This window comes from Pseudonocardia petroleophila, from assembly GCF_014235185.1.
GTDB classification, from domain to species: domain Bacteria; phylum Actinomycetota; class Actinomycetes; order Mycobacteriales; family Pseudonocardiaceae; genus Pseudonocardia; species Pseudonocardia petroleophila.
On record NZ_CP060131.1, the window covers coordinates 3,834,188 to 3,891,447 of the forward strand.

The 57,260-nt window shown below is 72.4% G+C and carries 51 protein-coding genes (2 of these 51 running past the window's edge); 20 read left to right on the forward strand and 31 right to left on the reverse strand.

Features of this window, described 5'->3' with window-relative positions; genetic code table 11:
• From panC to H6H00_RS19185, 11 genes are all read right to left on the reverse strand, one after another.
• Positions 1-376 carry the 5' end (the start) of a pantoate--beta-alanine ligase gene (gene panC, locus H6H00_RS19135; RefSeq protein WP_379539941.1) on the reverse strand. Its footprint begins 503 nt before the window's first position, so 376 of the gene's 879 nt are visible here — the first part of the coding sequence; its start codon is at positions 374-376; its stop codon lies off the left edge, out of view.
• A gap of 64 nt (positions 377-440) precedes the next feature.
• The gene (locus tag H6H00_RS19140) at positions 441-2,063 is read right to left on the reverse strand and encodes a flavin-containing monooxygenase (RefSeq protein WP_185717113.1); all 1,623 of its coding nucleotides are present in this window, start codon (positions 2,061-2,063) and stop codon (positions 441-443) included.
• A 5-nt stretch (positions 2,064-2,068) separates the two neighbouring features.
• Positions 2,069-2,695 (reverse strand): TetR/AcrR family transcriptional regulator, encoded by a 627-nt coding sequence (locus H6H00_RS19145; protein ID WP_185717114.1) that lies wholly within the window; start codon positions 2,693-2,695, stop codon positions 2,069-2,071.
• Positions 2,696-2,736: 41 nt separating this feature from the next.
• Positions 2,737-3,621 carry an SDR family NAD(P)-dependent oxidoreductase gene (locus H6H00_RS19150; RefSeq protein WP_185717115.1) on the reverse strand — a complete coding sequence of 295 codons (885 nt, stop codon included), beginning with the start codon at positions 3,619-3,621 and terminating at the stop codon, positions 2,737-2,739.
• Positions 3,618-5,267: an AMP-binding protein gene (locus tag H6H00_RS19155; RefSeq protein WP_185717116.1), complete on the reverse strand. Its 1,650-nt coding sequence runs from the start codon at positions 5,265-5,267 to the stop codon at positions 3,618-3,620. Before H6H00_RS19155 ends, H6H00_RS19150 begins: the two co-directional genes overlap by 4 nt.
• The gene (locus H6H00_RS19160) at positions 5,264-6,277 is read right to left on the reverse strand and encodes a Rieske 2Fe-2S domain-containing protein (RefSeq protein ID WP_185717117.1); all 1,014 of its coding nucleotides are present in this window, start codon (positions 6,275-6,277) and stop codon (positions 5,264-5,266) included. Before H6H00_RS19160 ends, H6H00_RS19155 begins: the two co-directional genes overlap by 4 nt.
• Positions 6,274-8,205 carry a flavin-containing monooxygenase gene (locus H6H00_RS19165; protein WP_255425262.1) on the reverse strand — a complete coding sequence of 644 codons (1,932 nt, stop codon included), beginning with the start codon at positions 8,203-8,205 and terminating at the stop codon, positions 6,274-6,276. Before H6H00_RS19165 ends, H6H00_RS19160 begins: the two co-directional genes overlap by 4 nt.
• A gap of 96 nt (positions 8,206-8,301) precedes the next feature.
• On the reverse strand, positions 8,302-9,084 hold the full coding sequence (locus tag H6H00_RS19170; RefSeq protein ID WP_185717119.1) for an enoyl-CoA hydratase/isomerase family protein: 783 nt from the start codon (positions 9,082-9,084) through the stop codon (positions 8,302-8,304).
• 16 nt (positions 9,085-9,100) lie between these two features.
• Entirely contained in the window at positions 9,101-10,180 is a 1,080-nt protein-coding gene (locus tag H6H00_RS19175; protein ID WP_185717120.1) for a hypothetical protein, read from the reverse strand.
• Between the two features lie 38 nt (positions 10,181-10,218).
• Positions 10,219-10,971 carry an SDR family NAD(P)-dependent oxidoreductase gene (locus tag H6H00_RS19180; RefSeq protein WP_185717121.1) on the reverse strand — a complete coding sequence of 251 codons (753 nt, stop codon included), beginning with the start codon at positions 10,969-10,971 and terminating at the stop codon, positions 10,219-10,221.
• Positions 10,972-10,995: 24 nt separating this feature from the next.
• Positions 10,996-12,534 (reverse strand): class I adenylate-forming enzyme family protein, encoded by a 1,539-nt coding sequence (locus H6H00_RS19185; protein WP_185717122.1) that lies wholly within the window; start codon positions 12,532-12,534, stop codon positions 10,996-10,998.
• 126 nt (positions 12,535-12,660) lie between these two features.
• On the opposite strand from H6H00_RS19185, the gene H6H00_RS19190 reads away from it, so the two are divergent.
• Positions 12,661-13,548 (forward strand): PaaX family transcriptional regulator, encoded by an 888-nt coding sequence (locus tag H6H00_RS19190; protein WP_185717123.1) that lies wholly within the window; start codon positions 12,661-12,663, stop codon positions 13,546-13,548.
• 54 nt (positions 13,549-13,602) lie between these two features.
• Entirely contained in the window at positions 13,603-14,826 is a 1,224-nt protein-coding gene (locus tag H6H00_RS19195; RefSeq protein ID WP_185717124.1) for a cytochrome P450, read from the forward strand.
• A gap of 49 nt (positions 14,827-14,875) precedes the next feature.
• On the opposite strand, the gene H6H00_RS19200 is transcribed toward H6H00_RS19195, so the two are convergent.
• Together H6H00_RS19200 and H6H00_RS19205 are read right to left on the reverse strand one after the other, a co-directional pair.
• Positions 14,876-15,796 (reverse strand): alpha/beta hydrolase, encoded by a 921-nt coding sequence (locus H6H00_RS19200; protein ID WP_185717125.1) that lies wholly within the window; start codon positions 15,794-15,796, stop codon positions 14,876-14,878.
• On the reverse strand, positions 15,793-17,424 hold the full coding sequence (locus H6H00_RS19205; protein WP_185717126.1) for an acetate--CoA ligase: 1,632 nt from the start codon (positions 17,422-17,424) through the stop codon (positions 15,793-15,795). The genes H6H00_RS19200 and H6H00_RS19205 overlap by 4 nt, the downstream gene beginning before the upstream one ends.
• 96 nt (positions 17,425-17,520) lie before the next feature.
• On the opposite strand from H6H00_RS19205, the gene H6H00_RS19210 reads away from it, so the two are divergent.
• The 4 genes from H6H00_RS19210 to H6H00_RS19225 all read left to right on the forward strand — a co-directional run bounded on the left by H6H00_RS19210 (position 17,521) and on the right by H6H00_RS19225 (position 22,401).
• Positions 17,521-18,684: an acyl-CoA dehydrogenase family protein gene (locus tag H6H00_RS19210; RefSeq protein ID WP_221775594.1), complete on the forward strand. Its 1,164-nt coding sequence runs from the start codon at positions 17,521-17,523 to the stop codon at positions 18,682-18,684.
• A complete protein-coding gene (locus H6H00_RS19215; protein WP_185717127.1) occupies positions 18,684-19,496 on the forward strand; it encodes an enoyl-CoA hydratase/isomerase family protein in 813 nt (270 codons plus the stop codon). Before H6H00_RS19210 ends, H6H00_RS19215 begins: the two co-directional genes overlap by 1 nt.
• Before the next feature lie 4 nt (positions 19,497-19,500).
• Positions 19,501-20,646, forward strand: a complete 1,146-nt coding sequence (locus H6H00_RS19220; RefSeq protein ID WP_185717128.1) for an acyl-CoA dehydrogenase family protein — start codon at positions 19,501-19,503, stop codon at positions 20,644-20,646.
• Between the two features lie 135 nt (positions 20,647-20,781).
• Positions 20,782-22,401, forward strand: a complete 1,620-nt coding sequence (locus H6H00_RS19225) for a flavin-containing monooxygenase (protein ID WP_185717129.1) — start codon at positions 20,782-20,784, stop codon at positions 22,399-22,401.
• A 63-nt stretch (positions 22,402-22,464) separates the two neighbouring features.
• Here the strand turns inward: H6H00_RS19225 and H6H00_RS19230 are convergent, their stop codons facing one another.
• The 8 genes from H6H00_RS19230 to H6H00_RS19265 all read right to left on the reverse strand — a co-directional run bounded on the left by H6H00_RS19230 (position 22,465) and on the right by H6H00_RS19265 (position 28,817).
• Complete coding sequence (locus H6H00_RS19230) at positions 22,465-23,652, reverse strand: acetyl-CoA acetyltransferase (protein WP_185717130.1); 1,188 nt, start codon at positions 23,650-23,652, stop codon at positions 22,465-22,467.
• A 2-nt stretch (positions 23,653-23,654) separates the two neighbouring features.
• A complete protein-coding gene (locus tag H6H00_RS19235; RefSeq protein ID WP_185717131.1) occupies positions 23,655-25,052 on the reverse strand; it encodes an OB-fold domain-containing protein in 1,398 nt (465 codons plus the stop codon).
• A gap of 2 nt (positions 25,053-25,054) precedes the next feature.
• Positions 25,055-25,498, reverse strand: a complete 444-nt coding sequence (locus tag H6H00_RS19240) for a MaoC/PaaZ C-terminal domain-containing protein (RefSeq protein ID WP_185717132.1) — start codon at positions 25,496-25,498, stop codon at positions 25,055-25,057.
• Positions 25,495-26,037, reverse strand: a complete 543-nt coding sequence (locus tag H6H00_RS19245) for an FAS1-like dehydratase domain-containing protein (RefSeq protein ID WP_221775595.1) — start codon at positions 26,035-26,037, stop codon at positions 25,495-25,497. Before H6H00_RS19245 ends, H6H00_RS19240 begins: the two co-directional genes overlap by 4 nt.
• A gap of 64 nt (positions 26,038-26,101) precedes the next feature.
• Positions 26,102-26,542 carry a MaoC/PaaZ C-terminal domain-containing protein gene (locus H6H00_RS19250; RefSeq protein ID WP_221775596.1) on the reverse strand — a complete coding sequence of 147 codons (441 nt, stop codon included), beginning with the start codon at positions 26,540-26,542 and terminating at the stop codon, positions 26,102-26,104.
• 4 nt (positions 26,543-26,546) lie between these two features.
• Positions 26,547-26,996: a MaoC family dehydratase N-terminal domain-containing protein gene (locus H6H00_RS19255; RefSeq protein WP_185717133.1), complete on the reverse strand. Its 450-nt coding sequence runs from the start codon at positions 26,994-26,996 to the stop codon at positions 26,547-26,549.
• A complete protein-coding gene (locus H6H00_RS19260; protein ID WP_185717134.1) occupies positions 26,989-28,032 on the reverse strand; it encodes an LLM class flavin-dependent oxidoreductase in 1,044 nt (347 codons plus the stop codon). The genes H6H00_RS19255 and H6H00_RS19260 overlap by 8 nt, the downstream gene beginning before the upstream one ends.
• A complete protein-coding gene (locus tag H6H00_RS19265) occupies positions 28,029-28,817 on the reverse strand; it encodes an SDR family NAD(P)-dependent oxidoreductase (RefSeq protein ID WP_185717135.1) in 789 nt (262 codons plus the stop codon). The genes H6H00_RS19260 and H6H00_RS19265 overlap by 4 nt, the downstream gene beginning before the upstream one ends.
• A 516-nt stretch (positions 28,818-29,333) precedes the next feature.
• Here H6H00_RS19265 and H6H00_RS19270 point away from each other — a divergent pair.
• The 3 genes from H6H00_RS19270 to H6H00_RS19280 all read left to right on the forward strand — a co-directional run bounded on the left by H6H00_RS19270 (position 29,334) and on the right by H6H00_RS19280 (position 33,903).
• The gene (locus H6H00_RS19270) at positions 29,334-30,467 is read left to right on the forward strand and encodes a zinc-binding dehydrogenase (RefSeq protein ID WP_185717136.1); all 1,134 of its coding nucleotides are present in this window, start codon (positions 29,334-29,336) and stop codon (positions 30,465-30,467) included.
• Positions 30,464-31,930 (forward strand): aldehyde dehydrogenase family protein, encoded by a 1,467-nt coding sequence (locus H6H00_RS19275; RefSeq protein ID WP_185717137.1) that lies wholly within the window; start codon positions 30,464-30,466, stop codon positions 31,928-31,930. Before H6H00_RS19270 ends, H6H00_RS19275 begins: the two co-directional genes overlap by 4 nt.
• A 134-nt stretch (positions 31,931-32,064) precedes the next feature.
• Positions 32,065-33,903, forward strand: a complete 1,839-nt coding sequence (locus H6H00_RS19280; RefSeq protein ID WP_255425263.1) for an AMP-dependent synthetase/ligase — start codon at positions 32,065-32,067, stop codon at positions 33,901-33,903.
• 21 nt (positions 33,904-33,924) lie between these two features.
• Here the strand turns inward: H6H00_RS19280 and H6H00_RS19285 are convergent, their stop codons facing one another.
• The 10 genes from H6H00_RS19285 to H6H00_RS19330 all read right to left on the reverse strand — a co-directional run bounded on the left by H6H00_RS19285 (position 33,925) and on the right by H6H00_RS19330 (position 46,221).
• Positions 33,925-34,695, reverse strand: coding sequence for an SDR family oxidoreductase (locus H6H00_RS19285; protein ID WP_185717138.1), 771 nt, complete (start codon positions 34,693-34,695; stop codon positions 33,925-33,927).
• 213 nt (positions 34,696-34,908) lie between these two features.
• Positions 34,909-36,075: an acyl-CoA dehydrogenase family protein gene (locus H6H00_RS19290; RefSeq protein ID WP_185717139.1), complete on the reverse strand. Its 1,167-nt coding sequence runs from the start codon at positions 36,073-36,075 to the stop codon at positions 34,909-34,911.
• Positions 36,076-36,092: 17 nt separating this feature from the next.
• Positions 36,093-36,896, reverse strand: coding sequence for an enoyl-CoA hydratase/isomerase family protein (locus tag H6H00_RS19295; RefSeq protein WP_185717140.1), 804 nt, complete (start codon positions 36,894-36,896; stop codon positions 36,093-36,095).
• Positions 36,896-38,077, reverse strand: a complete 1,182-nt coding sequence (locus H6H00_RS19300; protein WP_185717141.1) for an acyl-CoA dehydrogenase family protein — start codon at positions 38,075-38,077, stop codon at positions 36,896-36,898. The genes H6H00_RS19295 and H6H00_RS19300 overlap by 1 nt, the downstream gene beginning before the upstream one ends.
• Before the next feature lie 16 nt (positions 38,078-38,093).
• Positions 38,094-39,233, reverse strand: a complete 1,140-nt coding sequence (locus H6H00_RS19305) for an acyl-CoA dehydrogenase family protein (RefSeq protein WP_185717142.1) — start codon at positions 39,231-39,233, stop codon at positions 38,094-38,096.
• Positions 39,233-40,417 (reverse strand): acyl-CoA dehydrogenase family protein, encoded by a 1,185-nt coding sequence (locus tag H6H00_RS19310; protein ID WP_185717143.1) that lies wholly within the window; start codon positions 40,415-40,417, stop codon positions 39,233-39,235. Before H6H00_RS19310 ends, H6H00_RS19305 begins: the two co-directional genes overlap by 1 nt.
• On the reverse strand, positions 40,414-42,111 hold the full coding sequence (locus H6H00_RS19315) for an AMP-binding protein (RefSeq protein ID WP_185717144.1): 1,698 nt from the start codon (positions 42,109-42,111) through the stop codon (positions 40,414-40,416). The genes H6H00_RS19310 and H6H00_RS19315 overlap by 4 nt, the downstream gene beginning before the upstream one ends.
• A 25-nt stretch (positions 42,112-42,136) precedes the next feature.
• Positions 42,137-43,366 carry an acetyl-CoA hydrolase/transferase family protein gene (locus tag H6H00_RS19320; protein ID WP_185717145.1) on the reverse strand — a complete coding sequence of 410 codons (1,230 nt, stop codon included), beginning with the start codon at positions 43,364-43,366 and terminating at the stop codon, positions 42,137-42,139.
• Positions 43,367-43,379: 13 nt separating this feature from the next.
• Positions 43,380-45,050, reverse strand: a complete 1,671-nt coding sequence (locus H6H00_RS19325; protein ID WP_185717146.1) for a class I adenylate-forming enzyme family protein — start codon at positions 45,048-45,050, stop codon at positions 43,380-43,382.
• 28 nt (positions 45,051-45,078) lie between these two features.
• Positions 45,079-46,221 carry an acyl-CoA dehydrogenase family protein gene (locus H6H00_RS19330; protein WP_185717147.1) on the reverse strand — a complete coding sequence of 381 codons (1,143 nt, stop codon included), beginning with the start codon at positions 46,219-46,221 and terminating at the stop codon, positions 45,079-45,081.
• A 111-nt stretch (positions 46,222-46,332) separates the two neighbouring features.
• Here H6H00_RS19330 and H6H00_RS19335 point away from each other — a divergent pair, with 111 nt between their 5' ends.
• From H6H00_RS19335 to H6H00_RS19385, 11 genes are all read left to right on the forward strand, one after another.
• Positions 46,333-47,220: an alpha/beta fold hydrolase gene (locus H6H00_RS19335; protein ID WP_185717148.1), complete on the forward strand. Its 888-nt coding sequence runs from the start codon at positions 46,333-46,335 to the stop codon at positions 47,218-47,220.
• Between the two features lie 37 nt (positions 47,221-47,257).
• On the forward strand, positions 47,258-48,061 hold the full coding sequence (locus H6H00_RS19340) for an enoyl-CoA hydratase/isomerase family protein (RefSeq protein ID WP_185717149.1): 804 nt from the start codon (positions 47,258-47,260) through the stop codon (positions 48,059-48,061).
• A 109-nt stretch (positions 48,062-48,170) separates the two neighbouring features.
• Positions 48,171-48,812 (forward strand): TetR/AcrR family transcriptional regulator, encoded by a 642-nt coding sequence (locus tag H6H00_RS19345; protein ID WP_185717150.1) that lies wholly within the window; start codon positions 48,171-48,173, stop codon positions 48,810-48,812.
• A gap of 265 nt (positions 48,813-49,077) precedes the next feature.
• Positions 49,078-49,938 (forward strand): alpha/beta fold hydrolase, encoded by an 861-nt coding sequence (locus H6H00_RS19350; RefSeq protein ID WP_185717151.1) that lies wholly within the window; start codon positions 49,078-49,080, stop codon positions 49,936-49,938.
• A 43-nt stretch (positions 49,939-49,981) separates the two neighbouring features.
• Positions 49,982-50,809, forward strand: a complete 828-nt coding sequence (locus H6H00_RS19355) for a citrate/2-methylcitrate synthase (protein ID WP_185717152.1) — start codon at positions 49,982-49,984, stop codon at positions 50,807-50,809.
• Positions 50,810-50,890: 81 nt separating this feature from the next.
• Positions 50,891-52,144, forward strand: coding sequence for a bifunctional 3,4-dihydroxy-2-butanone-4-phosphate synthase/GTP cyclohydrolase II (locus H6H00_RS19360; protein WP_221775597.1), 1,254 nt, complete (start codon positions 50,891-50,893; stop codon positions 52,142-52,144).
• Positions 52,145-52,197: 53 nt separating this feature from the next.
• Positions 52,198-52,638, forward strand: coding sequence for a flavin reductase family protein (locus H6H00_RS19365; protein WP_185717154.1), 441 nt, complete (start codon positions 52,198-52,200; stop codon positions 52,636-52,638).
• A gap of 319 nt (positions 52,639-52,957) precedes the next feature.
• Entirely contained in the window at positions 52,958-54,589 is a 1,632-nt protein-coding gene (locus H6H00_RS19370) for a long-chain fatty acid--CoA ligase (RefSeq protein ID WP_255425264.1), read from the forward strand.
• The gene (locus H6H00_RS19375; protein WP_185717155.1) at positions 54,586-55,026 is read left to right on the forward strand and encodes an FmdB family zinc ribbon protein; all 441 of its coding nucleotides are present in this window, start codon (positions 54,586-54,588) and stop codon (positions 55,024-55,026) included. Before H6H00_RS19370 ends, H6H00_RS19375 begins: the two co-directional genes overlap by 4 nt.
• A gap of 41 nt (positions 55,027-55,067) precedes the next feature.
• Complete coding sequence (locus H6H00_RS19380) at positions 55,068-55,820, forward strand: SDR family NAD(P)-dependent oxidoreductase (protein ID WP_185717156.1); 753 nt, start codon at positions 55,068-55,070, stop codon at positions 55,818-55,820.
• Positions 55,821-55,898: 78 nt separating this feature from the next.
• Positions 55,899-57,260, forward strand: partial view of an LLM class flavin-dependent oxidoreductase gene (locus tag H6H00_RS19385; protein WP_185717157.1) — the 5' portion only. Its footprint extends 36 nt past the window's final position; only the first 1,362 of its 1,398 coding nucleotides appear in the window; it begins with the start codon at positions 55,899-55,901; its stop codon lies beyond the right edge, outside the window.

Genomic DNA, 57,260 nt, shown 5'->3' on the forward strand with positions numbered 1-57,260 from the left:
CCGGCACGACCGTGGTGTCCGCACCCTCGGGGTACATGTCGGCGACACCGGGCAGGAACACCAGTTCGACGCCCTCCTCCCGGCACGCGGCGAGGTCGGCCTCCAGCGGGCGGGGGTAGCGGCCGAGGTCCTCACCCGCCCCGAACTGGAGCGGGTTGACGAAGATCGACACGACCGTCGCGGTGTCCCCGGCGGCGCGGCGGGCCTGCCGGATCAGCTCGCGGTGCCCGGCGTGCAGGGCGCCCATCGTCGGCACGAACGCGATGCCGCGGCCGGTCGCGCGCAGGGCCCGCACCGCTGTGGCGAGGTCCCCGGGGCTGCGGTGGATCTGCGGTCCGCCCACGGTGCGGTCCTCGGGTGTCCGGGTGCCGTCCACTGGTCCTCCTCGTCGAGGTTCGTCGGCCGGACGGCGTGTCGGGCGGGCGCGGACCCGGTGTGGGTCAGACCGCCGGTTGCCGGTCGAAGCCCTCGTAGCCGTTCGCCGCGACATCCTCGCACGTCCGGCGGTAGAGACCGAAGCTTCCGAAGAAGAACAGCGGCCGGCGGGCCTTGCCGGGGATGTTCGCCCCGTCGTACCAGGACCCGGACGGCCCGGCCACGATCCGCTCGGCCTGGGCCTGCACGTGGTCGGCCCACCGCTGCTGGGCCTCGTACCCGGCCTCGACCACGGCGAGGTCGCGGCGCAGGGTGTCCTCGATGCAGGTGGCGATCCACTCGACGTGGTGCTCGATGGACACCGGCAGGTTGCCGAAGGTGGCGCCGGGGCCGGTGATGGTGAACATATTGGGGAACCCGGCGACGGCCAGCCCCAGGTAGGTGCTCGGCCCGTCGGCCCACGCGTCGCGCAGCGCCAGGCCGTCGCGGCCGGTGATGTCGATCCTCGTGAACGGTCCGGTCACCGCGTCGAATCCGGTGGCGAGGACGAGCACGTCGAGTTCGATCTCCCCGGCCGTGGTCCGGATGCCCCGCGGGGTCACCTCCTCGATGGGCGACTCCCGCAGGTCGACGAGCGTCACGTCGTCGCGGTTGTAGGTCTCGAAGTAGTCGGTGTCGATGATCGGCCGCCGGCCGCCGAACGGATGGTCGGTCGGTGTCAGCTTCGCGGCCGTGTCCGGGTCGGCCACGGTCTCGCGGATCTTCTCGCGGACGAAGTCGGCGGCGAGGTCGTTGGCCCTGATGTCGGTGAGCAGGTCGCGGTAGGAGCCGAACACGAACCGGAACCCGCCCTGGTCCCACAGCTCCTCGAAGGTCTTGCGGACCTCCTCCGGGGTGGCGTCCAGGGCGGAGCGGCCGTTGTGCTGCCAGGGGAAGCCGCTGAGCGACCACTTGGCCTTCGCCCAGATCGCGTCGTAGTCGGCCCTGATCTCCGCAAGCACCGCCCGGTCGACGGTGTGGTGGCGCGCGGGCACGGTGAACTGCGGGCTGCGCTGGAACACGTGCAGGTGCGCGGCCTGCTCGGCGATCACCGGGATGGCCTGCACGCCGGTGGAGCCGGTGCCGATCACCCCCACCCGCCTGCCCGCGAGGTCCACCGGCTCGTGCGGCCAGCGGCCGGTGTGGTGGCACTCGCCGGCGAAGGTGTCGAGGCCCGGGAGGTCGGGGGTGTAGGGGGCGGCGGCAAGCAGACCCATCCCGGTGACCAGGAACCGGGCGGTGACGGTGTCACCGGCGCTGGTCCGCACGCGCCAGGTGCCGTCGGCGTCCTGGTACCGCGCAGCCTCGACGCGGGTGCCGAGGCGGACGTCGCGCAGCAGGTCGAAGCGGTCCGCGACGTGCTCGAGGTAGGCGAGGATCTCCGGCTGGCGCGGGTACTTGCCGCTCCACTCCCACTCCTGCAGCAGCTCCTCGGAGAAGGAGTAGCAGTACACGTAGCTCTCGGAGTCGCAGCGCGCCCCCGGGTACCGGTTGAGGTACCAGGTGCCGCCGACCCCGTCGGCCGCCTCGATCACCACGGTCCGCAGGCCGAGCACGTCACGCACCCTGTGCAGCATGTAGAGGCCGGCGAACCCGGCTCCCACGATCACGACGTCGACGTCGAGGTCGGTGCGGTTCGATCCGGTCACGGTGCTCACCTCGGGGTCTGCTGGGGTCGGTTCAGTCCGTCCAGGACGATCTCGGCGTACATCCGGCCGATCTCGCGGGCGGCCATCGGCCCGGTGCGGTACCACTGGTAGGCCCAGGCCGACATGCCGATGATGCCGAAGGCCAGCACCCGGGCCGAGGCCACCGGGCGGAACGAGCCGTCGGCGATCCCGGCCTCCAGGATCGTGACGACCTGTTGCTCGTACTCGTCGCGCTTCTTCTTGACCTCGACGAACCGGTCCTCGGACAGGAAGCGGCGCTGCTCGAAGAAGATGGTCTGGTAGCGCTGGAACCGCTCGGCCCCGACGAGGTTCTCCTCGATCAGCTGGGCGAGGGTCTCGCGCGGCGAGCGGCCGGCCGACGCGGCCGCTCGCAGCATCTCGAGCTGGCTGTCGATGAAGGCGTCGTGGATGAGCAGCAGCAGGTCCTCCTTCGCCGCGAAGTGGTGGTAGAACGATCCCTTGCTCACCCGGGCCCGTTCCACGACCTCCTGGACCGACGTGGCCTCGTAGCCCTTCTCGTAGAAGCAGTCCACGGCCGCGGTGACGATGGCGTCGAACGCCCCGCCCCGGGACGACGCCGGGCGGGAGCCGGGAGCGGATGCGGTGGCCATGGGCGGGATGGTAGCCAGCGCCGGGGCCGGGACCTGTGGGCTCATCCCGGGGCCGGGTCGCCGACCCGACGGCGGATCTGCGAGCGGACCCCGGTCTGACCGCGGTTGACCCCGACCAGTCCGGCGTCGCCCGGCCGGGTCTGCAGCCGGTTGCCCAGGTCCGGGCCGATGGCCGTCAGGCCCCCGTCGACGGAGATCGCCTGCCCGGTCACGAACTCCGAGTCCTCGCTGGCGAGGAACAGCGCGGTGCCCGCGATGTGCTCGGGGCGGCCGTGATCGGGCCACGGCTGGACGGTGGGCAGCAGCTCGCGCATCTGCTCCTCCCGGCCCTGGTGCAGCAGCGGGGTGAGGATCACGCCCGGGCAGATCGCGTTCACCCGCACCCGGTGTTCGGCCAGCTCGACCGCGACCGACCGGCTCAGGTTGATCACCGCGGCCTTGGCCGAGGAGTAGGCCTGCGGGCCGGCCCCGCCGGACAGACCGGCGACCGAGGCGGTGTTGATGATCGACCCGCCCGCACCCTGGTCGATCATGACGCGGGCCGCGTGCTTGGTGCCCAGGAACACCCCGCGGACCAGCACCGCGAACGTGTAGTCCCAGTCCTCCACCTCGATGTCGGTGACCGGCCCGAACGCGCCGCCGACGCCGGCGTTGTTGAACATGACGTCGAGGCGGCCGAACTCGGCGACCGCGGTGCCGACCGCACCGGCGACGTCGTCCTCGTCGGCGACGTCGGCCGCCACGAAGCGGACCGCGTCGGCCACCCCGGCGGCCCCGGCCGCGGACAGCATGGCCTTGCCGCTCTCCGCGTTGAGGTCCACCGCGACCACCCGCGCCCCCTCCGCGCAGAAGCGCAGCACCGTGGCCAGCCCGAGACCGCTGGCCCCGCCGGTCACGACGGCCACCTTGCCGGCCAGCCGGCTCACGAGGTCGCCACCCGCGACTCCGGGGCGACCACACCGGGGGCGCCCGCGTAGAGCTCGGCGTACTCGACCCGCAGCTGGAACTTCTGGATCTTGCCCGACGACGAGCGGGGCAGCTCGTCGAGCAGCACCACGGCCTTGGGGACCTTGAACCCGGCGAGCCGCTCGCGGCAGTGGGCCTCGAGCTCCTCGACGGTCGCGGTGGCGCCCGGGCTGCACCGGACGAACGCCGTGACGGCCTCGGTCCAGCGCTCGTGCGGCAGCCCGACGACGGCGCACTCGGCCACCGCGGGGTGCCCGGCGACGGCCAGCTCGACCTCCAGCGAGGCCACGTTCTCCCCGCCGGTCTTGATGATGTCCTTGCGCCGGTCGACGAACCAGACCACGTTCTCCTCGTCGACCCAGCCGAGGTCGCCGGTGTGGAACCAGCCGTGCCGGAACGCCTCCGCGGTGGCCTCGGGGTTCTTGAAGTACCCGGTCATCGCCTGGGGCCCGCGGTAGACCAGCTCGCCCAGCTCACCCGCGGCCAGCAGGTTGCCCTCCTCGTCCATCGCCGCGATCCCCATCGTCACCGCCGGGGCGCCCCAGGACGTGGTCTTGGTGTGGGCGTGCTCGGGGCGCTGGATCTCGTTGACCGGGGTGAACTCGGTCTGGCCGGAGATCAACCGGCACTGCGCGTTCGGGAACCGGGAGGCGAGGACCGCGACGCGCTCCGGGGACAGGCTGGCCGCCCCGATCACGCACAGCCGCACCGAGGACAGGTCGCGGTCGCCGATGCCGGGCTGGTCGAGCAGCCCCACCCACATCGGGCCGGTCATCAGCGTCGTGGTGACGGCGTGGGCGGCGACGGCGTCCAGCGCGGCGTCCGGGTCGTAGCTGCGCGAGATCACGGTGGCGGCGCCCGCGAACAGGTGCGGCAGCCACATCGCGTTGAGCTGGCCGGTGTGGAACAGCGGCATCACCGACAACGTCACGTCGGTGTGCTCCAGGTGCATCGCCAGCGCCGTGGACAGGGCGCTGATCAGCACCGCGAGGTGGCTGGTGGCCACCCCCTTGGGGCGGTCGGTGGTGCCGGAGGTGTAGAGCAGCTGCAGGGTGTCGGCGTTCTCGACCAGCACCTCCACCTCGTCGGCCGGGCCGGTCATCAGGTCCGCGAACGGGGCCACCCGCTCGGTGGCCCCGCCGACGGGCCGGGTGTCGCGCGGCGGCCCGTCGTCGACGACGTACAGCGCGCGCAGCGCCGGCAGCGCGTCCAGCAGGGCCCGCGTGTGGCCGGCGAACGCCTCCTCGGCCACGAGCACGGACGCCTCGGCCTCGTCGAGCATGAAGCGCATCTCGTCGGTGGTCAGCGCTACGTTGAGCGGCAGGTAGACCAGCCCGGCCTTGGCCGCGGCGAGGTAGGTGACCGGGATGACCCAGTGGTTGCGCGACACCACCCCGATCACGTCGCCGCGCCGCAGGCCCGAGGCCAGCAACGAGCGGGCCACCTGGTTCACCGCGTCGTCGAGCGCGCGGTAGGTGAGGACGACGTCGCCGTCGACCACCGCGGTCCGGTCGGGGAACCGGGCCGTCGTGCGGGTGAGGATGTCGCCGACGCACGCGCGCTGGATGAGGTTGGCGGCGAGCTCGGCGTCGTAGGTCCCGGTCACAGTGCTGCCTCCTGTGCTGCCGCCTCGACCTCGGCGGGGACGTAGAACTGGCGGGACCACTTGCGGAAGTTCTGGTAGGTGGGCGACTCCTCCCGGACGATCGGTGCCCGCAGCGTGTAGCGCATGTTGGACCAGATCGGGAAGTCCATCTCGGTCTGCCGGATCTGCTCCTCGAACACGCGCTGCTCCCGGCGGTCGGGTGGGGAGCCGGGCACGGCGTCGGGTCCGCGCTTCTGCCACATGGAGAAGAAGACGTCGGAGGTCTCGGCGTCGATCGGGGTGGAGCAGACGAACTGGGCGGCCTCGACGTAATCCATCATCCGGAAGCAGATCAACCCGACCCCCCACACCTCGATCTCCAGGCGGCCCGCGATGGTGCCGCCGGGTGTCAGCTCGGCGCCCTCGCGGCCGTAGGGGTACTCGTGCAGGACGTAGGCGTAGGGGCCCTCGGTCTCGAACTTCTCGATCGCCGTGGACCTCGGTGCCCGGTGCACGTAGTGGAAGTGCATCGGATCGACGGTGTTCTCGGCGACCACCTGCGGCTGGAACGTCACGTCCGCCCACAGCTTGACCGCGTGCGGCTGGGCCGGCAGGTAGTCGGGGTGCTCGAACTCCGGCAGCGTCGGGGGCTCCCAGGACGGCGCAGCGCCGTCGGGATGGTGCCACACCAGCACCACACCGTTGGCGGTCCGGGTCGGGTAGCTGCGCAGGCACGTCTTCACCGGGCGGGCGCTGTAGGGGATGTCGACGTTGCGGCCCTGCCCGTCCCACGCCCAGCCGTGGAACGGGCACACGATGTCGTCGCCGCGGACGGTGCCGCCGGCGCCGAGGTCGGCGCCGAGGTGCCCGCAGTAGGCCTCGATCGTGCGGTAGGCGCCGTCGGTGCCGCGGAACAGCACCAGGTCCTGGCCGAAGTAGCGCATCCGCCGGACGCCGCCGGGCTGCAGGTCGTCGGCCCACCCGACCTGGAACCAGCCGCTGGGCGCGGTCGGGTAGGGGAAGCCCTTCATCGGTTCTCCTCGGTGTGGTGGGCCGGCTCGACGTGGAAGTCGGCCAGGTCGGCGGTGCGGGTCATGTCCCAGTAGTCGATGACGCGCCACGGCGTGTTCGTGACCACGCGCCCGGCGGAGTTGCGGTAGTAGGTGCTCATCCCGGGGTGCGACCACACCATCCGGTCGTGCGCCGCATCCACCCGCGCGACGTAGTCGTCGTGCACCTCGGCCCGGCACTCCAGTGCGCCGATCCGGCCCTCGCGCATCCGGCGCAGGGCGTCGCCGATGTAGCGGGCCTGGCACTCGGCGATGAACATGTAGCTGCCGCCTGCCCCCGGGTTGACGTTGGGTCCGTACATCAGGAACAGGTTCGGGAAGCGCGGCACCGTGATGCCCAGGTACGCGGTGGCGTCGTCGTCACCCCAGACCGCACGCAGGTCAGCCCCGCCGCGCCCGCGCACCTGCAGCGGAGCGACGAACCGGTTCACCTGGAACCCGGTGCACAGCACGACGACGTCCGCCGGGTGCAGGGCGCCGGTGCCGTCGCGCACCGCGTCGGCGGTGAAACCGGTGACCGGCTCGGTGACCAGGTCGACGTGCGGGCGGGTCAGCGCCCGGTACCAGCCGTTGTCCAGCAGCATCCGCTTGCCGTAGGGCGGGTAGCTCGGCACCGCCTTGGCCTGCAGGTCCGGCCGCCCGGCCAGCTCGGAGCGGATGTAGCGGGTGAAGTACTCTCGGTGCCCGTCGTTGACGGCGTTGAGCGAGCGCTCGGGATGCTCCCACCCGGGGTCGACCTGCAGGGAGGGGTGCACCCGGTCGTTCCAGGTCCAGGCCAGGCGCAGCCGGTACCAGGTGCGGTAGAACGGCACGTTGTCGAACAGCCACCGCGCGTCGTCATCGATCGGGTCGAAGTACCCGTCGGCGGGCGCGGCCCACTGCGGTGAGCGCTGGAACACCGTCAGCGAGGCGGTCCGGTCGACGATCGCCGGGACCGTCTGCATGGCGCTGGCCCCGGTCCCGACGACGGCCACCCGCCTGCCGGTGAGATCCAGGTCGGCGGGCCATCGGGTGGAGTGCACGACCGTGCCGCGGAAGTCGTCCAGCCCCGGGAGGTCGGGCACGATCGGGATGCCGAACAGCCCGGCCGCGGTGACCAGGACGTCCGCGGTGAGCTCACGCTGCACCCCGTCCCGGTCGCGGACCAGCACGGTCCAGCTCTGCGCGGCCTCGTCGTAGCGCGCGTCGACGGCCTCGGTGCCGAACAGGATGTCCTCCCGCAGGCAGTAGTGGTCGGCGAGGTCGGCGAGGTAGCCGGCGAGCTCGTCGCGCTTGCCGAAGTGGCCCGACCAGGCCCGCGGGAAGAACGACAGCGAGTACAGGTGGCTGGGGGTGTCCACGCCGCAGCCCGGGTAGGAGTTGGTCAGCCAGGTGCCGCCGACGTCCTCGTTGCGCTCGACGATCACGTGCCGCACGCCCGCCTCGCGCAGCGCCACGGCCAGCGTCATCCCGGACACCCCGGCGCCGACGATGAGCACCGTCTGGCCGGTGCCGGCCTGCGGCCGCGGCCGCGGCGTGCGGACCGGGGCACCCAGCTCGGCCGCGGCGAGCCGGCCGTACTCTTCGGGGACGGGCTCGCCCATCGCCACCGCGAACATCTCGGTCAGCTGCGCGGTCGGCGGGTCGGCGACAACCACCGGCGTCCCGCCGGACCAGGCCAGCACGGCGTCGGTGACCGCGTCGAGGACCTCACGGCGACGCTCGTCGGCGAGCCCGCCGGAGTCGTTCGCGCCGAGGCCGCGGTTGCGGCCGGGCCGGTAGGGCGGCTCGAGCCAGCGGCGGTCACCGGTCAGGTGGTGCAGCACCATCAGCAGGGTGGGGATGTTGCCGGCCTCGACGGCGGCCCGCAGGCGGGTCCGGTCCACGGCGGGGGCGAGTACCTCGGTCACGGCGGCTCCGTCGGTGGCGTGGGGGTGAGGTCCACCATACTGACCGGTCGGCATGGTGGCAACGGGTCGCGGACCGTACAGGTGGCCGCACCGTCGTCACCGCCCGAGGAACCGGGCCGGGCGACGTGCCAGGAAGGCCGCGGCGCCTTCCCGGGCATCGTCGGAGGCCAGCACCGCGAGCGCGGCGTCGCGCTCGGCGGCAACGCCCCGGCGGTGCTCCGCGGAGTAGGTGCGCTTGATCGCGGCGACGGTCAGCGGAGCGTTGCCGGCGATCACCGCGGCGAGGGCCCGCGCCTCGGCGGCGAGATCCTCCGGCGCGCACACGCGCCCGACGAGGCCCAGCCCGGCGGCCTCGGCGGCGTCGAAGTGGCGGCCGGTGAGCAGCAGGTCCGCGGCGGCGGCCGTACCGATCTCGCGGGTGAGCGCCCCGACCGCGCCGAACGGGTAGAGGCCCATCCGGGCGGCCTGCGTACCGAACCGCGCGCTCGACGCCGCGAGGCGCAGGTCGCAGGCGAGCAGCAACGACATGCCGCCCCCGAAGCACCCCCCGTTGACGGCCGCCACCACCGGGACCCCGATCCGGGTCGGTCCCAGCAGCGCGGCCTCCAGGAGCGCGAGGGCGGCACCGGGATCATCGATCTCCCGCAGGTCGGCCCCCGAGCAGAAGGCCGACCCGGTGCCGGTGAGCACGACGACGCGAGCGGCGGGATCGGCATCGACGTCGGACCACACCCGGGCCAGCGCCTCGGCGGTGGCCGGGTCGAGGGCGTTGCGCGTCCGGGGCCGGTCGAGCCGGACGGTCCACACCGGGCCGTCCCGGTCGACGTGCAGGCCGGGGGTGTCCGGACCCGGCTGCGCCAGGGGCCCCGTCCGGGTCATGCCCCGGCCCGTCCCGTCACCGGGCAAGGAGATCGGCGGTGTAGTCCTCCTCCAGGCTGCGCTCGCGGGCCCCGATGCGGAAGGCCTCGAACACCGGGAGGTGGTCGTCGAAGTCGTCGATGCCGTTCTGCTCCAGCACCCACTTGACCTTCTTCACCGCCGGGCGCGCGGCCTCCCACATCGCGTCGGCGTCCTCGCCGGTCATCACCCGCATCGCCCGGCCCAGCAGGCGGTTGTGGGTCTCGGCGAAGTGCCCGGGCGCCTGGTCGGCGGGACGCATCCAGAAGTTGGACTCGTCGCTGGTGACCAGCTGCGGCAGGGCCAGCATCCCCATCGCGTACAGGATGCCGTCGCTGGCCAGCTTGGCCAGGAACCGCCGCTCGTCGGTGCCCAGCGCGGGCCGGTCGCGGTCGCGCATCCGCTTCTCGAACAGCAGCCGGCCGTACGCGACGTGGCGGCGTTCGTCGACGTCGACGTGGCGGTAGCCCTCCTTGAGCGCGGGCCACGCGATGCCGTCGACGATGCGGTCGAACAGCACCATCCCCACGATCTCCGGGGCCAGGATGCTGACCTGCAACAGCCACGGGTTGTCCCCGAGCACGACCTTCTCGGTGTAGGTGGGCCACATCCGCGACTGCTTCCACTCCACCCACCGCAGGTTCTGCACCGCGCGGTGCTCCAGCTCGGTGCGCGGGGTGAACTCGAACGGGAAGCCCGGGATCATCGTGGTGGCGACCCGGCGGAAGAACTCCTCGTGCACGAACTCGTCGCGGCCGGTGGCCATGCACAGCAGGATCAGCCCGTGCTCCTCGTGCCGCTCGTAGAGCGTGGAGAGCGGGTGCAGGAACTGGGGTGCGGCGGCGTACTCGAACATCGCCCCGAGTGCGCCGTGGTAGGCCACGGCGAGCCGCTCCTCGGGTTCCAGCGCGTCGACGTCGATCGTGTCCCAGGCCAGCCGGGTCGGGTTCCAGGTGAGGTCCTTGGCCCGCTCGTAGACGTTGAGCGCGCGGCGGTCCTCGACCCGCCAGTCGACCGGGTAGATGTTGGGAGCCAGCACCGGAGGTGGTGTCCACGCGTGGTCCATCTCGATCGTCATGTCGCCTCCTGTTCGACCCCGCCGGGGTCGGTGTCGCCCTAGGGCATTGCGTATCCGCCGTTGACGCCGTAGGTCTGCCCGGTCACCCAGGACGCGCGGTCGCCGGCCAGGAACGCGACCGCGGCGGCCGCGTCCTCGGGCTCGCCGGTGCGGCCAAGCGGATACGCCTTCGCGATCCGGTCCCACAGCTCGGGGGCGAAGCTCGCCTCCGCCTGCGGCGTGCGGGTGGTGCCCAGCGCCACGCAGTTGACCCGGACGCCGTGCCGCCCGACCTCCTTGGCCAGTGCCTTGCTGAACCCGATCACCGCGGCCTTGGCCGCGGAGTAGACGGCGGTGCGGGGTTCGCCGACCCGGGCCGCCTCCGAGGTGATGGTGACGACCGACCCCCGGCCGCGCGCGATCATGCCGGGCAGCGCCGCATGGGTCATGTTGAGCACACCGTGGGTGTTGACCCCGAACTCGCGGGCCCAGTCCTGCGGGCCGGTCTCGGTGAACGGCTTCACGATCCACATCCCGGCGTTGTTGACCAGGACGTCCAACGGGCCGATCGCCCGTTCCGCCTCCGCGACCATGGCGGCGGCGGAGGCGTGGTCGCTGACGTCCCCGGTGATCGCGACGACGGTGCCGCCCGCGGCGCCGAGCTTCGCCGCCGCCTCCCGCGCGCCCTCGGCGTCGACGTCGGCGACGGCCACGCTCGCCCCTTCGGCGACGAGCAGGGCGCTGATCGCATAGCCGATCCCGCGGGCCCCGCCGGTGACCAGCGCCGCGCGTCCGTCGAGTCCGAGATCCATGGTGCTCCTGTCGGTAGGGCCGGCTCAGACGCCGGAGACGCGGCGTTCCCGGCCCGCCCAGTGCGGCTCGCGCAGCGCCTTGCGCTGCAGCTTGCCCACCGGGCTCTTGGGCAGCTCCTCGGTGCGGAACTCCACCCGGCCGGGCTTCTTGTAGGAACCCAGGGCGCCTGCGACGAGGTCGATGATCTCCTGCTCGGTCACCGCCGCCCCGGGGTCGGTGACGCAGACGGCCATCGGGGTCTCGCCCCACCGCTCGTGCGGGACGCCGAAGACCGCCACCTCGCGCACCGCGGGATGGGAGGCGATGGCGTTCTCCAGCTCGGCGGGCCAGATGTTGAACCCGCCCGAGATGATCATGTCGTCCATCCGGTCGAGCACGTAGAGGTAGCCGTTGGCGTCCATGGTGCCGACGTCGCCGGTGAGCACCCAGCCGTCCACCAGGCGGGCGGCGGTCTTCTCGGGGTCGTTCCAGAACCCGGTCATCTGACCCTCGCAGCGGATCGCGATCTGACCCTCCTGCCCGACGGGCAGCGCCTCGTCGTCGGGCCCGCGGATCTCCAGCTCGGCGAACGGCAGCGGCCGCCCGGCCGAGCGCAGCGGGGTGGAGCCCTCGACGGTGGAGAACCACTCCTGCGGTCCCATCGCGCACGCCGGCAACGCCTCGGTCTGGCCGTAGAGCTGGTGGAGCACCGGCCCGAACAGGTCGCGCGCGGCCAGCGCGGTGGCGTCCGAGATCGGTGCGCCGGCGACCAGGACGACCTTGAGCGCCGAGAAGTCCCGGCGCTGCGCGTCGGGGTGCTGGGTAAGGGCGCCGAGCAGCGCGGGGACGCAGAACATGTACCCGACCCGCTCGCGTTCCATCGCCTCCAGGCACCCGGCCGGGTCGGCGGCCGGCAGCAGGACGTTGGCGGCGCCCTGCAACCACATCGGGAGGTAGAGGTAGCCCGAGCCGTGCGAGATCGGGCCGACGTGCAGGCAGACGTCACCGACCTGCACCGGGGGGAGGTTGTAGGTCCAGTCCCGGCCCGAGGCGATCCAGGTCCGGTGCGTGTTCGCGACGCCCTTCGCCCGCCCGGTGGTGCCGCCGGTGTGCCGGATGATGAAGTAGTCGTCCGGCTCGATCCGCGGGTCGGGGTCGGTGTCGGGTTGGGCGGCCAGCCAGTCCTCGTAGCCGTCGTCGCGGACGATCACGTGCTCGAGGTCGGGCAGCTCGTCGACCAGCCCGGCGACGTCGGGCAGGTAGCGCTGCGAGACCACGAGCGCCCGGCAGCCCGTCCCGGCCATGTTGTCGGCGTGTGCCCGGCGGGCGTCGCGGGCGTAGAGCGGGACGCGGACGAGCCCGGCCGCGGCGGCCCCCGCGTACATGTCCTGCGCCCCGATGCCGTTGTCCTCCAGCACCGCCACCCGGTCGCCCGGGTCCAGGCCGAGCGCGAGCAGGCCGTTGGCGAGCCGCAGCCCGCGCGACCAGGCCTGCGCGAAGGTGAGCCGCCGGTCGCCGGAGACCACCGCGGTCCGCTCGGCGTAGTGCTGCGCCGAGCGGCGCATCAGGCCCCGGACGTCCATCGGTCATCGACCTCCTCGTCGGTGGATGTCGAGTGTGCTTGAGCACGCGACGGCCGTCAACAGAATGTCGTAGAAAGGCGTCACTACCATGCGCGGGCACAGGGGTCGGACGACCGGGGGAGAACGATGGACGCGCGCGGCGGACCGGCACCGGTCGGCGGGTGGAACGGCAACGGCGCGCCGCGGGCGTCGCGGAGCGCCCGGTCGCTGCTGTTCACCGTCGTCGGGGAGTACCTCCGGGATCCGGGATCGGCGCTGTGGACCGCGGGTGCGGTCGCCGCGCTGGGCCGGCTGGGGGTCGAGGAGCGCGCGGCCCGGCAGGCCCTGACCCGGACGGCGCGGGACGGCTGGCTCGTGGCCGAGCGGCACGGCCGCCGCACGCTCTGGCGGCTGACCTCCCGGGCCGCCGACCACTTCGCGGAGTCCGCCGAGTCGGTCTACCGGGCCAGGCGGCACCCGACCGGCTGGAACGGCGACTGGACCGTGCTCGTCACCTCCGTGCCCGAGTCCCGGCGCGAGCTGCGGCACCGGCTGCGCACCCGGCTGCGCTGGGCCGGGTTCGGGCCGCTCGGACAGGGTGTGTGGATCTCCCCGCGGGTGGGCTCGGAGCAAGCCGCCCGGCACGTGCTCGACGAGCTCGGCCTGACCGCCAGCGCGGTGTCGGTCATCGGCCGGATCGGCGGCCTCGGCTCCGAGTTCGAGGTCGTGAACCGGGCGTGGGACCTCGGTGGCCTGGCCCGCGACTACGCCGCCTTCGCCGCCGAGTTCTCCGACCGGCGCGAGCGGACCGAGCGCGAACCCGCGGTCGTCTTCACCGAGCAGACCCGGATGGTGCACCGCTGGCGGGAGTTCGCGCTGCGCGACCCCGTGCTGCCGGCCGACCTGCTGCCCGCCCGCTGGCCCGGTCACGACGCCCGGGACCTGTTCTTCCGCCGGCACGACGCCGACCACCGGATCGCCGCGGCCTGGCTGGGTGCGCTGAGCCAGGGCGCGACCGGCCCGGCCGGACCGTGACTCACATGCGACATCCTATTGAATGTCGCCGACAGAATGTCGTACGTTGTGCCGGTGGCAGCCCCCATCGATCTCCTGATCGCCGACGCGGTCGCCGACCCGCACGCGACGTTCGCGGCCCTGCGGGACCGTGGCCCGGTGGTCTGGAGCGACACCCACCGGGCCTGGATCATCACCGGCTACGACGGCGTGGCCGAGGCGTTCCTGGACTCCGAGCGGCTGTCCTCCGACCGGCTGACCCCGTACTGGGCCCGGCTCACCCCCGACCGCGCCGCCGTCCTCGGGACCACGTTCGACGTCCTGCGCGGCTGGATGGTGTTCCACGACCCGCCCCGCCACGCGCTCCTGCGCAACCCGGTGCGCCGAGCGTTCACCCCGCGCCAGGTCCAGCGGCTGGCCCCCGGGATCGAGCGGATCGCCGCCGAGCTGCTCGACGGGATCGCCGAGCGGGGCGAGTGCGACCTCAAGGCCGAGTTCGCGTTCCCGCTGCCGGCCCTGGTCATCGCGGACCTGATGGGGGTGGAGGGCGCCGATCGGCACCGCTTCAAGGACTGGTCGGCCAAGCTGGCCGCGATCGTGTTCGGCGAGTCCGACAACCCGCGGCGCGACGCCCGGGCGGCCGAGGGCAGCGCCGAGTTCGTCGACTACTTCAGCTGGCTGGTCCGGCACCGCCGGGAGCACCCGGGCGAGGACCTGGTCAGCGCGCTGCTCGCCGCGCAGGCCGAGGAAGGGGCCGGCGAGCTGAGCGAGCTGGAGCTGGTGGGCGCGTGCACGCTGCTGCTGTTCGCCGGCCACGAGACGACGACGAACCTGCTGGCGAACTCGGCGCTGGCCCTGCTGGGCCGGCCCGACCAGGCGGCTCTGCTGCGCAGCAGGCCGGAGACCGTCGACACGGCCGTCGAGGAGCTGATCCGTTTCGACGGGCCGGTCAAGACCATGGTCCGGGTCGCGGCCCGGACCCACGAGCGCGGGGGGGTGACCCTCGAGCGGGGACAGACCGTCTACCTGTCGGTGGCCGGGGCGAACCGCGACCCCGCGGTCTACGACCGCGCGGACGACCTGCGCCTGGACCGCGTCCCGGGGCGACCGGGCATCAGCTTCGGGCAGGGCCTGCACTTCTGCCTCGGGGCGGCGCTGGCCCGGCTGGAGACCCGGATCGCGGTGCCGGCGCTGCTGGGCAGGTTCCCCGATCTCGCGCTGACCGGCGACGACCTGAGCTGGGAGCCGCAGATCCTGACCAGGGCCGTCCGCGAGCTCCCGGTGTCGGTCGGGACCTGACCACCCGGCGGCCGGTCACGGGCCCGGTCCCGAGTCGGCGGGCACCCGCTCAGCTCTCCGGTGCCGGGGTGCGGAAGCCGTGCCGATCCAGGAAGCGCCCGATCGCGGCGAGCCCCTCGTCGTGTGCGGGGTGCGTCGGGAGCTGCAGGAACGCGTGCGGTGCGCCGTCGAGCACCACGAGCTCGTGCGGGACGCCGACCTCGGCGAGGTGCGCGGCGAACGCCGTGGACTCGGCACACAGCGGGTCGCGCCCGCCGACGGCCACCAGCGTCGGCGGCATCCCGGCGCCGTGGCCCTCGGGGCTGAGCCGGGGGTCACCCCGGACGGCCTCGAAGTCCCCGGGCGGCAGGTAGAGCTGGGTGTGCGCCTCGTGCCCGGCCAGCAACGGGGCCAGTACCGGCAGGGCCCGGTGGTAGTCGTAGACGCCGTAGAGCAGCAGGGCCCCGGAGACCGACCGGCCCGCCGTTGTACCGGTGAGCACGCAGGCCGCGAGGTTGGCCCCGGCGGAGTCCCCGCCGACCAGGATCCGGGCCGGGTCGCCGCCGAACTCCGCGGCATGCCCGGCCGCCCAGCCGACGGCGAACTCCGCGTCCTGCACGGCGGCCGGGAACCGGTGCTTGGGCGCCCTGCGGTAGTCGACCGAGACGACCAGCAGGCCGAGCGCCGCCAGCTCGGTGGCCAGCCGGCGATGGGTGTGCGGTGCGCCCATCACCCAGCCGCCGCCGTGCAGGTAGACGAGCACCGGGAACGGCGGCTCGCCGAGCGGGACGGTGATGTCGGCACCCAGCCGCCAACCCGCTACCTCGCGCATCGGCACGCCGTGGTGCACCGCCGCGACCGGGGGGCCGTCGGCGTTGACGTAGTCGTCGTAGGAGCCGAGCAGGGCGGCGGGGGAGATCCCGTCGGGTGCCCGCAGCGTCAGCTGGAACTCCAGCAGGGGGCCGGGAACCGTGGCCGCCGGGTCGCTCATCGGGCCCCCGCGTCGAGCGCCCGCAGCTCGACCCGGCGGATCTTGCCGGTGATGGTCTTGGGCAGCTCGGCCAGGAAACCGATCTCCCGCGGGTGGTTCCAGCCGCCCGCGGTGCGCTTGCAGTGCTCCTTGAGCTCGGCCACCAGCTCGTCGCCCGGTTCGTGGCCCGGGTTCAGCGCGACCCAGGCCTTGACGATCTGGCCACGCTGCGGGTCGGGCTTGCCGACCACCCCGGCCTCGGCGACCGCGGGGTGCGACAACAGGGCCGCCTCGATCTCGGTCGGCCCGATCCGGTAGCCGCCCGAGGAGATGACGTCGTCGCGCCGGCTGCTGTACCAGAAGTAGCCGTCCTCGTCGATCCTGGCCAGGTCGCCGGTCCACTGCCAGCCGTCGCGCAGGACGGCGGCGGTGGCCTCGGGCCGCTCCCAGTAACCCTGGGTGAGCGCGGGGTAGTCCGGCCGGGAGACGATCTCACCGATCTCGCCGGTGGGCAGCTCGGTGCCCTCGTCGTCGACGACGGCCACGGTGAGCCACGGCAGGGCCGGGCCCAGGCTGCCGGGTTTGATGGTCATGCCGTTGCGGTTGCTGCACAGCGCCGCGCCGTTCTCGGTCTGCCCGTAGCACTCGACGATCGGCGTGCCGAACCGGGTCCTGGACCACTCGAGGGTCTCGGGGTCGAGCGGTTCGCCGACGGTGCCGAGCCGACGGATCGGGACGGGGCCTCCCTCTCCCGGCAGTCCGGCCTCGCCGGAGCGCAGCATCCGGTAGGCGGTGGGCACCGCGAACAGGGTGGTGACGCCCTCGTCCCGGATGATCGACCACCAGCGGGCGGCGTCGAACTCGCCCTCGTAGGTCACGAAGCCCTGTCCGAAGCCCAGCGTGCCCAGCGGCAGCAGGACGCCGGTGATCCACGCCAGGTCCGAGGTCGGCCACATGAGGTCCTCGGGCCGCAGCTCCAGGGTCAGCGCGACCAGCGCGAGCGCCCCGACCAGCAGCTGGTGCCCGTGCACCGAGCCCTTCGGCCGTCCGGTGGTGCCGCTGGTGTAGAAGAGGAACGCCGGGTCCTCGGCCGTGGTGTCCGCCACTTCGACCTGCGCCGGAGCGGCGGCCAGCCGGGCGGTCAGGCCGTCCGGACCGTCGTCGTCGATCAGCACCACGGTGGCCCCGACGGCGGCGGCCGCCGCGCGCACGGTCGGCTCGTGGGCCCGGGCGGTGACGATCACCCTCGGCCGGGCGTCCTGCACCCGCACGGCGACCCCGTCGGGGCCGAACGTGGTGGACAGGCAGCTCCACACCGCGCCGACCTTGAGGGTGCCGAGCAATAGGGCCCAGTGCACGGGCAACCGGGGCATCATCGTGAACACCCGGTCGCCCCGGGTCACGCCGAGCCCGCGCAGCGCACCGGCGACCCGGTCGGAGGTGTCGGCGAGCTCGGCGAAGCCGATGTCGCGCGCGGAGCCGTCGGCCCCCAGCCAGCGGATCGCCCGGGCCCCGGAGTCGCGGTAGCGGTCGCACACCTGGACCGCGAGGTTCATCCGGTCCGGCACCCGCCACCGGAAGCCCTTGGCGATCTCGGCGTTGCCGGTGTCGCGCAGCGCCGCGTAGTGGTCCGTGTCGACGTCGGTCACGGGGACTCCCGTTCAGGGGTGTTGTGATCTAGATCATCGTGATTATCATCCTGATCGTGCGGGCAGGCAAGGCTGCCCAGCGACGGGGAGGACGACGTGGACTTCACCCTGACCGAACGCGAGCGCGAGTGGGTCGAGCTCGGGCGCACGCTCGCCGCCGAGTTCGCCCCCCGGGCCGCCCACTGGGACACCGAGTCGGCCTACCCCGAGGAGAACCACAAGCGGCTTGGTGAGCTCGGCCTGCTCGGCGCCGCGCTGCCCACCGAATTCGGCGGCGGAGGGGCCAGCCTCGTCGAGTGCTACCTGCTGGTCGAGGAGATCAGCAAGGCGTGCGCCAACACGGCGCTGCTGGTGCACGACCAGAACGTCTCCGGACGGATCCTCGCCACCTACGGCGGCCCCGGCCACCGCGAGATCCTGGAGCGGCTCGCCGCGGGCACCGCGGAGGTGACCATCGCGATGACCGAGCCGCAGGCGGGCTCGGCGCTCTACGAGCTGACCACCACCGCCCGCCGGGACGGCGACGAGTGGGTCGTCGACGGCGGCAAGACCTACAACTCCTTCGGCGACCGCGCGGCGGCGCACCTGGTCTACGCCCGGTTCGTCGAGACCGGCTCGGCACCCCCGTCGGGTCCGGAGGGCATCGGCATCGTGCTCGTCGACGCCGACCGCCGGGGGGTGTCGGTCACCCCGATGGGGCGCAAGCTCGGGATGCGCGGTGTGGAGGAGGTCGACCTGCACTTCGACGGGGTGCGGGTACCCGCCTCCCACGTCGTCATCGAGGGCCGGCCGGGCTCCACCGAGGGCTTCACCCGGCCGCTGGAGGTCTACAACGCCACCCGCGTCGGGATGGGGGTGATGGCGCTGGGGATCGCCCAGGGGGCGATGGACCTCGCGATCGCCCACCTGCGGACCCGCCGCCAGTTCGGCCGCCGGCTCGCCGACTTCCAGGGCCTGCAGTGGATGCTCGCCGATGCGGCCGTCGCGGTCGAAGGCGCCCGGTTGCTGTGCTACCGGGCGCTCTCCGAGGTCGACGCGGGCCGCACCTCGGCCTACCACTCGGCCTGCGCGAAGATCGCCGCCACCGAGGGCGCGTTCCGGGTCGTCGACGACTGCCTGCAGATGCTCGGCGGTGCCGGGTACTTCGCCGAGGCGCCGCTGGAGCGGATGCTCCGCGACGTGCGGATGTTCAAGATCACCGGCGGGACGACCCAGATCCTGAAGAACACGATCGGGCGCGCCCTGGTGGGCAGGCCCTGATGGCGGCGGCCGGCCCGGCGGGTTCGGGTCCGCCGGTCGTCGTCGAGTCCGTCGGCCGGGTCGGCGTCGTGCGGCTCGACCGGCCCGGCAAGCTCAACGCCCTCGACGGACCCACCATCAGCGCGCTCCGGGCGGCCGTCGCCCGCTGCGCCGCCGACGACGGGATCGCCGCGGTGCTCCTGGAGGGGGCCGGGCGCTCGTTCTGCGCCGGCGGGGACCAGAGCGGCGGCGCGCAGCCACCGCGGGGGGCCTACGGCTGGTACGCCTACATCGCGGCCGAGGCCAACGCGCTGGTCCGCGAGCTCCTCGGGATGCCCAAGCCGGTGGTGGCCGCCGTGCAGGGCCATGCCTACGGCGCCGGGATGTGCCTCGCGCTGACCGCCGACCTGGTGGTCGCCGCCGACGACGCCCGGTTCTGCATGCCGTACCTGAAGATCGCCAACAAGCCCGACTTCGGGGCGTCCTACCTGTTGCCGCGCCGGGTGGCGAGCCTGTCGGTGGCGAAGGACCTGATCTACACCTCGCGCGTCGTGGACGCCCCCGAGGCGTTGCGGCTGGGGCTGGCCAACCGGCTGGAACCGCTGGCCGGGATGCGGTCGGCCGCCCTGTCGCTGGCGTCCGACCTGGCCGCCGGGCCGGCCCAGGCACTGGCGCTGTCCAAGGCGATCCTGGACCGCTCGCTCGACTCCGACCTCGACACGGTGCTGGCCATGGAGGCCATGGCGCACGGCATCGTCAAGATCTCCCGCGACCACGCCGAGGGTGTCGCGGCGTTCTTCGGCAAGCGCCCACCGACCTTCACCGGGGAGTAGCACGATGGACTTCGACTTCACACCCGAGCAGGACGCGCTGCGCGCGGCCGTGCGGGAGATGATGGACCGTGAGGCGCCCGAGGAGTATCTCCAGCGCCTGGACCGGGAGCACCTGTTCCCGCACGAGCTGTGGCGGCGCTGGGTCGAGATGGATCTGCTCGCGATGCCGTTCCCGGCCCGGTACGGCGGCCTGGACGGAGGGGTGCTCGAGTTCGTCATCACCGCCGAGGAGATCGGCCGCAAGGGCTACGACCTCTCCGGTGCCTACGGGATGGCGGTCTTCCTCGGGCTGCTGCTGGTGCGCCACGGCACACCGGAGCAGGCCGACGAGATCGTGCCGGGCATCGTCCGGGGCGAGCGTAGGCTGTCGATCTCGATCACCGAACCCGAGGCAGGCTCGGACGCCGGGGCCATGCGGACGTTCGCGCGCGCGGACGGCGACGACTTCGTCATCGACGGCCAGAAGGTCTTCTCCACCGGGGCCGGGCTGCCCGACAACACGATCCTGCTCTTCGCGCGCACCGGCCGTGAGGATCGCAAGGCGATCTCGTGCTTCCTCGTGCCCAACGACGCGCCGGGTCTGAAGGTGGTCCGGCTCGACACGCTCGGCCGGCACTCGATGGGCACCTTCGAGCTGTTCCTCGACGGCGTGCGGATTCCCGCGGCGAACCTCGTCGGCGAGCTGCACGGGGGCTGGGGCATCCTGCTCGCGGGCCTGGAACTGGAGCGCACGATGACCTGCGCGGCCTACGTCGGCAACGCCCAGACCGTGGTCGACCAAGCGTTGGCGCACGCGCGGGGACGCGAGCAGTTCGGCAGGCCGATCGGCGACTTCCAGGCGATCGCGCACATGCTGGCCGACATGCAGACGGCGGTGGACGCGGCCAGGTTGTTGACCTACCGGGCCGCGACGCTGGTCGCGCAGGGACGGCCCGCACGGCAGGAGGTGGCGATGGCCAAGCTGTTCGGGTCCGAGACCTTCGTCGACGTCGCGAACAAGGGCATGCAGGTGCTCGGCGGCTACTCCTACATGATGGAGCTGCCGATGCAGCGACACTTCCGCGACGCCCGTATCACCACGGTCACCGCCGGCACGTCGCAGATGCAGCGCAACCACATCGCCCGGGGCATGGGCCTCCATCCGCGCTGAGCCCCGGCACATGTCCCGTTGCGCGACACGTTTCGGGACCGCTCCTGCCGCACGATGGGGCGCGGGCGCGTGTGACGCGGCCCACCGCACCGACCCGGGGCGGGACGACCGCCCGGGGTCACGAGGGGAGCACACATGAGTCAGACCCAGTCGGACACGGACGAGGAGCTCGACGTCCTGGTGATCGGCGCCGGGTTCGCCGGCATCTACCAGCTCGACCGGCTGCGGTCGCTCGGGTACTCGGTGAAGGTCTACGAGGCCGGCTCGCGGATCGGCGGCATCTGGTACTGGAACTGCTACCCGGGCGCCCGCGTCGACAGCGACGGGCCGATGTACCAGTTCTCCCGCGAGGACCTTTGGAAGGACTGGGAGTACTCCGAGCGGTTCCCGGACTGGAGGGAGGTCCGGAGGTACTTCGACTACCTCGACGAGAAGCTGGACCTGAGCAAGGACATCCGGTTCGACGCCAGGGTCACCTCGGCCGAGTTCGACGAGGCGCGCAGGCAGTGGGTCGTGCGGGCCGGTGACGGATCGACGGTGCGGGCCACCTTCCTGGTTCCGTGCACCGGCTTCGGCTCCAAGCCCTACGTCCCACCGATCCCCGGGCTGGACGCCTTCCGCGGCGAGTGCCACCACACCGGTCTGTGGCCGCAGTCCGGTGTCGACCTGACCGGCAAGCGCGTCGGGGTGATCGGCACCGGGGCCAGCGGCGTCCAGGTCGTCCAGGAGGCGGCCCGCGACGCGGCCGAGCTCACCGTCTTCCAGCGCACGCCGAACCTGGCGTTCCGGATGGGTCAGCAGACGCTCACCCCCGAGCAGCAGAAGGAGATCAAGGAGGGCCAGGCGGCCGGCTACGCCATCCGGACCACGACCTTCGGCGGCTTCGACTACGACTTCCTGCCGGTGTCGGCGCTGGACGTCACCCCCGAGGAGCGCGAGTCCACCTACGAGCGCCTCTGGGGCATGGGCGGGTTCACCTTCTGGCTCGGCACCTTCCAGGACGTGCTGTTCGACACGTCGGCCAACGACACCGCCTACGAGTTCTGGCGGAAGAAGGTGTGGGAGCGGATCGACGACCCGGCGGTCGCGGAGCAGCTGGCACCGGTGGTCCCGATCCACCCGCTGGGGGTCAAGCGCCCGTCGCTGGAGCAGAACTACTACGAGGCCTACAACCAGGACAACGTCACCCTCGTCGACCTGCGGGAGAGCCCGATCGAGGAGGTCACCGCCACCGGGGTGCGCACCGCGGCCGGCGAGGTGGAGCTCGACGTCCTGGTCCTCGCCACCGGGTTCGACTCGGTCACCGGCGGGTTGACGGCGATGGACATCCGCGGCACCGGTGGGATCACCATGCGCGAGAAGTGGGCCGACGGCGTCAGCGCCTACCTGGGCGTGGCCACCGCGGGATTCCCGAACCTGCTGTTCCTCTACGGGCCGCAGAGCCCGTCGGGGTTCTGCAACGGGCCGACCTGCGCCGAGATCCAGGGCGAGCTGGTCGTCCGGATGATCGACGACCTGCTGCGCAGCGGCCGCACCCGGGTCGAGGCCGAGGTCGACGCGGAGAACGCCTGGCGCGAGCACGTGGCCGAGCTGGTGGTGCCCTCGCTGTTCGACCGGGCCGACTCCTGGTACATGGGGGCCAACATCCCCGGCAAGGTCCGGCAGATGCTCAACTACCCGGGCGGCCTGCCCACCTACCTCACCAAGTGGGAGGAGTCCGCCGCGAAGGACTACGCGGGGTTCACGATCACGTGACCGGTGCCGTCGGGTCGGCGTCGACGCCGACCCGACGGCACGGGCCCAGCCCGGCGCGGGGTGTCAGTCGCGTTCGGCCCCGACGATCGAGGCGAACGAGACGCAGGCACCCGGCGCGCCCCCGAGGTTGTGCGTCATCCCGAGCCGGGGGCTCGCGAGCTGCCGCTCGCCTGCCTCGCCACGCAGCTGCAGCCACATCTCGAACAGCATCCGCAGCCCGCTGGCGCCGATCGGGTGGCCGAAGGACTTCAGGCCGCCGTCGGGGTTGACCGGCAGGCCGCCGCCGAGGTCGAAGAAGCCCTCCAGGACGTCCTTCCAGCCCTGGCCGCGCTCGGAGAACCCGAGGTCCTCCATCAGCACCAGCTCGGTGGGGGTGAAGCAGTCGTGCACCTCGGCCATCGAGATCTCGGTGCGCGGGTCCTTGACCCCGGCCTGCGCGTAGGCGTCCTCGGCGCAGCGCACGACCTCGGTGAACGTCGTGTAGTCGTAGGCGGGGTCGAGCGGTCCCTCGGCCGGGCCGGCCACGAACGACAGCGCCTTGATGTAGATCGGCCGGTCGGTGTAGCGGTGGGCGTCCTCGGCCCGCACGATCAGGGCCGCGGCCGCGCCGTCGGACACCCCCGAGCAGTCGAAGATGCCGAGCTGGCCGGCCACCAGCGGCGAGCAGGAGATCGTCTCCTTCGCGACCTCGGAGCGGAACTGCGCGCGCGGGTTCCGCGCCCCGTTGACGTGGTTCTTCCAGGCGATGTGGGTCATCACCTCCTTCATCGTGTCCGCGTCGACCCCGTACTTCTTCGAGTACGACGGGGCCAGCAGCGAGAACATCGCGGGTGCGGTGAGCTCGGACTCGGTGCCGTCGTTCGCCGGGGTCGGGATGACCAGACCGGAGAACCCGGAGTCCTTGAGCTTCTCCACCCCGACGGCCATCACGCAGTCGTAGGCGCCCGATGCCACCGCGTAGGCGGCGTTGCGGAACGACTCCGAACCGGTGGCACAGTAGTTCTCCACGCGGGTGACGGGCTTGTAGCCGATCTTGAGCGGCCGGGAGAGGGTGAGGCCCGAGGACCCCGACCCCATCGTCCCGAGCCAGAAGGCGTCGATGTCGTCCTTCTCGACCCCAGGCACTGAGCCGATGCACTCGGTGACGGCGTCGATGAGCAGGTCGTCGACCGAGCGGTCCCAGTGCTCGCCGAAGGGGGTGCACCCCATGCCGACGATGGCGACCTTGTCGCGGATTCCGTTGCTGGCCATGACTAGTGCCCCTCCCTGACGGGACGTGCCTTCCAGAAGTAGTTGTGCACGCCGCCGGCGGTGTGGAAGCGGCGGAAGGTCATCTCCACCCGGTCGCCGATCGCGACCGCGGCCGGGTCGGCGTCGGCGAGCTGGCACCCGTAGCGGCCGCCGCCGTCGAAGTCGATGACGACGTCGACGACGGGCGGGGCGAGGGAGAAGGCCAGCTTGTCGATGGTGAACGTGGCGACGGTGGCCCGGGTGGCCGCCAGCGGGACCGGCTCGGCGCGGTCGACCGTGCCGCAGTGCACGCACACCCGCTGCGGGGGGACGTTGACCGTCGAGCAGGCCAGGCAGCGCGAGCCCTCGAAGGCGTACTTCCAGCGCTGGGAGCGGGCCGCGGGCGGCCCGGCGGGCCGCTCCGGGTCGGGGCGGCGCGGGGGTTCGCGGTCCAGGAACCCGCGCCAGGTCAGGAAGTCCGGGTAGGACACCTCGCGGGAGACGGCGAGCTGGTCGCGCACCCCGTCGCCGGTGGGGCGGCGGGTGATCGCGTCGGTCACCCGCAGGACCGTGGCGTCGGCCCCGTCGGCGGCCACGACGAGCAGGACGGTTTCGCCCGGCGCGGCCCGGTCCAGGACGTCGGCCAGCACCAGGCCCGCGTGCGCGGCACCGGCGAACCCGACCTCCAGCTCCAGCCCGTCGGCGCGCGAGGCCGTCGGGAACGCACCGAGCGCCGCCCGGGCCGCCCGGGCCTGGGGGGAGGACACGATGACGTGGGTCGGCGCCTCGACCTGCGCGGACTTGAGGGCCCGGGTCACCGCGTCGGTGATCAGCGGCAGGTAGGCCTGGGTGCCGAAGCGTTCCTCCCACACCCGGCTGTAGGGCTCGCCCGGCACCCGCCAGCGGTCCAGGAACTCCGCGGACACCGAGGCCTGGGCGAGGATCTCGGCGACGACCCGCTCGCCGGTGCCGAACGCGAACGCGACGGCCCCGTCGCCCCCGGCCGACTCGTCCGCCGAGCCGGGACGCCCGGTCCGGATGTCGGACAGCACGGCCATCCCGCCGGTGGCCGCGGCGGCCCGCAGGGCGCCGGACGCGCCGCGGACCGCCGCTCCGAGGTCGGCGGCGAATCCCTCCCGGCTGCCGCCGAGCGCCGCGTGGATCGCGGTGGCGTTGGTCTTGTCGGCGTAGGCGGGCGCGGTGGTGGCGAAGTAGAGGGACTCGGGCGTCGGCGCGCCCCACAGGGCCCGCCGGGCCGCCTCGACGCCCATCGACGTCGAGTCCTCGTCGTAGCCGGCCACGGTGCGGGTGCCGGCGCCCCCGCCCTGGCCGAGGGTCGACCGGATCGACGTCCGGTCGAGGCGGTGGTAGGGGAGATAGGCGCCGTAGGAGACGATGCCGCGCCGCGCGTCGGAGCTCATGATCATCCCATCCCGGTCGGGAGCTGCAGGGTCGCCTCGCTGGGCACGCACGGCCCCTCCTCGCTGGAGACCATCAGCTCCAGGTCGACCAGGCCGGTGCCGTCCACCTCGCGCTTACCGACGACGCGGCCGGTGAGGGTCGCGGTCTGTCCCGGGTAGATCGACCTGATCATCGAGATCTTGCGGCGGCGCAGCAGCGCGTCCGGACCGGCCCAGTCACCGAGGCCGCGGTCGATGAAACCGTGGAAGAACAGGGTCGAGAGGTAGATCGTCCGCTGGCCCTGGCTGCGTGCGTACTCCGGATCGTGGTGGCCGGGGAACCAGTCCCAGGTGGACGCGGCGTTCATGCAGATCCGCTTGTAGGTGACCGGGATCGAGACCGGGGTGATCTCGTCGCCGACCGCGACGTCGTCGAACCGCAGTCCCGCGGCGGTGCTGGTGGTCATGCCTGCTCCTCGGTCCCGGCAGCGGTGTCCGCGATGTCGTAGCGGAACAGCACGTTCGTGTTGCGCGCGATGACCTCGCCGTGCTGGTCGCGGTAGGTGGTCAGCGAGGTGATGAACACCCCGGTGCCGATCCGGGTCGTCTTCTCCGGCGACACCGAGACGATCTCCTCGACGATCGACACGTGGTCGCCGACCCGCGGCCGGCGCTCCAGCTCGGTGGTGGTGGAGGCGTTGATGATGTGGTGTCCGGGCAGCGGCACGTTGAGCGCGAACAGCGAGTCCTCGCGGTGCAGGTGCTCGGGGGTCCACTGGGGGTTGAAGCCCAGGGTCATCAGCAGGCCGGGCGGGCACTCGTCACCCTCCCAGTACCGCGGGTTCGCATCCTCCACCAGCGAGCAGTAGTACAGGACCATCGACCGGTCGATCGGGAACCAGGCCTGCTTGGGCTCCGAGGTCCGACCGGCCCAGGCCCGGCCCTCCTCGATCGTCCCGAAGGCCATCCCGAGGCCGGTGACGTCGTCGGTGGTCGCAGAGCTCACGCTCGTCCTTTCCGTGGGTGGTGTGGTCCGGCCGGAGAACCGGACCGGTCCGCTGGTCGGCGCACTAGGCGATCCGTGCGACGGCGGTCGCCCTGATCGCCGGGTCGCCGTTCTGGCGGGTCACGACCAGCGCGAGGTCGGCGAGCCGTTCGCCGTCCTGCTCGCGGACTCCGGTGACGGTGCCGGTGAAGCCCAGCACGTCGCCGGGCCAGACCTGACCGGTGAAGCGGATCCGGTAGGCCCGGATGGCGGCCAACCCGACCCAGGCCGCCAGCCGCTGCCCGAGCAGGCCGCCGTGCAGCAGGCCCATGCCGAACACCCCGGGCATCCCGGCGGAGCGCGCGAACTCGTCGTCGTGATGGATCGGGTTGAAGTCCCCGCCCGCGCCGGCGTACCGGACGATGTGCGATCGGGTCAGCGGCCCGAACTCCGAGGCCGGCATCTCGTCGCCGACGGCGAGGGCGACGGGCGCGGTGGGGGTGGTCGCCCGGGTGGTGCTGCTCACCGGGTCAGCCCCCGGTCTCGACGAGCACGTCGGTCTGGCGGACGACGAGCTCGCCGCGTTGGTTGGTGAAGTCGGTCTCGATCGAGACCATGGTCATCGTCCCGCCTCGTCTACCCTCGCGTGTGCTGACCCCGGACACCCGGCGCGAGGCGGTGAGCTCGTCGCCGACGACCACCGGGCCGTGGTACTCCCAGCCGCACTCGCCGTGCAGCGCGCGGCGCAGGTCCAGCCCGAGGGTGGCGACCATGTTGTCCTCCTCCCGCCAGTGCGCCGAGGACACGACGAACGTCGGCGGCACCGGGATGTCGGTGAAGCCCGCGGCGCGTGCCGCGTCGACGTCGGTGTAGACCGGGTCGGGATCGCCCAGCGAACGGGCGAACTCGCGGACCTTGGACCGGTCCACCGGGAACGTCATGGTCCCCAGGTCCCGGCCGGTGAGTGAGTCGTCAGCCACTGCCGTCACCTCCCTTGCCGGCCGCGGCGGGCGCGCACTCGCGGATCAGGCTGTCCAGGTTCTCCTGGACGCGTTGCGGGGTGAGTCCGATGGACGGTGAGTACAGCATGATGTGGTCGAGCACTCCCTCGTAGCGCTTCAGCCCGGCCCGCACCTGCTCCGCGGTGCCGGCCACGGCCATCGTGTCGATCATGTCGTCGGTGACGGCGGCGTACATCGCGGGCAGGTCGCGGCGCCCGAACGCCTCCCGGATGGCCTCGCCCTGTGCGGTGAAGCCGTTGACGTCGAGCACCGTGTCGTAGGACTTGACCGAGGAGTAGAAGGCGATCTGCTGGGCGGCCTCGCGCCGCGCCACCTCGGGGTCTTCGTGGATCGCACAGATCACCATCGAGATCAGCTCGACGTCGCCCGGGTCCCGGCCGGCGTGCGCGGCGCCCTTCGCGATCGCCGGGCGTACGACCTCCTCGACGTAGGTGGTGGTGAACAGGGGGTGACCGGCGAGACCGTCGGCCACCCGGCCCGCCACCTCGCACATCCGCGGGCGCACCCCGGCCGTGACGATCGGGACGGTCCGCTGCGGAGGTTCGAGCTCGCCGGTCGGCACCAGGTTCATGTGGTAGAAGCGGCCCTCGTGGCGCACCGGGCCCTCGTGCAGGTTCCAGAGGCGGCGGATCAGCGGGACGAGTTCCTCCATGCGCAGCGCGGGCGCGGAGGTGTCGGCGACGCTGTGCCAGTCGCTCATCATCCGCTTGGTGCCGTTGCCGAGGCCGAGCACGACCCGGCCGCCGGAGAGTTCGTCGAGGTCGCGGGCCTCGGTGGCCAGCACCAGCGGGCTGCGCCCGATGCCGTACATGATCGACGAACCGAGCCGGCAGCGCTGGGTGCGGCCTGCCATCGCCGCCATCGAGATCGACCCGGAGCGGGAGTAGAACTCCGAGGTCCAGGCCGCGTCGAAGCCGGCGCGGTCGGCGGCCTGCGCCGTGTCGACGAGCGTCTTCAGGTCGGCACCGAGTACCGACACGCCGTAGGTGCTCATGCCTTGTAGTACATGCCGCCGGAGATGGTGTGCACCTCTCCGGTGATGTACCTGGACTCGTCGGACGCCAGGAACAGCGAGAGCGCGGCGACCTCCTCGGGTTGACCGGCGCGGCCCAACGCGGCGGGCTCGACGAGCTTCTGCAGCTCGCCGGGCGGGTAGATGCGCTCCAGGAAGGGGTTCCAGATCAGGCCGGGCGCGATGGCGTTGACCCGAACGCCCTTGGGGCCGAGCTCGGCGGCCGCGGCCCGGGTGAGGCCCATGACGCCGGCCTTGGCCGCGCAGTAGGCGGACTCGCCCATCGTCGACCCGATGTACCCGGCCACCGAGGCCATGTTCACGATCGAGCCCGAACCCTGCTCCATCATCGCCGGCAGCACCGCGCGCAGCGTGCGGAAGGCGGCCTTGAGACAGATGTCCTGGACGAAGTCCCAGGTCTCGTCGTCCATCTCCCAGATCGGGGCCAGCTTGTTGATCCCGACGTTGTTGTGCAGCACGTCGATGCGGCCCCACCGGTCGGTGGCGGCGCGCACCATCGCCGCGATGTGCTCGGGCTCGCGGACGTCGACGGTCATCCCGATCGTCTCGACCCCGTGGGCGTCCTCGATGTCCTTGGCCAGCTGCGCCGGCCGGGAGGCGTGGGCGTCGGTCACCACGACCTTGGCGCCCTCGGCCGCGTAGCGGCGGGCGACGGCCTGGCCGATGCCGGCCCCGGCCGCCCCGGTGACGATGGCCACCTTGCCGGCCAGCCGGCCGGTACCCGCGACCTCCAGAGGAGCGGGCATCGCCGCCGTCATGAGGTGCAGCCCTCGACGGGGCTGAACCCGGCGCCGGTGGGCGCTCGCACGGCCCTCGGCCCGGACGACTCGGTGACCGGGTGAGGCAGGTACCGATGGTGGTGTGCCATATGCGCTCCTCATCGAACGGACAGCATGTTAACGGTCGTTACCGTACAACGCTGGGGCGGCGGGGTCACGCCTCGATCCGGGACCGGGACCGCTGCAGGGGACGGCCGGGCGGGCCACCCGGCCGGGGCCGCACAGTGGCCGCAGCCGGTCGATCCCGGGGTCGGGGAAGAACGGGGCGTCCCCGGACGCGGCTGCGTCGTGCGGACGGCACGACACCGTCGCCGTGGCAATTAACGGCGGTTAACGGCGGCGTCCGGCCCGGGTGGCGGAGCGGCGTTCCGGTGACGGGCCGTACGGGCGACCGCGCGTGTCCCGAATCGCGTCATCCGCCGGGTGTCCCCGCGGCCTACCGTCGACGGTGTCCGCTGGAGAACTCATGTCGAGAGGGACCGCATGGGCGCAACGGGACGGGCCGCGATCTTCTTCGGCTCCGGGAAGCCCTTCAAGCTGATCGAGTACCCGGTGCTCGACCCCGGTCCGGGCGAGGTGCTCGCCCGGCTGGACTACACGAGCATCTGCGGCTCGGACGTGCACTACTGGCGGGGTGAGGACCCGGTCATGGAAGACCTCGCGGCGAACGGCCTGCTGCTCGGTCACGAGACCGTCGGGCACGTGGAGCGGCTCGGCTCCGGGGTCACCACCGACTCCGCCGGGCAGCCGCTGGCCGAGGGCGACCCGATCGTCTTCGCCTACTTCCGGCCGTGCGGCCGCTGCCGCGCCTGCACCCAGGGCCGGGTGAACGCCTGCGAGACGGTGATGGGCGGGCTGCTGCGCCCGCCGTCGGAACCGCCGCACTTCGTCGGCGCGTTCGCCGACTACTACCACCTGCGCCGCGGCCAGTACGTGCTCAAGCTCCCCGACGGCATGACACCCGAGCACGGCATCAGCGCGAACTGTGCGGCCGCCCAGTCCTGGATGGGCCTGTTGCGCGGCGGGGTCGGCCCGGGCGAGCGGGTCGTCGTGCAGGGCGCCGGCGGGCTGGGCCTCTACGCGGTCGCCGCGGCGAAGCGGATGGGGGCGGGCCAGGTCGTCGCGGTCGACGCGATGGCCGACCGGCTCGCGGCGGCCACGGCGCTGGGTGCCGACGCCACCGTCGACGTCACCGAGTTCGGTGACCCGGCCGGACGGGTCGACCGGGTGCGCGAGCTCACCGGCGGGGGCGCCGACGTGGTCCTGGAGGTCGCCGGGGTGCCGGGCGTGGTCGACGAGGGGGTCCGGATGCTCGCCCGCGGTGGCCGCTACATCGAGATGGGCCAGATCACCCGCGGGTCCGACGTGTTCCAGGTGCCCGCGCTCGCCCTGCTGATGCGCAACATCTCACTGGTCGGGGTCGCGCTCTACGACCCGCAGATCCTCCGCGACGTCGTCGGGATGCTCGGCGACCTGCGGGCCGACCCCGTCATCACCCGTCTCGGCTCCGGCCACCGCTACCCGCTCGAGGACATCGACGCGGCGTTCGCCGACGCCGTGGCCAACCGCAGTGCCGAACGCCCCGTGCTCGATCTGGCCCAGGGAGGACCCGCATGACCCGGGTGACCGACACCGTCCCGACGCCCGCGCTGCTCGTCGACAAGATGGTCGTGGGCGGGGAGCTGCTCGACGCCCGCAGCGGCGAGACCTTCGCGGTGCACAACCCGGCGGACGGGTCGGTGATCACGCGGCTGCCCGCGGCCGGCGCGGCGGAAGTCGACCACGCCGTCGGGGTCGCGCGCGAGGCGCAGCGGGCCTGGGCGAGGCGGTCGGTCGCCACGCGGGCCGGGCTGCTGCGTCGGTGGGCCGACCTGTGCGAGGAACGGGTGGCGGACCTGACAAAGATCGAGAGCCTCGATGTCGGCAAGCCGATCGCCACGGCCCGCGCCGTGGACGGGTCGATGCTGATGGAGAACATGCGCTACTACGCCGGCATGCCCGACAAGCTCGAGGGCCGCACGATCCCGGTCTCCGGCCGGTTCGTGACGATGGTGCTGCGGGAGCCGATCGGCGTCGTCGCCGGCATCACGCCGTGGAACTTCGCGCTGGTCGGCGCGGCGGGCAAGGCGGTCTCCGCACTCGCCGCCGGCAACGCCATCGTGATCAAGCCGTCGCCGCTCGCGTCGCTGTCCGCGCTGGCGCTCGCCCAGGTGGCGCTGGAGGCCGGCATCCCGCCGGGGCTGGTGAACGTGGTGACCGACGCCGCGTCGGCGGCGGGCGAGGCACTCGTGCGCCACCCCGGTGTCGGCCACGTGTCGTTCACCGGCTCCGACGCGGTCGGGCGCAAGGTGGCGGCCGCGGCCGGCGGGGAGCTCAAGACCTGCACGATGGAGCTGGGCGGGAAGTCGCCGCTGGTCGTGTTCGACGACGCCGACATCGCGGACGCAGCCAAGGCGGCCTTCCTGGGGATCTTCCTCAACGCCGGGGAGATGTGCACCGCCAGCTCGCGGCTGCTCGTGCACCGCGCGGTGCACGACGAGCTGCTCGACGCCGTGGTCGCGACGGCCGGCGGGCTGCGGATCGGCGACCCGGCCGACGAGTCGACCGTGCTCGGTCCGGTGATCTCGGCCGCGCACCGGGACCGGATCGAGGGGTACGTGCAGGTCGGCCGTGACGAGGGCGGCGATCTCGTGACCGGCGGGGCGAGGCCGGACCTGCCCGGCTTCTACGTCACCCCGACGGTGTTCGACAACGTCGAGCCGACCGCGCGGATCGCGCGCGAGGAGATCTTCGGCCCGGTGTTGTCGGTCATGTCCTTCGCCGACGAGGACGAGGCGCTGCGCATCGCCAACGACGCGACCTACGGGCTGGGATCGGGCGTCTTCACCGCCCGGATCGACCGCGCCCTGCGCTTCGCCGACCGGATCGAGGCCGGGAACGTCTGGATCAACGCCTACAACCTGCTGCACCCCGCGGTGCCCTTCGGCGGGTACAAGAACTCCGGGTTCGGCCGCGAGGGCGGGTTCTCCGGGATGAGCCACTTCACCCGGGAGAAGTCGGTCTGGTTCGCCGCGGGCTGACCCCACGCGGGGCGGGCCCGGGTCGTCGTCGCGGCCGGGGACGCGGATCCGACCGTTCGGGGGCTGGCACGGCGAGGCACCGCCCCTAACGTACCCGGCGACGTACGTCACGTTCGGCTCGACGAGGAGGACCCGTGACCGCGACCACCGACACCGCACCACACCTGGCTCACCCACCCCTGTGCGGCGAGCCGCTGCCGCTCGACGGTGCGCAGACGCTGCCCCAGGTGTTCGCCCGGACCGCAGCCCGGTTCGCCGACGACATCGCGCTGCGCACGGTCGGCGAGCCGCTGACCCTGACCTGGAGCCAGTACCGGGGCCGGGTCGCCGAGGTCGCCGGGGGGCTCGCCGGTCTGGGCGTGCGCCGCGGCGACAGCGTCGGGCTGATGCTCGCCAACCGGCCGGAGTTCTTCGTCGTCGACACTGCCGCCCAGCACCTCGGCGCCACCCCGTTCTCGGTGTACAACACCTCCTCCGCCGAGCAGGTCGGCTACCTGTTCTCCGATGCCGGCAACCGGGTCGTCGTCACCGAGCGGCAGTTCCTCCCGGTCGTCCGGGCGGCGCTGGCGCTCGGCGGCGCCGTCGAGCACGTCGTGGTGGTCGACGGGCCCGGCGAGGACGCGACCATGTCCCTCGACGACCTCGTCGCGGCCGCACCCGCGGGCTTCGACCTCGACGCGGCGAGCGCCCTGGTCGAACCGGGCGACGTGGCGACGCTGATCTACACCTCGGGCACCACCGGGCCGCCCAAGGGCGTCGAGCTGACCCACGCCAACCTGGTGGCGCAGTGGAACATGCTGGTGCGCACCTGGCCGATCAGGCCGGGCGGCCGGATCGTGTCCTACCTGCCCGCCGCGCACATCGCCGACCGCACGATCGGCATCTACCTGGCCAACAACCTCGGCTACACCGTCACCTGCTGCCCGGACCCGTCCCGGCTGGCCGCGGCCCTCGCCGAGTGCCGGCCGACGATCTTCCTCGCGGTGCCCCGGGTGTGGGAGAAGCTCAAGGCCGCGGTGGAGGCGCAGGTCGCGGCCGCCCCGCCGGAGTTCCGGGCCGCCTTCGACGACGCGATGGAGGCCAACCTCGCCCGGGTCCGGGCGCAGCAGGCCGGCACCGAGCCGGACGCGGAGACGGCGCGCCGCGCGAGTTCGGGGGAGGAGGCGGTGCTGGCGCCCCTGCGCGCCAGGCTCGGCCTGGACGCGGCCGAGGTCCGGCTGGTCGGCGCCGCGCCCACGCCGATGCCGGTGCACGAGTTCTTCGCCGCACTCGGGTTGATGATGGCCGAGGTGTGGGGCATGTCCGAGCTCTCGCCGATCGCCACCTGGAACCCGCCGGGAAGGATCAAACTGGGCACCTGCGGCACAGCGCTCCCGGGGGTGGAGGTGCGGCTCGCCGAGGACGGGGAGGTGCTCGTCCGGGGCCCGATCGTGATGCGCGGCTACCGCAACCAGCCGGAGAAGACCGCCGAGGCCGTGGACGAGCAGGGCTTCATGCACTCCGGCGACGTCGGCCGGATCGACGCCGAGGGCTACCTCACGATCATCGACCGCAAGAAGGAGCTGATCATCAACAGCGGCGGCAAGAACATGTCGCCCGCCAACATCGAGGCTGCGCTCAAGTCCGGCAGCCCGCTGATCGGCCAGGCCGTGTGCTTCGGCGACGCCCGGCCCTACAACGTCGCCATCCTCGTGCTGGACGCCGAGGCGGTACCCGCGTTCGCCGCCGCCCACGGCCTGGACGGCTCTGACCTGGCGGCCTTCTCCCAGGACCCGGCGGTGATCGCCGAGGTGGGCGACGGCGTCGCCAGGGCGAACGCCACGCTGTCGCGGATCGAGCAGATCAAGCGGTGGAAGCTGCTCCCGCAGGAGTGGCTGCCGGCCGGCGACGAGCTGACCCCGACCAGCAAGCTGCGCCGCAGGCCGATAGCGGCCAAGTACGCCGCGGACATCGAGGCGCTCTACGCCGGCTGACCGCCCGGCACCCCGGCGACGTCACCCCACCGACGTCCCGGGGGTGCCGGTGACCGTGAGGGTCTGGCCGGTCAGGTAGGCGCTCTCCGCGCTGCACAGGAACGCGATCACCGGTGCGACGTCCTCGGGGGTGCCCGGCCTGCCCAGGGTGTTCGTGCGGGACTGCAGCTCGTAGAACGCCCGGCGGCGCTCCGGCGGGATCGACTCGCTCATGTCGGTGACCGCCCGGGGTGACACGACGTTGACGGTGATGCCGGACGGTGCGACCTCGCGGGCGAGGCTCAGCGAGAAGCCGATGATCCCGGCCTTCGCCGCGGCGTAGTTCGCCTGGCCCACGTTGCCGACGATGCCGGCGACCGATGCGGTGTTGACGATCCGGCCGCCGCGCCCGGTGGCTCGCCAGGCCCGCACCGCCGCCCGGCACACGAAGAACGTGCCGTGGAGGCTGGCGGTGATCACCGAGTGCCATTCCTCGTCGGACATCTTCGCCACCGTCCGGTCCCGGTTGACCCCCGCGTTGTTCACCACGGCGTCGAGCGGGCCGAGGGCGACCGCGGCCCTCAGCACCTGCTCCGCCACACCAGGCTCACCGACGTCGCCGGCGGCGACGGTGGCCCGGCCGCCCGCCGCCTCGATCTCCGCGCGCAACGCCACCAGTGCGTCCTCGTCACGGGCGTTGAGCGCGACCGCGGCGCCGCGGCGGGCCAGGTCGAGCGCATATCCGCGGCCCAACCCGCGACTGGCCCCGGTGACGAGCACGACCCGCCCGTCGAGGCGGACCCCGGCGGCCATCAGAACGCTGTCTGATACATCGGGGCGCGTCCGGCCGCCGCGCTCAGGGCGTCGACGATCCGCCGGCGCTCGCGGTACGGCGTCCGGCCGGACGGGGTCGGCTCCTGCATGATCGTCTCCATTGCTCGCGAGCGCAGTGGGTGACACGTCTGCGGTCGGCCGATCCGGGCCGGCCCTCGGGTGCCGGGAACGCCGTGTCGGGGCAATCCGACCCTAGTAGGACCGGGGCAGGCCGAGGACGTGCTCGCTCACGTAGTTGAGCACCATCTCCTGCGAGATCGGCGCGATCCGCATCAGCCGCGCCTCCCGGAAGTAGCGCTCCACGTGGTACTCGACGGCGTAGCCGAACCCGCCGTGGGTCTGCACCGCACGGTCGGCGGCGAAGAACGCGGCATCGGCCGCGAGGTACTTCGCCGAGTTGGCCTCGCGGGCACAGGGCCGGCCGCGGTCGTAGAGCCATGCCGCCTTGCGGGCCACCAGCTCGGCCGCGTCCAGCCGCATCGTCGCCTCGGCCAACGGGAACGCGATGCCCTGGTTCTGACCGATCGGGCGGTCGAACACCACCCGCTGCTTGGCGTAGGTGACCGCCCGGTCCACCGCGCAACGACCGATGCCGACCGACTCGTGGGCGAGCAGGATGCGTTCGGGGTTGAGACCGTCGAGCAGATAGCGGAAGCCCTGCCCCTCCTCCCCGATGCGACACGCCTCGGGCACACGCAGGCCGTCGATGAACAGCTCGTTGGAGTTGACCGCGTTGCGGCCCATCTTGGGGATCTCGCGGACGTCGATGGCGGAGCGGTCCATCGGTGCCATGAACAGCGTCATCCCGTCGGTGCGCTTGGCGCAGTCCTCCAACGGGGTGGTGCGGGTCAGCAGCAGCAGGTACTCGGCCTGCTGGGCCTTCGTGATCCAGACCTTGCGCCCGTCGACGACGTAGCCGTCACCGTCGCGGCGCGCCCGGGTGGTGATGCGGCTGGTGTCGGTGCCGGCGTCGGGCTCGGTGACCGCGAACGACACGTGCAGGTCGCCGGAGACGACCCGGGGGAGCAGCTCCTGGCGCAGCTCCAAGGATCCGTGCTTGACCAGCGGGTTCATCCCGAACAGCGTGAGATGGATGGCGCTGCAGCCGTTCATCGCCGCACCCGAGGAGGCGACCTCCTGCAGCAGCAGCGCCGCCTCGGTGATGCCCAGCCCCGCGCCGCCGTACTCCTCGGGGATCGCCACGCCGAGCCAGCCGCCGTCGGCGAGTGTCTGGTAGAACTCGGTCGGGAAGCGGTGCTCGGCGTCGCACGCCGACCAGTACGCGTCGTCGTAGCGGGCGATCAGCTCGCGCACGCCCTTGCGCAGTGCATCGTGATCCTCGTCCTGCTCGAAATCCATGGGTCTCCTTCATCGGGCTACTGCGGGCTGTCGCGGACGGCGGAGAAGTCGGGTTCGCGCTTCTCGACGAAGGAGGAACGACCCTCCGCGGCGTCGGGACCGGTGATGTCGAGTGTCGCCGAGAGCCACTCGACCTCGAGGAAGCGCTCCAGCGACAGGTCGTGGGCGGCGCGGACCATCCCCTTGGTCAGGCGCAGGGCCTCGGCCGGCCCCCGGGCCATGGCCGCGGCCATCGCGACGGCGTCGGCGCGCGCGGCACCGGGCTCCGCCAGCTGCCCGACCAGGCCCGCCGCCGCGGCCTCCGCCGCCGTCATCCGGCCGCCGGTGAGCAGCAGGGCCGACGCCCGTTGCCGGCCGAGCGCCCGGGTCAGGAACCAGGCCGCACCGCCGTCGGGCACCAGCCCGCGCAGCACGAACGGGGCGCCGAACACCGCGTCCCTGGCCGCGACGACGACGTCGCAGGCCAGTGCCAGGCTCCAGCCGATGCCCATGGCGGGGCCCTCGACGGCGGCGAGCACCGGTTTGGGCAGCCGGAGCAGGTCCTCCAGCACCCGCTGACCGACAAGCAGGCGGGCCGCGGGCGCCCCGAGCCCGGTGCCGCGCGAGGGGGAGGACTTGACGTCCCCACCGGCGCAGAACGACCCGCCCGATCCGGTCAGCACGACCGCCCGGCAGCTGTCGTCGGCAGCCACCTCGGCCACCGCCGGACCGAGCTCCTCCCACGTCTGCCACCCGACCGCGTTCCGCGCGGCCGGCCGGTTCAGGGTGATCACCGCGACACCCGGTTCCGGCCGGTCGACCAGTACGACCCGCTCGCCCATCAGCGCGCCCCTCCCATCGCCGCGACGGGCTCGGTCGCGCGCTCGGCGTCCGGGGCCGCCGGGGCCGGGTCGGTCAGCGCGCCCAGGTGTGCCGCGAGCGCGACGCGGGCCGCGGCGAGGTCGGCGCCGCCGCGCCCGGAGAGGGCGGCGCGGTAGAACAGGTGCACGCCCTGCTCCCACGTGAAGCCCGCGCCGCCATGACACTGCACCGCCGCCTCTCCCGCCGCGAGGTAGGCGCCCGAGCACCACAGCCGGCTGGCGACCACGTCGGCGGGCGCGCCGGGGGCGGCGGTGGCGAGGTCCCACGCCACGCGGTAGGCGAGCGAACGGGCTCCCTCGACCTTCGCCGTCACATCGGCCAACCGGTGCCGGACGGCCTGGAAGGAGCCGATCGGGCGGCCGAACTGGACCCGGTCGGTGCAGTAGGCCACGGTGCGGGCGATCACCTCCGTGCTGCCGCCGACGGCCTCGGCGTCGAGGAACAGGCTGTGCCCGGCCGCGCAGGCGTCCTCGTGTCCGAGCAGGTCGGAAGGGGCGTGCACCGAGGCGACGTCGACCGCGACGGCGTCGAGGGTCACGTCGGCCACCGGCCGGCGCAGGTCCACACCGGACGGTTCGCCGACCGACACCCCGGCGCGGTCGAGCTCGACGAGTGCCACCGCCGGACGCCCGTCGCACTGCACTGCGACGATGAGCGCGTCGGCGCCCGCGGCGCAGGGCACCTGTGACAGCACGCCGCTCACCCGCACCCCGTCCCCGCCGCGCACCGCGGCCAGGCGCCGCGCCCGGCGGCGCGGCACGGCGTCCGGGCCGGGTGCGTCGATCCCCGGTACGAGCGTCGTGACCAGCGAGCCGTCGCGCAGCCGTGCGAGGCCGGCGGTCCAGCCGGTGGCCAGCGCCAGCGGCAGGAGGTAGCCGGCGACGGTGTCGACCGGCCCGGTGACCGGCGCCGCGCCGAACGCCTCGGCCACGTGCAGCGCCGCGACCCGCGCGGCCGGGTCGGCACCGTCCTCGGTCCCGGAGGCGAAGTGCTCGAGCCACTCCGACCCGACCAGTTCGCGCCAGGCACCGCGCCGCGCGGCATCGCCGGGCTCCGTGCCGGGGTCGGGCATCCGCTCGCGCAGGAACTCGAGCAGCGCCGCTCGCAGCGCGGCCGCCTCGTCGTCGATCCGGTAGTCCATCCCGCTCCTCGTCCGTTCAGCCGCGGTCGCTCGGCATGCCGAGCGACTTCGCGATCAGGTTGCGCTGGATCTCCGAGGTGCCGCCGTAGATCGTCTCCGCCCGGCTGAACATCAGGGCCCGCAGCCAGTCCGACCAGCCCTCGCCTGCGCCGGTGACCTCCGGGCCCGCCACCTCGACCAGGGTGGCGAGCTGGGCCTGGTGTCCCTCGCTCCACAACAGCTTGGCCACCGGTGCGAGCATCCCCGGCTCGTCCCCGTCGGCGACCGTCGCGAGCACCCGCCGGACGGTGCTGTCCACCGCGCGGCTGCGCACGAACGCCTCGACCAGCACGTCGTCGGCGTGGCCGTCCCGGCGCAGCTGCGCGTTCATCAGCACCAGCTCGCGGGAGAGCTGCAGGGCCCGCTGGGCCAGCCCGGTCGAACGCTCCCGGGCGAGGGCGTACGTGGCCACCCGCCACCCGTCGCCGATCCCGCCCACGACGTCGTCGGCGTCGACCGTGACCTCGTCGAGGAAGACCTCGCAGAACTCGCTGCTCCCGGTGATGTTCCGCAGCGGCCGGACGGTGACGCCCGGCCGGTCCATGTGCAGGACCACCATCGTGACGCCGTTCGCCACCCCGGCGACCCGCACCATGAGGTAGCAGCGCTGGGCGAACATCGCGTAGGAGGTCCATACCTTCTGTCCGGACACCACGAACCGGTCGCCGTCGGGAACCGCCCGGGTGGCCAGCCCGGCCAGGTCGGAGCCGGCTCCGGGTTCGGAGAAGCCCTGGCACCAGATGTCGTCGTGGGCCAGCATCGGGCCGAGGTACCGGTCCTGCTGGGCCTCGGTACCAAACGCCATCAGCGCCGGCGCGAAGATGCCCATCCCGTTGGTGTTCATCTGCTCGGGGGCACCCGCCGCCACCAGCACGTCGAGGAACGCCAGCTGGGCGTCGACGCCGAGGCCACGCCCGCCGTGGGCGGCCGGCCAGTGCGGCGCCAGCCAGCCGCCGCGATACAGCATGCGCCCCCAGTTGCGGCGCATCCGGACGTACTCGGCGTCGTCACCTGTGCCGACGGGTACGTCGCGCCACGGCGCCGGCAGGTGCTCCTCGACCCACGATTGCAGCTGGTCGCGATACGCCGCAGCCTCGCCGGAGAGAGCCAGGTCCATCAGGACTTCCGCTGGCTGACGCGCACGCCGGTGACCTCGCCCGCGATCATGTTGCGCAGCACGGCGGTGGTGCCGCCGCCGATTCCGAGACCGAAGGCGTCGCGCACGTAGCGCTCCATGGGGTAGCGGGTCAGGTAGCCCTTGTGGCCGAGCAGCTGCAGGGCCTCGGAGGTGACCATCAGGGCCGCCTCGTTCGCGGCGAGCTTCGCCATCGCGGTCTCGCGGATGCCGGGGAAGCCCTGGACGTCGGTGCGGGCCGCGCGCCACAGCAGCAGCCGTGCGCCGTCGATGGCCGTGGCCATGTCGGCGATCTTCCACTGCAGGCCCTGGAACTCGACGATCGGGCGCCCGAACTGCTCGCGCTCCTTGGTGTAGGCGACCGCGTCGTCCAGCGCGCTGCGGGCCAGGCCGATCGACATCGCCGCGTTGCCGCAGCGTTCCGGGTTGAACTGGCGGATGAGGAACCTGGCCCCGTCCCGGGAGCCCTTCCTCGGCTCGAGCACGATCTGGTCGGCACGCACCGGGACGTCGGTGAAGCGCATGATGCCCTCGGCGATGGCGCGGCCGCCCATCTTCGGCTCGGTCTCGATCGGGGCGAGGCCCTCGACGTCACGGTCGATCAGGACCGCGCCGATGCCGTCGGGGCCGGCGGTGTCCGGCGCCCGGCAGAACACCAGGAAGGCGTCCGAGCGCAGCGCACCGGTGATGTGGCACTTCTCGCCGTTGAGCAGGAACCCGTCGCCGTGCGGGCGCAGCGTGGTCTGCAATGCGGTGCCGTCGGAGCCGGCCTGGGGCTCGGTCATGGCGATCGAGAAGCACACCGAACCGTCCGCGACCCGCGGCAGGTACTCCTTGCGCTGCTGGTCGGTGCCGATCCGGGCGATCACCCGGGGCGGTCCGTTCACCTGCATCTGGATCGTCATCGCGCTGGCCAGGCAGCCCGCGGACAGCTCCTCCAGCACCAGGCACGCCTCGAACGTGCCGAGGCCCTGGCCGCCGTACTCGACCGGGACGGTGAGACCGGCCATGCCGGCCTTGCGCAGGACGTCGAACTGCTCCTCCGGGAACTCCGCGCGCTGGTCCCACTCGGCGGCACGGGGTCGCAGCTCGTTCTGGGCGATGGTGCGGGCGCGGGCGACCAGGTCGGCCTGGGCGTCGGTCAGCTGGTCGAGCGGGATGGTCATGCGGTTCCCTCCGTGGCGGGGTGGTCGGTCGTGGTCGCTGCGGCCGACCGGGAGCGCAGCTCCCGGACGGCCCTCTCGCGCACCTGCGCCTTGTCGATCTTGCCGCCGGCGTTGGTGGGCAGCGTGGGGACGAGGACGAGCTCCTCGGGCAGCTTGACCACGGCCACCTCGCGCTCGCGCAGGAACGCGCAGAGCCCGGCGAGATCCGGTGTCGCGCCCGCGACGGGGACGACGACGGCGCAGGCCCGCTCGCCGAGGCGGTCGTCGGGCACCCCGACCACCGCGACGTCGGCGACGGCGTGGTGCTGGGCCACGAGGTGCTCGATCTCGGCCGGGAAGATGTTGGTGCCCCCGCGCAGGATCATGTCCTTGATCCGCCCGACGATCCGCAGGTTGCCGCGCTCGTCGAACCGCCCGACGTCGCCGGAGTGGTACCAGCGCTCCGCGTCGAACGCGGCCGCGTCGTAGGCCGGCTGCTTCAGGTAGCCGTAGGACTTGCTCTCCCGCCAGCAGACCTCGCCGGCCTCGCCCGCGGCCAGGACGGCACCGTCGGCGCCGACGAGCCGGACGTCGACCCCGGTGCAGATCGCGCCGACGGTGGTGCGGCGGACCTCGTCGTCGTCGTCCACGGACGTCATCACCGGCACCCCGCCGTCGGTGGAGCCGTAGATGCTCTGCACGCGGCAGCCCATCCGCTCCTCCAGCTCCCGCGCGGTGCTGGGCGGCAGCGGGGCGCCCGCGTTGTTGAAGCGCGTGAAGCGGGACAGGTCGGCGTCCTCCAGGCCCAGCGGCAGCAGCATCACCATCTGGGTCGGGATCGCGGTGGCGTACGTGGCGCCCTCGGCGACGATCAGGTCGAGTGCGGCCCGGGGTGACCACCGTTCCAGGATCGCCGCCGTCGCGCCGAGCAGCAGGGGGGTCAGGACCGGGAAGATGTAGCCGGTGGAACCGGTGCCCGCGGGGGCCAGGCCCGCGGCGACGTCGTCGGCAGTCAGCCGCAGCCGGGGCACGACGTTGTGCAGCAGCAGGGCCTTGAGGTCGTTGCCGCCCCACACCGCGGCCTTCGGCGTGCCCGTCGTGCCCGAGGACGACATCACCAGCGTGGGCGCCCCGGCCGGGACGCGCAGGGCCGCCAGCTGTGCGTCGGTGAGCGGGTCGGCCGCGGCGGCCAGCGCCTCGATCGTCTCGCCGCTCCCGCCGCGGGCGGGGAGCACCGCGCGCAGCCCGGGCAGCTCGGCCCGGATCGACGCGGCGAGGCCGGCGAAGTCGAAGTCGTCGCCGTCGATCCCGCCCGCGCCGGGCACCACCAGCACCGCGGCACCCACCGTGGCCAGGAGCGGGCGCAGTTCCGCACCGCGCCACGCGGTGCTCAGCGGCATGAACAGCGCACCGATCCGGACACACGCGAGGTGCAGTGCCGGGAGCAGGGTGCAGCCGGGCAGCTGTGCGGCGACCGGCGTGCCGGCCCCGACCCCCAGCTCGTGCAGCACCGCCGCGAGCCGGACGGAGAGGTCGTTGAGCTCGCCATAGCTCAGCCGCCCGCGCGCGTCGACCACCGCGGGCTTGTCCGGCCGGGTGCGGGCGTGCTCGTCGACGATGTCGGCGAGGGTCCGTTCGTCCCACAGGCCGAGCTCGTACATGCGCGTGACGCCCGCGTCCACGCGGAGCGGGAAGGAGTGCTGCACTGCCGACATCGCCTGCCTCCGTTCATCATAAGAATTATGAGGTAGTAGCCGTGGTGGGGCAACGGGTGGACACCACCTCACCGAGGCGGGGCCGGTGGGACGGGTCGGCGACGGTACGCACCGCGCGGGCCCGTTCGCTGCGGCTGAGGCCGCGCAGGTCGACGGCACCGTGCTCGGTGACCACCCACCCGACGTCCGTCGCCGACGTGGTGACGGGGCCGTCGAGCCGCTCGACGATCCGGGACGCGCCGCGCGTGGTCACCGACGGCAGGGCCACGATCGCGACCCCGCCGATCGACGCCGCGGCACCGCGCAGGAAGTCGACCTGGCCGCCGACCGCCCCGAGGTAGCGGCCGGCCACCGACTCGGCGCCGACCTGCCCGTCCAGGTCCACCTGCAGGGCCTGGTTCACCGCGGCGAAGCGGGGCAGCGCCGCGGTCACCGCGGCCGGATGGACCTGCTCGACCGGCCGCATCTCGACGCGGGGGTTGCGGTCGAGGTAGCGGTAGAGCCGGTCGGTACCCAGGGCGGTGCCCGCCACGACGGCCGGCGGCCCGTCGCCGGTGACCAGCGCGCCGCTCTCGTCCAGGTCGACCAGCCAGTCCCCGATCAGCCCGCTGTGCACGCGCAGTCCGCGGTGGCCCCGCAACGCGCCGGCGACGGCGGTGGCCAACCCGCCGACGCCCAGCTGCAGCACCGCTCCGTCGGGGACCAGCGCCGCGACGTGCGCGGCGATCCGGGCCTCGATCTCGCCTACCGGCCGATCGGGGACCGGCGTCGGCCCGCGGTCGGTGGCCACCGTGGCGGTGAACACCGACCCGTGCACCCGACCGGGCCCGTGCGTCACCGGCACCCTCGGGTCGACCTCGGCCAGCACCACCCGGGCGGCCCCGACCGCCGCCATGAGGTAGTCCACGCTCACCCCGAGACCATGGTAGCCGTCAGCGTCGGCCGGTGAGACCTGGCAGAACGCCACGTCCACCGGCTGGCGCCCGGACCGGATGAGACCGGGCAGCGACGACATGTGGCAGCGCAGCACCCGCACCGGCCCGCCGGCCAGCACGCCGAGGGCGCCGTAGGAGCGCAGCGTCACGCCGGGCGCCGCGGCGAGCCGGTCGTCGAAGGTCATCCCCACGAACGCGGTGACCCCGCCCAGCCCCGGAGCCTGCGCCAGCAGCGCACCGATCAACGCCCGCGGCTCGCCGCCCGCCTGCCCCCATGCCACCGTGTCGCCCGGGCGGACGAACTCCCGCAGGTCGATCACGGCGGGACCGGCATCATCGCTGCGGGCGCAGCTGTCCGGCGCGTTCGCGCAGCGAGTACCGCATGAACTTGCCGGTGCTGGTCATCGGGAAGGACTCGACCAGCTCGACCGCCTCCGGCCACTTGGTCCGGCTCAGGCCCTTCTCCGCGAGGAAGGCCGTGAGATCGGCCAGCGCGACGTCGTCACCGGGGGTCGTGGGAACGACGAAGACCGCGGCCCGCTGACCGAGCCGCTCGTCGGGCATGGCCACGACCGCGGCCTGGCCGACCCGCGGGTGCTCGTAGAGCAGCTCCTCGATCTCCCGGGGATCGATCTTGTACCCGCCCCGGTTGATCAGGTCGTCGCGGCGCGACACGAAGTAGCCGTAGCCGTCGGCGTCGAAGCGGACGATGTCTGCGGATCGGAACCACCCTTCGGGGGTGAACATCTTCGTCGTCGTCTCCGACTGGCCGTAGTAGCCGACCACGAAGTTCGCGCCACGCGACCAGAGCTCGCCCTGCCCGGGCAGCTCGACGTCGTTGCCCTCGTCGTCGACCAACCGCATCTCGATCCCGTCGATCACGGAGCCGATGCTCCGGCTGGTCACCGAGATCGGGTCGCCCGGCCGCGTCATGTGCGTGACGCCGGCCTCGGTGTAGCCGTAGAACGCGGCGATCTCGGCACCGAGCTGGGTGTTGAGCGCGTTGAGCGTCTCGGCCGGGCAGGGGGCACCGGCGTAGCAGATGCCGCGCAGGCTCCGCACGTCGCGGGAGCCGAGATCGGGGAAGCGGGCGAGGTCGATGAGCATCGGCGCCGCCCCGAGCAGGTAGGTCGGCTTGTCGCGTTCGAGGAGCTCGACGCACCTGCCCACGTCCCAGCCGGTCAGCAGCGTGAACGCCGCTCCGCGGCGCAGCGCCGAGAGCACGCCCAGGCCCAGCCCCGTCAGGTGCGCGATGGGCGTGACGATGAGCCACTGCGCGTCGCGGGGGAACCGCTGGCCCTGCTCGAAGCTCTGGATCCAGAACAGGTTGTTGGCGTGGGTGTGCAGCTCCGCCTTCGGCCGCCCGGTCGTGCCGGAGGTGAACATGATGAAGAACGGGTCGGCGCCGGTGGGGCGCAGTTCCTCGATGTCGTGCGCCGGCTCCGCCGCGGTCATGTCCTCGAAGGAGAGCAGTCCGTCGCCGCCGTCACCGCCGACGACCACGATGTGCTCCAGCACGGCGATCCGCTCGGCCATCGTGCGGGCCAGCGGGACGAAGTCGCGGCCCTTGAACGAGGCGGGGACGACCAGCGCGCGGGCCCCCGTCAGGTTCAGCACGTAGTCGAGGTCGTGCTCGTCGTAGACGACGTGCAGGAACACCGGGATGATCCGGACCCGGGCACAGGCCATCAACGTCACGCAGAACTCGCTGGAGTTCGGCAGCTGCATCGCGAGTCGGTCGCCGGGCTGCAGGCCCAGATCCAGCAGCGAGCTCGCCAACCGCCGGGTTCGCTGCTCGTACTCGGCGTAGCTGGTGCGCCTGCCGTCCTCGTCGATGATCGCCAGTGAGTCCGGCCGCTCGGCCGCGTGCCGCTCGAGGTCGTGCACGAAACTCTGCTCGGTCCAGGCGCCCTCGTCGACGTAGCGCTGCAGCACCTCGCGGGTGACCCAGGTGTCGTCGCGGGCGGCCAGCTCGTCGAGTCGGTCGCTGAGCTTGTCGGTCATGGTGCTCCCCGGTCGTCGGTGCGGCTGGTCAGTCGTTGAGGCCGAGTTGGCCGGCGATGATGTTCTTCTGGATCTGCGACGTGCCCCCGAAGATGGTCATGACGAGGGTGTCGCGGACGTAGGACTGCATGTCGCTCTCCATGCTGTAGCCCATCCCGCCCATGAACTGCATGCCCTGCAGGGCGGCCTCCTTGGCCGTCTCGGTGGCGAACAGCTTCGCCATCGAGGCCTCGGCCGGGGCCGGGTCACCCTCGTCCAGCAGTTCGGCGACGTGCCGGACCAGCAGCCGCGCGGCGAGCAGCTTGGTGGCCGTCTCGGCGAGCCCGTGCTGCAGCGCCTGGAACCGGCCGATCGGCTGCCCGAACTGGTGGCGGTCCTTCACGTAGCGCAGCACGTCGTCGAACGCGCGCTGGCCGACCCCGACGGCCTCCGCACCGATGATCATCCGTTCGCTGTTGAGCCCCTGCACCAGCGCCTGCCACCCCGCGTCGATCCCGCCGACGATGTCGGCGTCGGTGGCGCGGACGTCCGCGTAGCGGGTGATGGTGGTGTCGATGTGCCCGAGCATGTCCAACTTGGTCACGTCGACCCGGTCCATCGGCACCAGGAACAGCGAGATGCCGCGGTGCTTGGACGCGTCCGGGTTGGTGCGCGTCACCACCAGGACCCAGCGCGCGTGGTTGGCGTTGCTGGTATAGATCTTCTCGCCGTTGATCCGCCAGCCGTCGCCGTCGCGGCGGGCGTGGGTGCGCACCGCCGCGGCGTCCGATCCGGTGTCCGGCTCGGTGATCGCGATGGACAGCACGTCACCCTGGGCCACCCCGGGGAGCACGCGCTGCTTCTGCTCCTCGGTGCCGAACCTGATCAGCGCCTGGGCGGTGATCACGGTGGTGAGGTACCCGGTGACCGGCAGCCGGTGGTAGGACAGGCGTTCGGTGAGCAGTGCGACGTCGGACAGCTCGCCGCCCGAGCCGCCGTACTCCTCGGGGATGGTCAACCCGAGCCAACCGGTGGTGGCCAGCCTGCGGTAGAGCGTGTCGTCGTGCGCGACGGTGCCGCCGGCGGTCATCTCGCGCAGCTTGTGCGGCGGGCACTCCCGCTCGCAGAACGCATCCACCGCCTTGACGAAGTCGGTCTGTTCCGGGGTGAGCCGCTCGCGCAGGGCTGCCATCTGAAAACCTCGCTGTTTTCCTGATAAGGATCACCCGGTACGTTAGCGTCTGCCGGCGACCGCGTCACTAGGCGCGATCCGCTGCGCACGACCCCGTCGAGGAGGATCCGGATGAGCACCGTCGAGCAGGCCCACACCTCGGAGCTGGTGTCCCGGGACGGCACCCGGGTGGCGGTGTACCGGTGGGATCCGGTGGGCGTCCCGCACGGCGTCGTCCAGATCGCGCACGGCATGGGCGAGCACGCGCGTCGGTACGCGCAGACCGCGGCCGCTCTGAACGCGGCCGGCTTCGTGGTCTACGCCAACGACCACCGCGGCCACGGCGCCACCGCGGGCGACCCGTCGCGGTTCGGGGCCTTCGGGGAGGACGGGTGGAACCGCCTGGTCGGGGACATCGGCGCGCTGGTGGAGACGGTCCGTGAGGCCCATCCCGGGCTGCCCGTCGTGCTGCTCGGGCACAGCATGGGGTCACTGGCCACCCAGCAGTACCTGCTCGACCACAGCGGACGCGTCGACGCGGCCGTGCTGTCCGGGAGCACCGCGTTGGACCAGCTGGCCGCCGCCATCGACCTGGACCAGCCCCTGGAGCTCGCCGGGTTCAACGCCGCGTTCGAGCCCGCCCGGACCGAGTCCGACTGGCTCAGTCGCGACGAGGCGGTCGTGGACGCCTACGTCGCCGACCCCGCCTGCGGCTTCGGTACCGACATCCCCTCGTCCAAGCTCATGTTCGGGTCCGGCACCCAGCTGGCCGACCCGCAACGGCTGGCCGGTATCCGCTCGGATCTCCCGCTCTACGTGGTCGCCGGTGACCAGGACCCGATCAACGCCGGGCTCGCCCTGCTCAACCTGCTCGTCGAGCGCTACCGTGCGGCCGGGCTCACCGAGGTCACGGTCGCCACCTACGAGGGCGGCCGGCACGAGATCCTGAACGAGACCAACCGGGCCGAGGTGGTCGCCGACCTGGTGGCCTGGCTGGACCGGGTGCTCGGCGCCCGCTGAGCCACGACCGACCCGACCACGACGGAGAGGCGACGGGATGACCGTGACCGAGACCGAGTTCCAGCACGTCCGCATCGAGATCGACCGCGGTGTCGGCCTGCTGACCGTGGACCGGCCGCCGGCGAACGCGCTGGACCTCGCGCTCGTCCAGGAGATCTCGCTGGCGGCGACGCGGACGGCGGCCCGCGACGAGGTGGGCGCGCTGGTCATCACCGGTGCCGGGCCGCGGTTCGTCGCGGGTGCCGACATCAAGATGATGAACTCGCTCGGCGCGGACGAGATGCCCCGGTTCATCAGCGGCATCCAGCGGGCGATGGACGACATCGAGGCCATCCCGCTGCCGACCATCGCCGCGGTCAACGGCCACGCCATGGGCGGCGGCATGGAGCTGGCACTGGCGTGCGACCTGCGGATGCTCGCGGACGGGGCGCGGATCGGGCTGCCCGAGGTGAAGCTCGGGCTGCTCCCCGGGGCTGGCGGCACGCAGCGGCTGGTGGAGGTCGTGGGCAAGGGCAGGGCCCTGGACCTGCTCTACACCGGACGCCAGCTCGGGGCCGCGGAGGCGCTGGCGTTGGGGCTGGTCAACAGCGTGCACCCGGTCGACCGGCTCGTGCCCGACGCGGTGGCGTACGCCGCCGGCATCGCGGCGGGTGCCCGCCCGGCGCTGCGCGAGCTCAAAGCGTGCGTGCTGGCCCACCTCGACGGCGGCCGGCGAGCGGGGATGCGCGCCGAGGCGTCCGGGATCGACCGGCTCTTCGGCACCGCTGACGCCAGGGAGGGGATCGCGGCGTTCGTCGAGAAGCGGCCGCCGCGTTTCGGGCAGGGGGCGGGCCTGGACTGACGGGTGGCGATCGGCGCGGGGCAGGTCCCGACCATCGGGTCGGGTATCAGCCCCCTAGTCGATTGTCGATCGCCTGCTAACCTCGGAGTCCGAACCGGGGAGCTGGTGGATGGGCGGGGCGGTCGGAGCGGCACGGCAGCCACCGTCTGGGCGGGTCGCGCGGCGCCGCGACCGCAAGGTGCAGGATATTCTCTCCGCGGTCGCCGAGGTGCTCGCCGAGCGGGGTTACCACGGCCTGAGCCTGGATGAGGTCGCCGATCGGCTGGACCTGACGAAGGCGTCGCTCTACCACTACTTCCCGAGCAAGGAAGTGCTGGTCAGCGCGTGCCTTGACCAGCTGGGCAGCTCGCTCAACGACCAGCTGCGCAGCGTCGTCGAGGCCAACCCGGGCACCGCGACCGAGCAGCTCGGCCTGCTGATCAGGAGCCAGCTGGACCTGATCGTCCGCACTCGCCCGGAGATGGCCCGGTTGTTCATCCAGCCGCAGGACTGGCCGGAGCCCTACCGCCGGCGCACCCGGCGCCTTCGTGAGCAGCACGACGCCATCTTCCGCGCGGTGGTGCGCCGCGGCATCGCCCTCGGTGAGTTCGTCGTGGACGAGGACGTGGCGATGCACAACCTCTACGGCGCGATGAACCACGTGCCGGTGTGGTTCCGCGGCCGTCGCAGGAAGGATTTCGACGCCGCCGCCGCCGCGGTCGCGTCCAACCTCCTGCGTCTGTTCCACCCGTCGGCCGGACCGGGTCGCTGAGCAAGAGTGCCGCGCCGGCATCACCGCTCGCCGCGCGACCCGCCGCGTGCCGCAGCGGTCCGGGCAGGGTGCTGATCCCCGTGTCAGCACGTGTGGACTCCAACAGGTGATCGTGAAACGACGTCTCGGGCGAACTTCGAACCGATGGTTGAGAAAGTCGGTATCGGTGCACCTCGCCCGGGCTCGACCGGACGTCTATGGTCCGGGGTATGGTCGATACCATCCTTCCCGGTCCCGTCCCGACGGCGACGATCAGCTCCCGCTCGTGAACGGCGTCCGCCCGGGTGAACGGGTCGTGTTCGACGGGGCCGCCGGCAAGATCGTCGGCGACCGCTGGGACGGAGTCGGCGAGCACCGTGGCGCCGTGCTGCTGCTGCACGGCGGCGGCCAGACCCGACACTCCTGGTTCCGCACGGCCGCCGCGTTGGCCGACAACGGCTGGACCTCGCTCGCGCTGGACGCCCGCGGGCACGGCGACAGCGACTGGTCGCCCGACGGTGACTACGGCATCGATGGGTTGGTGGCCGACCTGGCGTCCGTGGTGGGGGCCCTGGAGGAGCGCCCGCTGCTGATCGGGGCGTCGATGGGCGGGATGACCTCGCTCGTCGCGCAGGGCGAGCTGGGGGAGCTGGCCCGCGCGCTCGTGCTCGTCGACATCGTGCCGCGGGCGGAACCCGCGGGCGTGGCCCGGATCATGGCGTTCATGAGCGCGAACCCCGACGGGTTCGGTTCGCTGGACGAGGTCGCGGAGGCCGTACGGGCCTACAACCCGCACCGCAAGCGCGCGCCGACTCCCGAGGGTCTGCGCAAGAACGTGCGGCAGCGGGAGAACGGCCGGTGGTACTGGCACTGGGACCCGGCGTTCCTGCAGATCGACTCCGAGCCGCGCCGCTCCACCACCCACGAACGGGCCGCCGCGGCGGCGCGGCGGGTCACCGTGCCGACGCTGCTGGTGCGTGGGGAACAGTCCGACATCGTCAGCGACGAGGGTGTCGCGGAGTTCCTCGAGCTCATCCCCGGTTCGCGGCACGTGGACGTCTCCGCCACCGGGCACATGGTCGCGGGCGACGACAACGATGCCTTCACCTCCACGGTGCTGGGGTTCCTGGCCGACAGCGACATCTGAACCGGCGGCCCGCGGGCCGGCAGTGGGAGTGAGGCGTTCAGCGATGGCGAGCGGCGAGGGTCTGCGGTTCCGTACCGCGATCACCGAGATGGACGACGAGGAGATCTACGTCCGGGGCTACCCGCTCTCGGACCTGATCCGCGGCCGCAGCTACGCCGAGTGCACCTGGCTGACCCTGCGCGGCGAGCTGCCCACCGCCGCGCAGGCCGCCGTGTTCGAGGCCGTGCTGTGCGGGCTGATGTCGTACCCGGCCGCGCGCGGACCGAACATCCTCGCCGGGCGCATCGCGGTCTCGGTGCACCCCGACCCCTCCGTCGGGATCCTCGCGGCGCTGTCCTGTGCGGGGCGCCGGACGATCTCGCCGGAGCACACGGGGGAGATGCTGTCCGCCGCGCTGGAGCGTCTCGGGGACGATCGGACCGACGCCGGACTGTCGGCCGTCGCCGCCGCCGTGGCACAGGAGCGCCGCGACGCAGGGGAGCCGCTCCCGGGGGCCGGGCACCCGGAGTTCACCGAGCAGGACCCGAGGGCCGTGGCGGTGCTGGCGGTCGCGCGCCGGCACGGTGTCGAGGGCACGGTCAGCCGGCTGCACGACGCGATCCTCGCCGCGTACAACGCGTTGCGGCCCGGCCGACGGCCGCTCCCGCTCAACATCGACGGTGCCATGGCCAGGGTGCTCACCGAGCTCGGGTTCGGGCCGCCCCAGATGTACGTGGCCAGCCTGATCTCGTTCCTGCCCGGGATCGGGGCGCACATGCTGGAGGAGATCGAGAGCGGGGACCGGTTCCGGATGTTGGAGCCCGACCGCGAGGACTACGTCGGTCCGGCGCGGCGCCCGCTCCCGCCGCGGGCGCGCTCCGATCCGGGCTGAGGCGAACGTCCGGGTCACGCCGGACGAGGTGTCGCGATGTCGTACACGTCGGCGTCGCCCACGCCTTCTACCGTGACCTGCATGGACAACGACCACCAGATCGGTGCCGCGCTGGCGGAGCTGCGTCGCGGACGGATGGTCCTCGTCGTCGACGACGAGGACCGCGAGAACGAGGGCGATCTCGTCGCCGCCGCTGAGCTGGCGACACCGGAGATGCTCGCATTCGTCATCCGCCACACCAGCGGCCTGGTCTGCGTCGGCATGGACGCCGCGCTCGTCGACCGGCTCGAGTTGCCTCCGATGGTCGCGGAGAACGACGACCCGAGAGCGACGGCCTTCACCGTCTCGGTCGACCTCAAGAACGTCACCAGCACCGGGGTGTCGGCCACCGACCGTGCGGCGACCATCCGGGCACTCGCCGATCCGGGGACCCGGCCGGGGGACCTGTCCAGACCCGGACACATATTTCCCCTGCGGGCCCGCGAGGGCGGCGTGCTGCGGCGGGCCGGGCACACCGAGAGCGCCGTGGACCTCTGCCGGCTCGCGGGCCTCGCACCCGCCGGGTTGCTCGCCGAGGTCACCAACGCCGACGGCACCATGGCGCGACGCCCCGAGCTGGCCCGGTTCGCCCAGCAACACGGGCTGGTCTCGATCACCGTCGCGGACCTGGTGCGGTACCGCCTGCGTACCGACACCCTCGTGGTGCGCCAGGCTTCCGGCCGGGTACCCAGCCCGTACGGCGAGTTCACGGTCACGACATACCGTTCGGAGCTCGACGGCAGCGAGCACGTCGCGCTCGTGATGGGTGATGTGAGCCAGGCCGAGGAGCCGCCCCCCGACGACAACGTGCTGGTGCGCGTGCACTCCGAGTGTCTCACCGGGGACGTGTTCGGTTCGCGCCGCTGTGACTGCGGCGAGCAGCTCCAAGCGGCGATGGAGCGCATCGGGATGGTCGGCCGCGGAGCCGTCGTCTATCTGCGCGGCCACGAGGGCCGGGGGATCGGGCTCAGCCACAAGCTCCGTGCCTACACCCTGCAGGACGGGGGCATGGACACCGTCGAGGCGAACCTCGCCCAAGGGCTGCCCGTCGACAGCCGAGAGTACGGGATCGGCGCACAGATCCTGCGTGACCTCGGGGTGCGACAGGTCTGCGTGATGACCAACAACCCGGCGAAGTACCACGGGCTCGCCGGGCACGGGGTGAAGATCGCTGCCCGCGAACCGCTCATAGTCGCCCCGAATGCGGACAACATCGCCTACCTGACGACCAAGCGGGTCCGCATGGACCACCAGATGGGGTCCGTGGCCGACCCGGACGCGACGGCAATGCGGTGAGTGCGGAGGATTCTCCTCTCCCGCCGCAGGGACTACACCTGTTCAAGGACGCCATGGCGTCCTTCCCGAGCGGGGTCACGATCGTCACGACGGCTGACCCGTCGGGCCGCTGGTGGGGCTTCACGGCGACGTCGTTCTGCTCGGTCTCGATGGAGCCGCCGCTCGTGTTGGTGTGCCTGGCGACCGACGCCGAGTGTGCCCCGGTCTTCCAGCGCGCAACGAGATGGATCGTCCACGTCATCCATCCGGAGCACGCGCAGCTCGCGATGCGCTTCGCCACCCGCGGCGCGGACAAGTTCGCCGAGGCCGGCTTCGTCGCCGACGACAACGGGCTCCCGGTGCTCGACGTCGCATCGGTGATCCTCGACTGTTCGGTGCACGATCGTCATCCGGCCGGAGACCATACGATCCTGGTCGGCCGGGTCCAGAACGTGCGGACAGGTCCGGAGACGCCAGCAGTGTACTTCCGGCGCGCGTTCCACCTCCTGCCATGACCTGACACGGCCGGTAGGCCCGCGTGTGCGGCCCGGCCGCCGTGGCCTGCGGCCTCGCCTCATCAGCGCAGGCGCCCACCTCGGGCTCTGCCGGCGCCGTGTCGAATCGTCGCCCGGCCGCTCTTCAGGAGCGTGATGCAGAACGGGTCACTCCGACGCTCACCACAGGTCGACCCGGGGCCGATCGAACCCCGGGATCACTGGTCTGCCCGTCGAGCAGCAGGCGTGTTCCGATGTGACACACGCCACTTCCTCCTCCGGTGGCTAGCGTCGACCAGCGGATGGATCGAGCTCGGAGGTGGGTATGGACGGCCTGATCATGGATCGGCCACTGCTGATGAAACAGCTGCTCTGGCGCGCGGAACGTGTGTTCGGGGACAAGCGCATCATCTCCCGGACCGGTGACGGCGAGGACATCAGCTACACCTACGCCGAGTATGCCGTGCGGGCCCGCAAGCTCGCCCAGGCGTTGACCGCACTGGGGGTGCGGCCCGGTGACCGGGTCGGGACGGTGGCCTGGAACACCCACCGCCACTACGAGGCCTACTTCGGCGTGCCATGCATGGGCGCGGTGCTGCACACCGTGAACCTGCGGCTGTTCGACGAGCAGATCGCCTACATCATCAACCACGGTGGCGACCGGGTGTTGCTGATCGACCCCGACCAGATCCCGCTCATCGAACGGCTCGCCCCGGACCTGCGCGGTGTGCAGGCCTACGTGGTGCTCGCCGACACGGTGCCCGAGACCACGCTGAGTCCCGTCCACTCCTACGAGGAGCTGCTCGCCGCGCAGGACGGGAAGCTGGAGTTCCCCGACTTTCCCGAGACCACCGCGTCCGCGATGTGCTACACCTCGGGCACGACCGGGGACCCCAAGGGGGTCCTCTACAGCCACCGCAGCGTGGTGCTGCACACCCTGGGCCTGTGCCTGCACGGCTCGATCGGGGTGCGCGAGGAGGCGATCTTCCTCGCCATCAGCCCGATGTTCCACGCCAACAGCTGGGGCATCCCGTTCGCCGCCGCGCTGCAGGGTGCGACGCTGGTGCTGCCCGGTCCGCACCCCGAGCCGAAGCACTATCTCGAGCTGATCGACCGGCACAAGGTCACCCATGCCGTCGGCGCGGTGACCATCGGCGTGATGATGCGCGACCTGCTCGAGCGCGACGACCCGCACTATGACGTCTCCTCGCTCGACGTCCTGTGGCTGGGCGGTCAGGCGCCGCCGCGCGGCCTGATGAAGTGGTTCGCCGACACCCACGCCGTCGTGGTGCCGCAGGGCTGGGGGATGACCGAGGCCTCGCCGCTGGTCACGTTCACGGCGTTGAAGAGCAAGCACGACCACGTCGCAGAGGACGATGTGTACGACGTCCGCGGCAAGCAGGGGCTGCCCCTGCCGCTGTGCGAGGTCAGGCTCGTCGACGAGGACGGCGACGACCTGCCGTGGGACGGTAAGGCCGTCGGCGAGTACCACCTGCGGTCGCCGTGGATGGCCAGCGCCTACTACGACGACCCGCGCAGCCCGGCCAGCTACGACGCGCAGGGCTGGTTCAAGACCGGCGACGTCGGTGTGATCGACCCGGACGGCTACGTGCAGCTGACCGACCGGTCCAAGGACCTGATCAAGAGTGGCGGGGAGTGGATCTCCTCGGTGGAGCTGGAGAACTCCCTGATGGCGCACCCGGCGGTGGCCGAGGCCTCGGTCGTCGCAGTGCCCCACGACAAGTGGCTGGAACGCCCGCTCGCCTGCGTCGTGACCCGCTCACCGGTCACCCCCGAGGAGCTCACGGCGTACCTGCTCGAGCACTTCGCCCGGTGGTGGATCCCTGAGGAGTTCCTGTTCGTCGACGCCATCCCGAAGACCGGGGTGGGCAAGTTCGACAAGAAGGTCCTGCGGGCCAGGTTCGGCGAGGCCGACGCCCGCGAGCGGTACCGCGCGGAGGCATCGCGATGATCATCGTCGACTACCGGTGCGAGGCCTGCGACGGCGTCGCCGAGCACTTCGTGTCCAACCCGGCGCCGCCGACGATGCAGTGCCCGGCTTGCCGGGCACCGGCCCGGCGCCGGTTCGCCGCGGTGGGGCTCTCCGGTCGGGCGGCACCGCCGGCCGAGCGCAAGCCGGCCGCGTCCGACCGCGCGCTGTGCCTGGACAACCGCGATGTGCCCGGGCTCTGCCACATGACGCCCGACGCCGCACGCACCTGGATCGCCAGGGCCAGGGGCGACAACCGCAGCCTCGACCGGGAGCTCGAGCGCCAGGAGCGCTCCCTGAAGGAGACCGCCGGACCTGTGGCAGATCCGGTGTCCCACGACCACGGGCACGCCCACGGGACAGGGCACGGACACGCCCACGCGGCACCCGCCGCGGCAGGCGCAGCCGGCACCGCGTGAGCGCGGCCCGCCGATCGGACCGACAACCGAAGGAGAACGACATGGGTGACAGGCTTGCCGGCAAGGTGGCGCTGATCAGCGGCGCGGCACGGGGCCAGGGTGCCGCGCACGCGGCGCTGCTCGCCTCCGAGGGCGCGCGACTCGTGATCGGCGACATCCTCGCCGACGAGCTCGCCGCGGTGGCGGAGACGCTCACCGCGAAGGGCCACGACGTCGTCGCGCACGTGTTCGACGTCCGTGACGAGGACGGCTGGAACGCCGCGGTGGCGCTGGCCGAGGAGCGTTTCGGCCGGCTCGACATCCTGGTCAACAACGCCGGGGTGCTCGACATGGCCGGTGTCGAGGCGACCACCCGGGAGAGCTGGGACCGGATCATCGCGACCAACCAGACCGGTGTCTGGCTCGGGATGAAGGCCGCGGCCGAGGCGATGCGCCGGGCCGGCGGCGGTTCCATCATCAACACCTCCTCGATCTACGGCCTCATCGGCAGCGGCGGGGCCACCGCCTACCAGGCGACCAAGGGTGCGGTCCGGCTGCTCACCAAGACCGCGGCCATCGAGTTCGCCGGTGCGGGCATCCGGGTCAACTCGGTGCACCCCGGGATCGTCGACACCCCGATGGTGTCCGACGACGTACCGGCCGAGGTCATCCCGATCATCGTCGGCGCGACGCCGCTCCAGCGGATGGCGCGGCCCGAGGAGATCTCCTACGGAGTGCTCTTCCTCGCCTCGGACGAGGCGTCCTACGTCACCGGTTCCGAGCTCGTGATCGACGGCGGCTACTCGACGCAATGACCCGACCGGGACGACCAGAGCCCCGGCCCACCTGAGGACGACCAGTGATCGGCTTCGGCCGGAGAACGGAGAACTGCGATGGCGATCGAAATCGGAGTGTTCCACAACGGAGCCTCCGACCTTCCTGTCAAGAACGTCCAGTACAACGGGGACACGGTGGCCGTCAACGACGGTGACCTGCCCGCGACGCACACCTCGGCCCAGCGCACCATCGTCAACCAGGTGCGCCAGGGCATCCTCGCCGACCAGCTCGGCTTCGACTACTGGTTCCAGACCGAGCACCACTTCCAGCCCGAGGGTGCCGAGCTCAGCCCGAACCCGCTGCTCGCCGAGGCGGCCATCGCGTCGCGGACGAAGAACATCCGGCTCGGCCAGGCCGCCAACATCGTCACCTGGCACCACCCGATCCGGATCGCCGAGCAGGCAGCGATGCTCGACGTGATCAGCGGCGGCCGGCTGGAGTTCGGGATCGGCCGCGGCTACCAGCCGCGGGAGAATGAGGTGTTCGGCTGGGCCTACGGCTCCACGATCCAGGACCAGGAGCGCAACCGGGCCTACTTCGAGGAGGCCTACGACATCATCATCAAGGCCTGGACCCAGGACTCGATGTCGCACCACGGCGAGTTCATGTCGATCCCGCCGTCCTACACCAAGTGGGGTCACAAGCAGACCCACGCCTACTTCAGCCAGGAGGGCATGGGCCGCACGCTCGAGCAGGTCCTCAAGCTCGGCGCCCCCGACATGTACTCCGCCGGCAACCCGGTGCAGGCCACCACCACCAAGCTGCTGGAGATCCCGGTCTACCCGCAGCCGCTGCAGAAGCCCTACCCGCAGATGTGGGAGCCGCTGACCAGCCCCCGGTCCATCCGGTTCGCCGCCGAGCGGGGCATCAACGGCTACTTCATCGTCGAGCCCAACTCGCGGCTCAAGCAGAACATCGACCTCTACCACGCGGAGGCCGAGAAGGCCGGTTGGCCCGACCGCCAGAACCGCGGCGAGTTCAAGCGCGGCTGGGACGCCGAGCGCCGCCGCGGCGTGGTCACCTGCCGGTACATCCACTGCGTGGACAAGGGTCTCGGTGACATGGACCGGGCCGCCCGATCGCTGGAGCTCCAGTGGGACTACTACGGCCCGTTCGGGTTCGCCGCCGTGCTCGCGGAGGCCGACGAGCCCTTCTACGACCTGAACACGAAGGTGACCGCGCAGATGCTGCGGGACAAGAAGGTCGCCATCCACGGCTCCAAGCAGTACGTGATCGACTCGATCATGGAGGTCAAGGAGCAGTGCGGCTACGACGACTTCATGTTCCACACCTGGTTCGAGAGCGGCGGCTTCCAGGGTGAGGAGATCGAGGCGCAGATGCAGTACTTCGCCGAGGAGATCATGCCCGTCCTGCACCGCGAGTGCGGCCGGCTCCCCAAGGAGCCCAGCAGCGTCGAC

Bases quoted from the DNA above. Each gene is read 5' to 3' on its own strand.
- H6H00_RS19365 (WP_185717154.1), top strand. From the start codon at position 52,198: ATGGCGTCCTTCCCGAGCGGGGTCACGATCGTCACGACGGCTGACCCG.
- H6H00_RS19265 (WP_185717135.1), bottom strand. From the start codon at position 28,817: ATGCCCGCTCCTCTGGAGGTCGCGGGTACCGGCCGGCTGGCCGGCAAG.
- H6H00_RS19330 (WP_185717147.1), bottom strand. From the start codon at position 46,221: ATGGCAGCCCTGCGCGAGCGGCTCACCCCGGAACAGACCGACTTCGTC.
- H6H00_RS19170 (WP_185717119.1), bottom strand. From the start codon at position 9,084: ATGACCCGGACGGGGCCCCTGGCGCAGCCGGGTCCGGACACCCCCGGC.
- H6H00_RS19160 (WP_185717117.1), bottom strand. From the start codon at position 6,277: ATGAAGGGCTTCCCCTACCCGACCGCGCCCAGCGGCTGGTTCCAGGTC.
- H6H00_RS19175 (WP_185717120.1), bottom strand. From the start codon at position 10,180: ATGACGATCGAGATGGACCACGCGTGGACACCACCTCCGGTGCTGGCT.
- H6H00_RS19180 (WP_185717121.1), bottom strand. From the start codon at position 10,971: ATGGATCTCGGACTCGACGGACGCGCGGCGCTGGTCACCGGCGGGGCC.
- H6H00_RS19200 (WP_185717125.1), bottom strand. From the start codon at position 15,796: ATGAGCGACCCGGCGGCCACGGTTCCCGGCCCCCTGCTGGAGTTCCAG.
- H6H00_RS19290 (WP_185717139.1), bottom strand. From the start codon at position 36,075: ATGGATTTCGAGCAGGACGAGGATCACGATGCACTGCGCAAGGGCGTG.
- H6H00_RS19230 (WP_185717130.1), bottom strand. From the start codon at position 23,652: ATGGCCAGCAACGGAATCCGCGACAAGGTCGCCATCGTCGGCATGGGG.
- H6H00_RS19355 (WP_185717152.1), top strand. From the start codon at position 49,982: ATGGCGAGCGGCGAGGGTCTGCGGTTCCGTACCGCGATCACCGAGATG.
- H6H00_RS19300 (WP_185717141.1), bottom strand. From the start codon at position 38,077: ATGGACTACCGGATCGACGACGAGGCGGCCGCGCTGCGAGCGGCGCTG.
- H6H00_RS19270 (WP_185717136.1), top strand. From the start codon at position 29,334: ATGGGCGCAACGGGACGGGCCGCGATCTTCTTCGGCTCCGGGAAGCCC.
- H6H00_RS19325 (WP_185717146.1), bottom strand. From the start codon at position 45,050: ATGACCGACAAGCTCAGCGACCGACTCGACGAGCTGGCCGCCCGCGAC.
- H6H00_RS19360 (WP_221775597.1), top strand. From the start codon at position 50,891: ATGGACAACGACCACCAGATCGGTGCCGCGCTGGCGGAGCTGCGTCGC.
- H6H00_RS19305 (WP_185717142.1), bottom strand. From the start codon at position 39,233: ATGGACCTGGCTCTCTCCGGCGAGGCTGCGGCGTATCGCGACCAGCTG.
- H6H00_RS19235 (WP_185717131.1), bottom strand. From the start codon at position 25,052: ATGAGCTCCGACGCGCGGCGCGGCATCGTCTCCTACGGCGCCTATCTC.
- H6H00_RS19310 (WP_185717143.1), bottom strand. From the start codon at position 40,417: ATGACCATCCCGCTCGACCAGCTGACCGACGCCCAGGCCGACCTGGTC.
- H6H00_RS19275 (WP_185717137.1), top strand. From the start codon at position 30,464: ATGACCCGGGTGACCGACACCGTCCCGACGCCCGCGCTGCTCGTCGAC.
- H6H00_RS19335 (WP_185717148.1), top strand. From the start codon at position 46,333: ATGAGCACCGTCGAGCAGGCCCACACCTCGGAGCTGGTGTCCCGGGAC.
- H6H00_RS19215 (WP_185717127.1), top strand. From the start codon at position 18,684: ATGGCGGCGGCCGGCCCGGCGGGTTCGGGTCCGCCGGTCGTCGTCGAG.
- H6H00_RS19225 (WP_185717129.1), top strand. From the start codon at position 20,782: ATGAGTCAGACCCAGTCGGACACGGACGAGGAGCTCGACGTCCTGGTG.
- H6H00_RS19185 (WP_185717122.1), bottom strand. From the start codon at position 12,534: ATGGACGTCCGGGGCCTGATGCGCCGCTCGGCGCAGCACTACGCCGAG.
- H6H00_RS19370 (WP_255425264.1), top strand. From the start codon at position 52,958: ATGGATCGGCCACTGCTGATGAAACAGCTGCTCTGGCGCGCGGAACGT.
- H6H00_RS19285 (WP_185717138.1), bottom strand. From the start codon at position 34,695: ATGGCCGCCGGGGTCCGCCTCGACGGGCGGGTCGTGCTCGTCACCGGG.
- H6H00_RS19260 (WP_185717134.1), bottom strand. From the start codon at position 28,032: ATGAGCACCTACGGCGTGTCGGTACTCGGTGCCGACCTGAAGACGCTC.
- H6H00_RS19190 (WP_185717123.1), top strand. From the start codon at position 12,661: ATGGACGCGCGCGGCGGACCGGCACCGGTCGGCGGGTGGAACGGCAAC.
- H6H00_RS19315 (WP_185717144.1), bottom strand. From the start codon at position 42,111: ATGTCGGCAGTGCAGCACTCCTTCCCGCTCCGCGTGGACGCGGGCGTC.
- H6H00_RS19340 (WP_185717149.1), top strand. From the start codon at position 47,258: ATGACCGTGACCGAGACCGAGTTCCAGCACGTCCGCATCGAGATCGAC.
- H6H00_RS19345 (WP_185717150.1), top strand. From the start codon at position 48,171: ATGGGCGGGGCGGTCGGAGCGGCACGGCAGCCACCGTCTGGGCGGGTC.
- H6H00_RS19380 (WP_185717156.1), top strand. From the start codon at position 55,068: ATGGGTGACAGGCTTGCCGGCAAGGTGGCGCTGATCAGCGGCGCGGCA.
- H6H00_RS19240 (WP_185717132.1), bottom strand. From the start codon at position 25,498: ATGACCACCAGCACCGCCGCGGGACTGCGGTTCGACGACGTCGCGGTC.
- H6H00_RS19295 (WP_185717140.1), bottom strand. From the start codon at position 36,896: ATGGGCGAGCGGGTCGTACTGGTCGACCGGCCGGAACCGGGTGTCGCG.
- H6H00_RS19220 (WP_185717128.1), top strand. From the start codon at position 19,501: ATGGACTTCGACTTCACACCCGAGCAGGACGCGCTGCGCGCGGCCGTG.
- H6H00_RS19375 (WP_185717155.1), top strand. From the start codon at position 54,586: ATGATCATCGTCGACTACCGGTGCGAGGCCTGCGACGGCGTCGCCGAG.
- H6H00_RS19145 (WP_185717114.1), bottom strand. From the start codon at position 2,695: ATGGCCACCGCATCCGCTCCCGGCTCCCGCCCGGCGTCGTCCCGGGGC.